The sequence below is a fragment of the Pseudomonas sp. AFG_SD02_1510_Pfu_092 genome (genome assembly GCF_003331055.1).
GTDB lineage: Bacteria > Pseudomonadota > Gammaproteobacteria > Pseudomonadales > Pseudomonadaceae > Aquipseudomonas.
This window is the reverse complement of record NZ_PUQD01000031.1, coordinates 1-57,671: the sequence shown is the minus strand read 5'-3', so window position 1 is coordinate 57,671 and position 57,671 is coordinate 1. Positions and strand designations below refer to the sequence as shown.

Annotated in this window: 42 protein-coding genes (1 of these 42 running past the window's edge); 25 read left to right on the top strand and 17 right to left on the bottom strand. The window is 65.4% G+C overall.

Annotation, left to right across the window (positions count from 1 at the left end):
• Window positions 1–8 carry the end of a hypothetical protein gene (locus tag C6A77_RS14830; RefSeq protein WP_114170146.1) on the top strand. 217 nt of this gene lie to the left of the window's left edge, so the window shows 8 of its 225 coding nt (coding positions 218–225); its start codon lies off the left edge, out of view; it ends in the stop codon at window positions 6–8.
• Between the two features lie 22 nt (window positions 9–30).
• On the opposite strand, the gene C6A77_RS14825 is transcribed toward C6A77_RS14830, so the two are convergent.
• Together C6A77_RS14825 and C6A77_RS14820 are read right to left on the bottom strand one after the other, a co-directional pair.
• Window positions 31–1,044: a 5'-nucleotidase gene (locus tag C6A77_RS14825; RefSeq protein WP_114170145.1), complete on the bottom strand. Its 1,014-nt coding sequence runs from the start codon at window positions 1,042–1,044 to the stop codon at window positions 31–33.
• Between the two features lie 187 nt (window positions 1,045–1,231).
• The gene (locus tag C6A77_RS14820; RefSeq protein WP_114170144.1) at window positions 1,232–1,855 is read right to left on the bottom strand and encodes a glutathione S-transferase; all 624 of its coding nucleotides are present in this window, start codon (window positions 1,853–1,855) and stop codon (window positions 1,232–1,234) included.
• 199 nt (window positions 1,856–2,054) lie between these two features.
• Here C6A77_RS14820 and C6A77_RS14815 point away from each other — a divergent pair, with 199 nt between their 5' ends.
• Complete coding sequence (locus tag C6A77_RS14815) at window positions 2,055–2,357, top strand: DUF3077 domain-containing protein (RefSeq protein ID WP_114170143.1); 303 nt, start codon at window positions 2,055–2,057, stop codon at window positions 2,355–2,357.
• 79 nt (window positions 2,358–2,436) lie between these two features.
• Complete coding sequence (locus tag C6A77_RS14810; protein ID WP_114170142.1) at window positions 2,437–3,159, top strand: hypothetical protein; 723 nt, start codon at window positions 2,437–2,439, stop codon at window positions 3,157–3,159.
• Between the two features lie 16 nt (window positions 3,160–3,175).
• Here C6A77_RS14810 and C6A77_RS14805 read toward each other — a convergent pair whose 3' ends face one another.
• The 3 genes from C6A77_RS14805 to C6A77_RS14795 form a co-directional block, all read right to left on the bottom strand.
• The gene (locus C6A77_RS14805) at window positions 3,176–4,111 is read right to left on the bottom strand and encodes a cyclase family protein (protein ID WP_114170141.1); all 936 of its coding nucleotides are present in this window, start codon (window positions 4,109–4,111) and stop codon (window positions 3,176–3,178) included.
• A gap of 98 nt (window positions 4,112–4,209) precedes the next feature.
• Complete coding sequence (locus tag C6A77_RS14800; RefSeq protein WP_114170140.1) at window positions 4,210–4,752, bottom strand: WYL domain-containing protein; 543 nt, start codon at window positions 4,750–4,752, stop codon at window positions 4,210–4,212.
• A 137-nt stretch (window positions 4,753–4,889) separates the two neighbouring features.
• The gene (locus C6A77_RS14795; protein ID WP_114170139.1) at window positions 4,890–5,798 is read right to left on the bottom strand and encodes a LysR family transcriptional regulator; all 909 of its coding nucleotides are present in this window, start codon (window positions 5,796–5,798) and stop codon (window positions 4,890–4,892) included.
• Window positions 5,799–6,042: 244 nt separating this feature from the next.
• Between C6A77_RS14795 and C6A77_RS14790 the strand changes: the two genes are divergently transcribed.
• Genes C6A77_RS14790 through C6A77_RS14780 form a run of 3 tightly spaced genes read left to right on the top strand, consistent with a single transcriptional unit; the run spans window position 6,043 to window position 9,641 of the window.
• A complete protein-coding gene (locus C6A77_RS14790) occupies window positions 6,043–7,347 on the top strand; it encodes an MFS transporter (protein ID WP_114170138.1) in 1,305 nt (434 codons plus the stop codon).
• Between the two features lie 30 nt (window positions 7,348–7,377).
• Window positions 7,378–8,619 carry a Zn-dependent hydrolase gene (locus tag C6A77_RS14785; RefSeq protein WP_114170137.1) on the top strand — a complete coding sequence of 414 codons (1,242 nt, stop codon included), beginning with the start codon at window positions 7,378–7,380 and terminating at the stop codon, window positions 8,617–8,619.
• The gene (locus C6A77_RS14780; protein WP_114170136.1) at window positions 8,619–9,641 is read left to right on the top strand and encodes a histone deacetylase family protein; all 1,023 of its coding nucleotides are present in this window, start codon (window positions 8,619–8,621) and stop codon (window positions 9,639–9,641) included. The genes C6A77_RS14785 and C6A77_RS14780 overlap by 1 nt, the downstream gene beginning before the upstream one ends.
• Window positions 9,642–9,715: 74 nt before the next feature.
• On the opposite strand, the gene C6A77_RS14775 is transcribed toward C6A77_RS14780, so the two are convergent.
• Window positions 9,716–11,140 (bottom strand): PLP-dependent aminotransferase family protein, encoded by a 1,425-nt coding sequence (locus C6A77_RS14775; RefSeq protein WP_114170135.1) that lies wholly within the window; start codon window positions 11,138–11,140, stop codon window positions 9,716–9,718.
• 325 nt (window positions 11,141–11,465) lie between these two features.
• Between C6A77_RS14775 and C6A77_RS14770 the strand changes: the two genes are divergently transcribed.
• Both C6A77_RS14770 and tam read left to right on the top strand, forming a co-directional pair.
• Entirely contained in the window at window positions 11,466–12,878 is a 1,413-nt protein-coding gene (locus tag C6A77_RS14770) for an amino acid permease (protein WP_114170134.1), read from the top strand.
• 130 nt (window positions 12,879–13,008) lie between these two features.
• Window positions 13,009–13,785, top strand: a complete 777-nt coding sequence (gene tam, locus C6A77_RS14765; protein WP_114170133.1) for a trans-aconitate 2-methyltransferase — start codon at window positions 13,009–13,011, stop codon at window positions 13,783–13,785.
• A 92-nt stretch (window positions 13,786–13,877) separates the two neighbouring features.
• Here tam and C6A77_RS14760 read toward each other — a convergent pair whose 3' ends face one another.
• Window positions 13,878–14,747, bottom strand: a complete 870-nt coding sequence (locus C6A77_RS14760) for a LysR substrate-binding domain-containing protein (protein WP_114170132.1) — start codon at window positions 14,745–14,747, stop codon at window positions 13,878–13,880.
• A gap of 242 nt (window positions 14,748–14,989) precedes the next feature.
• On the opposite strand from C6A77_RS14760, the gene C6A77_RS14755 reads away from it, so the two are divergent.
• The 5 genes from C6A77_RS14755 to C6A77_RS14730 all read left to right on the top strand — a co-directional run bounded on the left by C6A77_RS14755 (window position 14,990) and on the right by C6A77_RS14730 (window position 21,226).
• Window positions 14,990–16,306, top strand: coding sequence for an MFS transporter (locus tag C6A77_RS14755; protein ID WP_114170131.1), 1,317 nt, complete (start codon window positions 14,990–14,992; stop codon window positions 16,304–16,306).
• Between the two features lie 15 nt (window positions 16,307–16,321).
• Window positions 16,322–17,713, top strand: coding sequence for an FAD-dependent oxidoreductase (locus tag C6A77_RS14750; RefSeq protein ID WP_114170130.1), 1,392 nt, complete (start codon window positions 16,322–16,324; stop codon window positions 17,711–17,713).
• 97 nt (window positions 17,714–17,810) lie between these two features.
• Entirely contained in the window at window positions 17,811–18,521 is a 711-nt protein-coding gene (locus C6A77_RS14745; RefSeq protein ID WP_114170129.1) for a YebC/PmpR family DNA-binding transcriptional regulator, read from the top strand.
• A 145-nt stretch (window positions 18,522–18,666) separates the two neighbouring features.
• The gene (locus tag C6A77_RS14735; RefSeq protein WP_114170128.1) at window positions 18,667–19,611 is read left to right on the top strand and encodes a LysR family transcriptional regulator; all 945 of its coding nucleotides are present in this window, start codon (window positions 18,667–18,669) and stop codon (window positions 19,609–19,611) included.
• A 202-nt stretch (window positions 19,612–19,813) separates the two neighbouring features.
• Window positions 19,814–21,226 (top strand): DOPA decarboxylase, encoded by a 1,413-nt coding sequence (locus C6A77_RS14730; RefSeq protein WP_114170127.1) that lies wholly within the window; start codon window positions 19,814–19,816, stop codon window positions 21,224–21,226.
• A 301-nt stretch (window positions 21,227–21,527) separates the two neighbouring features.
• On the opposite strand, the gene C6A77_RS14725 is transcribed toward C6A77_RS14730, so the two are convergent.
• The gene (locus tag C6A77_RS14725) at window positions 21,528–22,901 is read right to left on the bottom strand and encodes an MFS transporter (RefSeq protein ID WP_114170126.1); all 1,374 of its coding nucleotides are present in this window, start codon (window positions 22,899–22,901) and stop codon (window positions 21,528–21,530) included.
• A gap of 305 nt (window positions 22,902–23,206) precedes the next feature.
• On the opposite strand from C6A77_RS14725, the gene quiC reads away from it, so the two are divergent.
• Window positions 23,207–25,114: a 3-dehydroshikimate dehydratase QuiC gene (gene quiC, locus C6A77_RS14720; RefSeq protein WP_114170125.1), complete on the top strand. Its 1,908-nt coding sequence runs from the start codon at window positions 23,207–23,209 to the stop codon at window positions 25,112–25,114.
• A 12-nt stretch (window positions 25,115–25,126) separates the two neighbouring features.
• On the opposite strand, the gene chrA is transcribed toward quiC, so the two are convergent.
• The 5 genes from chrA to C6A77_RS14690 form a co-directional block, all read right to left on the bottom strand.
• Window positions 25,127–26,485: a chromate efflux transporter gene (gene chrA / locus C6A77_RS14715; RefSeq protein WP_114170124.1), complete on the bottom strand. Its 1,359-nt coding sequence runs from the start codon at window positions 26,483–26,485 to the stop codon at window positions 25,127–25,129.
• A gap of 18 nt (window positions 26,486–26,503) precedes the next feature.
• On the bottom strand, window positions 26,504–27,367 hold the full coding sequence (locus tag C6A77_RS14710; RefSeq protein WP_114170123.1) for a sensor domain-containing diguanylate cyclase: 864 nt from the start codon (window positions 27,365–27,367) through the stop codon (window positions 26,504–26,506).
• Window positions 27,368–27,601: 234 nt separating this feature from the next.
• Window positions 27,602–28,930 (bottom strand): TolC family outer membrane protein, encoded by a 1,329-nt coding sequence (locus C6A77_RS14700; protein WP_114170122.1) that lies wholly within the window; start codon window positions 28,928–28,930, stop codon window positions 27,602–27,604.
• A 1-nt stretch (window position 28,931) separates the two neighbouring features.
• Window positions 28,932–30,272: an HlyD family type I secretion periplasmic adaptor subunit gene (locus C6A77_RS14695; protein WP_114170121.1), complete on the bottom strand. Its 1,341-nt coding sequence runs from the start codon at window positions 30,270–30,272 to the stop codon at window positions 28,932–28,934.
• 6 nt (window positions 30,273–30,278) lie between these two features.
• The gene (locus C6A77_RS14690; protein ID WP_114170120.1) at window positions 30,279–32,015 is read right to left on the bottom strand and encodes a type I secretion system permease/ATPase; all 1,737 of its coding nucleotides are present in this window, start codon (window positions 32,013–32,015) and stop codon (window positions 30,279–30,281) included.
• 546 nt (window positions 32,016–32,561) lie between these two features.
• Here C6A77_RS14690 and C6A77_RS14685 point away from each other — a divergent pair.
• Window positions 32,562–43,559, top strand: coding sequence for a peroxidase family protein (locus C6A77_RS14685; protein ID WP_114170119.1), 10,998 nt, complete (start codon window positions 32,562–32,564; stop codon window positions 43,557–43,559).
• A gap of 268 nt (window positions 43,560–43,827) precedes the next feature.
• Window positions 43,828–44,313, top strand: a complete 486-nt coding sequence (locus C6A77_RS14680; protein ID WP_114170118.1) for an isochorismatase family protein — start codon at window positions 43,828–43,830, stop codon at window positions 44,311–44,313.
• Between the two features lie 6 nt (window positions 44,314–44,319).
• Here C6A77_RS14680 and C6A77_RS14675 read toward each other — a convergent pair whose 3' ends face one another.
• On the bottom strand, window positions 44,320–45,018 hold the full coding sequence (locus C6A77_RS14675; protein ID WP_114170117.1) for a pirin family protein: 699 nt from the start codon (window positions 45,016–45,018) through the stop codon (window positions 44,320–44,322).
• 186 nt (window positions 45,019–45,204) lie between these two features.
• Here C6A77_RS14675 and C6A77_RS14670 point away from each other — a divergent pair, with 186 nt between their 5' ends.
• From C6A77_RS14670 to C6A77_RS14655, 4 genes are all read left to right on the top strand, one after another.
• Entirely contained in the window at window positions 45,205–47,661 is a 2,457-nt protein-coding gene (locus C6A77_RS14670) for a UvrD-helicase domain-containing protein (RefSeq protein WP_114170116.1), read from the top strand.
• Between the two features lie 186 nt (window positions 47,662–47,847).
• Complete coding sequence (locus C6A77_RS14665) at window positions 47,848–48,774, top strand: alpha/beta hydrolase (protein WP_114170115.1); 927 nt, start codon at window positions 47,848–47,850, stop codon at window positions 48,772–48,774.
• Window positions 48,775–48,870: 96 nt separating this feature from the next.
• Window positions 48,871–49,302 carry a VOC family protein gene (locus tag C6A77_RS14660; protein ID WP_114170114.1) on the top strand — a complete coding sequence of 144 codons (432 nt, stop codon included), beginning with the start codon at window positions 48,871–48,873 and terminating at the stop codon, window positions 49,300–49,302.
• A gap of 178 nt (window positions 49,303–49,480) precedes the next feature.
• Window positions 49,481–51,160, top strand: coding sequence for an MFS transporter (locus C6A77_RS14655; RefSeq protein ID WP_114170113.1), 1,680 nt, complete (start codon window positions 49,481–49,483; stop codon window positions 51,158–51,160).
• 67 nt (window positions 51,161–51,227) lie between these two features.
• Here the strand turns inward: C6A77_RS14655 and C6A77_RS14650 are convergent, their stop codons facing one another.
• Together C6A77_RS14650 and C6A77_RS14645 are read right to left on the bottom strand one after the other, a co-directional pair.
• Window positions 51,228–51,797, bottom strand: a complete 570-nt coding sequence (locus tag C6A77_RS14650; RefSeq protein WP_114170112.1) for a hypothetical protein — start codon at window positions 51,795–51,797, stop codon at window positions 51,228–51,230.
• A 12-nt stretch (window positions 51,798–51,809) separates the two neighbouring features.
• The gene (locus C6A77_RS14645; RefSeq protein ID WP_114170111.1) at window positions 51,810–52,196 is read right to left on the bottom strand and encodes a VOC family protein; all 387 of its coding nucleotides are present in this window, start codon (window positions 52,194–52,196) and stop codon (window positions 51,810–51,812) included.
• A gap of 249 nt (window positions 52,197–52,445) precedes the next feature.
• Here C6A77_RS14645 and C6A77_RS14640 point away from each other — a divergent pair, with 249 nt between their 5' ends.
• Window positions 52,446–53,351: a LysR family transcriptional regulator gene (locus tag C6A77_RS14640; protein WP_114170110.1), complete on the top strand. Its 906-nt coding sequence runs from the start codon at window positions 52,446–52,448 to the stop codon at window positions 53,349–53,351.
• 43 nt (window positions 53,352–53,394) lie between these two features.
• Here the strand turns inward: C6A77_RS14640 and C6A77_RS14635 are convergent, their stop codons facing one another.
• The gene (locus C6A77_RS14635; RefSeq protein WP_114170109.1) at window positions 53,395–53,868 is read right to left on the bottom strand and encodes a YMGG-like glycine zipper-containing protein; all 474 of its coding nucleotides are present in this window, start codon (window positions 53,866–53,868) and stop codon (window positions 53,395–53,397) included.
• A 150-nt stretch (window positions 53,869–54,018) separates the two neighbouring features.
• On the opposite strand from C6A77_RS14635, the gene C6A77_RS14630 reads away from it, so the two are divergent.
• Genes C6A77_RS14630 through C6A77_RS14615 form a run of 4 tightly spaced genes read left to right on the top strand, consistent with a single transcriptional unit; the run spans window position 54,019 to window position 57,425 of the window.
• Window positions 54,019–54,615: a paraquat-inducible protein A gene (locus C6A77_RS14630; RefSeq protein ID WP_114170108.1), complete on the top strand. Its 597-nt coding sequence runs from the start codon at window positions 54,019–54,021 to the stop codon at window positions 54,613–54,615.
• Window positions 54,612–55,256 (top strand): paraquat-inducible protein A, encoded by a 645-nt coding sequence (locus tag C6A77_RS14625; protein ID WP_114170107.1) that lies wholly within the window; start codon window positions 54,612–54,614, stop codon window positions 55,254–55,256. Before C6A77_RS14630 ends, C6A77_RS14625 begins: the two co-directional genes overlap by 4 nt.
• Entirely contained in the window at window positions 55,240–56,880 is a 1,641-nt protein-coding gene (locus C6A77_RS14620; protein ID WP_114170106.1) for an MlaD family protein, read from the top strand. The genes C6A77_RS14625 and C6A77_RS14620 overlap by 17 nt, the downstream gene beginning before the upstream one ends.
• Before the next feature lie 11 nt (window positions 56,881–56,891).
• Window positions 56,892–57,425, top strand: coding sequence for a PqiC family protein (locus C6A77_RS14615; RefSeq protein ID WP_114170105.1), 534 nt, complete (start codon window positions 56,892–56,894; stop codon window positions 57,423–57,425).
• The last annotated feature ends 246 nt before the right edge of the window (window positions 57,426–57,671 follow it).

Below are 57,671 nucleotides of genomic sequence, written 5' to 3'. Positions count from 1 at the left end.
TGGCCTGACCCCTGCGGCCTGCAACAAGGTTCACGCGGTGTCCCCCAGCGTAGCGGTTTGCTGGGGGCTCAAGCCGGTTTCAGCGTCGCCCTGCGGCGCGGCAGCCGCTGCGGCAAGGGCCTTGTTCGCCACGCCGAACGGCACATGCACCATGGGCAAGTTGCCAGCCGATGACTGCAGGTGGCTGCGCTGGTCATCGAAGAACACATGCGGCTTGAGGATCGACAGCACCCTGGGTTTCTCCATTCCGCCCAGGAAGAAGCACTCGTCCGGCGACACGCCCCAGTTCTTCAGCGTGGTCACCACCCGCTCGTGCGAAGGCGCGTTGCGCGCGGTGACGATCGCGATGCGCAAGATCCGCTGGTACGTCGGGTCCTCGGCCAGCTTGCGATCTTCCAGCATGCGTATCAGCGACAGCTTGCGGTACAGGTCGGCCAGCGGCCCGGGCGAGTGCGGCACGCCCATGTGCAGCCGCTCATGTTCCTGGAATTCGTCCAGGTTGTTGCCCCGCTTGTACACGCTTTCTGCCTCGTCGTCGGCGATCACCCCGTCGAAGTCGAAGGCTACCCGTAATTCGGTGTCGATCTCGTCGTCATAAATGCGCGTCGGCAACACCCGGCCGGCCGGGTAGTTGGCGTCGATGGCCTTCTGCACGTCTTCTTCGTTGGCGCTGAGGAACAGCGAGGCATTGAATGCCGGGATGTACTCGTATGGCGAGCGGCCCGACATGAAGGCGGCGCGGGTGATGTCCAGCTGGTAATGGTCGATCGAGCGAAACACGCGCAGGCCGGTTTCCGGCGAGTTGCGTGAAAGCAGCACGACCTCGACCGGCAATTGCTCGGGGAAGGCCTGGTTGATGCTCAGGAAGCGGCGGATGAACGGAAAGGCGACGCCCTTGGGAAACGGCTCGTCCAGGTTCTGCTGCTGGTGCTTGCGGTAGGCCTCGACGCCCTGGGTCTGGTAGATGTCGTCCGAAACGGTGAGGTCGAACAGCGCACTCGAAGCCACGCCGATGACCAGTTTCTGTTCGATGGGGTAGGGCATGAAGCAACTCCTGAGCCTGTGCATGGGGCAAGTGTATCTGCGTGCGGAGCCATGGTTCGCGCGGCCCTGTGGGAGCGGGCGAGCCCGCGAACACCGGCAAAGCCGGTGCCAGCCACCGCGCTGCCTGCTTCGCGGGCTCGCCCGCTCCCACAGGGTTGGATTTTAACCCAGCGGCGCTAGCTGGCCCTCACGGCGTACCGTTGCGGCCATGCAGGTGATAAGCCGGGCGCTCGCTCAGCCGTTCGTAGTAATCGCGCACCGCCGGCAGGTGCGGGTGGTCGAAGGGGGTTTCGAACCAGCGGTTGACCGACAGGCCGATCGGGATATCGGCCAAGGTGAACTGGCTACCCGCCACATAGGCCCCGGTGCTCGCCAACTGGCGGTCGAGGATGCCCATGTAATGCGACCAGTCCGCGCAACCGGCGGCCAGGGCCTGTGGGTCCTGATGCGCGGGGGAATGCCTGACCAGCGACATGAACGCGTAGCTCCACGAGCGGTTGAGGTCGGAGGCCTGCCAGTCGATCCACTGGTCGATCCTGGCGCGCGCCTGCGCCTCGCTCGGGTAGAACGCGGTGGCGCCGTAGCGCGTGGCCAGGTAACGGATGATGCTGTTGGATTCCCACAGGGTGAAGTCGCCATCCTGGATCACCGGGACCATGGCGTTGGGGTTCAACGCCAGAAATTCCGCGCTGTCGGTGGGCTTGAAGCCGCTACCCCAGTCTTCGCGCTCGTACGCGACCTCGAACTCGGCGCAGGCCCACAGGACTTTTCGTACATTGATGGAAGAGGCTCTACCGAGTATCCGCAGCATGGTGTTCGTCCTTGTGTGGGGAAGGTTGATCGTCTGTCAGCGGCGGGTGCCGGTCAAGAGCCTGACCGCTGGCAGCGCTTCCCCCTCTGTAGGGTTCTTGTAGTCCATTTCCCAAAGTAGCCCTTTCCAGGCCTTGGGTGATTGTCGCCGGGCGGGCAGCGGCCTAGTCTCGGCACGCTCGCAACCCGGAGAAATGCACATGGACAACGACACCCCGAAAGACAACAGCAAACTCAATGTCGTGCGCGCAGCAGGCCGTTTCGGTACCGGCGGTGCCGAACTGGTGGAAATGAAAGCGCAGCTACCGATGCGCACGGCCCTCATGGAGGCCTCGAACATCATGGGCTGCATCACCGAACTCACGCGCAAGGCCATCGACCGGCCCGGCGACCGCAAGGTGATGATGCAGGCCACCTATTACCTGGCGGGCATGGCCAAGGCGCTGATCGACGGCCAGTTGCAGCAGTTGCGCCAGGACCGGGCGGGCGAGCAGGAGCCTTAGTCAGGCTTGCCTGGGGGGCGCGAACTTGGCACCCTTGGCCAGTTTCGATCGTCTGCACCATATCAGAAGGAAGTTCACATTGAGCTGGGACAAGGTAGGGAAGCTTCTCGTAGCCGTGCTGCTTGGCCTGATGGTCCTGCTTGCCGCCTATGCGATGCTCCGCGGCAAACCGCGCCTGGAGGCATCGCTGACCTATGCCTACCTTACCTACCCCAGCCAGTTCAGCGAACGTATCAGCAAGGCCAGCGAGCAGCTCAAGTACGAGCAGCTGCAGGGGCGCATCCATACCATCAGCGAAGGCAGGCTGAACCAGGACCAGGTCGAGCGGCTGATCGAAATGGCCCAGGCGCCGTATGCCCGGCTGTTTGCCAAGCCCTTCGAAGCCGGGCTGGTCGACCACCGCACCGGTTTGCTCATCGAGTTGCGCAACAGCGGCGATGCGCAAGTGCGCGAGGTGAAAATCCGCCTGCCGGCCAAGGGCCTGGTGCAGGTGCGCGACGCCGCTGGCAACGACACCATCCTCGAAACCGCCACCCCGCAGGTGGACATCCCGGCCATCGAGCCGGGTGGCGCCTGCAAGGTCTGGGTGTATTTCGACGCGGACTATTCGCAGATCCGCCAGGGCGGTGTCAGCATCAGCCATGCCGAAGGCCAAGCCGATGTGCAGGTGTACCGCGAGGTCATCGGCTTCCCGGCCTGGGTGGCCCGCTATGGCCACGAGCTGCTGGCATTGCTCGGGGTGTTGGCGGTCAGCGTGCTGGGCCTGGGCTATGCCTGCCTGGCGCGCCGCCGCGCGGCATGACCCTGGCCGGTATCGATCAGTAGATCGCCACCGGGTTGATGTTGACCTGGGTCGAGCCTTTGTACAGCGGCTGCCCCAGCACGAACAGGAACTCGAACGCCTTGTCCTTCACCAGCGCGCGGGTGTCGATCAGTTCCAGGTTGTAGATGCCGCGTTTGGTCAGCATGAACTGGTTGACCGGGAATTCCTCACCGCTCGGGTTCGGGTACACCTCCGACGCCCAGGTATCACCACCAAAGGCGACGATGCCCTGGTCGGCCAGCCACTCGGCCGCCGGCAGGTCGATGCCCGGCTCGGTGGCGAGGAACTGCTGGTTGTCCTTGCCGATCAGCTCCAGCCAACCGGTGTTGAACAGCACCACATCACCTTTGCGCAGGGTGATGCCTTGTTTCTTCAGTACCGCCTTGATGTCGGCGACGGTGAACGATGTGCCGCCTGGCACCACGGCCTTGCCGTAGTGAGCGGTCATGTCCAGCACCACGCCGCGGGTGACCATGGGCGGCACTTTTTCCACGCCCAGCCGGGTCACGCCTTCGACGGTGACGAAGTCGGCAGCCTTGTTGCCGTTGTAGTAGACGTTGTCGATACCGATGTGGCCGATGCCGTTGAGCTGGGTGCCGACGCCGGTCCAGCCGTTGACCAGTTCATCGTTGAAGCTGAACTTGTTGCGGCCCAGGGTCTGGCCCGCCTGCTCGCCAGGCTGGATGTTGTACAGGTGGAAACTACGGTGGCGGAAGGCCGGCAGGTCTTTGCTGACCGGCACCGCCAGCGGGTAGGTCTTGCCGACCTTGACCAGGCCGACCGCCTGCTTGACCACTTCCGCGGTCAGCAGGTTGGCCGCGCCGATTTCGTCCTGTGCGCCGTAGGGCGAGGTCTGCCAGTCGGCGGCCAGGCTGGCCTGGGCAGCGCTGGCCAGGGTGAGGGCGAGCAGCAGGGGCGTGCAGCGTTTCATGGAGGGCTCCTGAAAGTAAGGCGATGTCAGGAGCGAATTCTGCGCAGGGCCGCCTGTGGGAAAAAGCGCCCTGGCGGACAATGACTTTTGCGTGCGGGTCAACAACCTGCGTCGTGCAGCGCCAGGCTCTGGCGCAACTGCTCGAGCATGGCCACGCGCAGCGCCAGCGGCGCCTCCACGCGGATCGAACTCGCTTGCGACAGCAACCAGCCCATCAGCGCGCGGTTGTCGGCGACGCTGGCAACCAGCGTGGCGCCACCGTTCGGGTGCGCGGTCAGCTGCATGTCGGCGGCCAGCGGCTGTGCCTGCAGGCGCCTAACCAGCGCATCATCGACCCAGGCGCGCAGCTCGACCTGTTCCGCCGGGGCGAGGGCATCGGGCTGCAGCTGCTGCGCTTGCTCAAGGCTCAGGCCGGGTTGCCAGTACCAGCCGTAGGGCATGCCTTTGCTGTTGCACTGCAGCGGGAACAGCGCCGCGAGTTCGACCAGGTCGCGCTCGACCGTGCGTTTGCTGGTGGTATGGCCCGCGCCAGCCAGGGCAGTCTGCAACTGGGTCGAGGTCATCCCCGGGTGGCGGCCGGGCAGCAGTTTGAGCAGCTGCCATTGGCGGGCGATGGTATGGCGGGTAGGGTGGCTGGGCAAAGGGCTCGTCCTTGAAGGCAGGCGTGCAGCCTGCCGGGGTGGTGGCGTTTAGCTATTGGCCAGCATACCGCGTCGGAAAATGGGATCCAAGATGAAATCACCAGCGCGTCACAAAGCCGTTCCGCTCGGCTAGTGCCTCAAACGAGGCGGGTCTGCAACGCCTCGATGAACGCTTCCTCCGCCCGCGTGAAGCGCTGTTCGCGGTGCCACAGCAGGTGAATGTCCACATCGGCGATCCCTTCCTGCGGCGGCAGCTTCCATAGCAACCCGGCTTCGACATCCGGCGCTACCACATGCTCGGGCAGGCAACCGATGCCAAACCCGGCAATCACCAGCCGGCGCACTTCTTCAAGGCTCGGTGACGACGCCACGATCCGCCCGGCAAAGCCTTGCTGGTCGCGGAAGATGGTCAGCGGCGACAACATGCCGCCGATCTGGTCGCTGGTGAAACTGACGAAGTTTTCCCGCTGCAGGTCGCCCTCGGCCTGGCCGAACAGGGCATGGTGCTTGCCACAGAAGAACGCATAGCGCTGGCGCAGGAACAGCCGTTGCTCCAGCCGCGGTTGCGCCCGTCGGTTCAGGCTGAGGCCGGCCGTGGCGGTTTTCTCCTGCAGGGCGGCGACGATGTCGGAGCTGCGCATCACATCGATTTCCAGCTCCACCCGTGGGTGCTGGCGGTGGAACTCGGCGAGGAAGTCGTCAAAGCGTTCGCTGACGATGCGGCTGATCATCAGCAGGCGCACCTTGCCCACCAGCTCGTCCGCCGGCTGCTCCAGCAGGCCGCCGATCTGCGACATCTGCCCGTACACCTCGCCGGCCAGCTGGAACAGCTGCTCGCCCATTTCCGTCAGCACGAAGCGCGGCCCACGGCGGGCGATGAGCTGGCGGCCCAGCTGTTCTTCAAGGCGCTTGAGCGCCTGGCTCACGGCCGGCTGGGTCAGGTGCAGGCGCGCGGCAGCGCGGCTGATGGACAGCTCCTGGCCGATGACCCGAAAGGTGCGCAGCAGGTTCCAGTCGAGACGGTCGTTGAGCAGGCGGTCGGGCATGGCAGGGCTCGATGATAAGCGTGGCTAATAGTGCGAATAATAAATAGAAAATTGACTAATCATAGCCCTGGGCCGATAAATCGCAGGCATCGAGGCCTGTTGGTTCGCTGTTGGTTGTTTCGCGGGCTTGCCCGCTCCCACAGGTCCAGCACGGCCTGTAAACCCCGATGCCCCAGACCAAGCGCCAGCAGAGCGCCACCGTGCCCCGACAACTCCTGCCAGAACAACAAGCAAAGGAGCCCCCATGAAGCCCAACACTTCCCCCCAACCGCGCCGCGCCGCTGCCGCCGCGTTCATCGGCACCATGATCGAGTGGTACGACTTCTACATCTACGCCACCGCCGCCGCGCTGGTGTTCGGCGCGCTGTTCTTCCCGTCCGACAACAGCCTGTTCAGCACCATGGCCGCGTTCGGCACCTTCGCCGTCGGCTTCTTCGCCCGGCCGCTGGGTGGCATCGTCTTTGGCCATGTCGGCGACCGTATCGGGCGCAAGAAGTCGCTGGTCATCACCTTGCTGATGATGGGCATCGTCACCGTGGGCATTGGCCTGCTGCCGACCTACGCGCAAATTGGCAGCGCCGCGCCGGTGCTGCTGATCCTGCTGCGCATCGTCCAGGGCATCGCCGTAGGCGGCGAGTGGGGCGGGGCGGTGCTGATGGCCGGCGAGCATGCGCCCAAAGGCCGGCGCAACTTCTTCGCCTCGTTCGCCCAACTGGGCAGCCCGGCGGGCCTGATCCTGTCGTTGCTGGCCTTCGGCGCGGTCACCCGCTTGCCGGAAGCGCAGCTGATGAGCTGGGGTTGGCGCGTACCGTTCCTGGCCAGCGCGCTGTTGCTGCTGGTGGGCCTGGTCATCCGCCTGGGGGTGAACGAGTCGCCGGAATTCATCGCCAGCCGCGAGCAGGCGGAAAAGGCCCGGCGCAAGGAACAGGCGCCGGTCTTCGAAGTACTGCGCACGGCCTGGCGCCCGCTGCTGCTGTGCATCGGTGCCAATACCCTGGGCATTGCCGGGGTCTACTTCACCAACACCTTCATGATCAGCTACACCACCCAGCAGTTACACCTGGAGCGCTCGCTGATACTGGAGTGCCTGTTCTTCGTGGCAATCATCCAGTTCTGCGTGCAGCCGCTGGCCGCCTGGCTCTCGGAAAAGATCGGCGCCACCCGTTTCCTGGCCCTGGTTGCATTGCTGGCCATGGCTTCGCCTTACCCGATGTTCGTCCTGGTCAGCTCTGGCCAAGGCCCGCTGATCGTGCTCGGCATCGCCCTGGCGGCAGCCTGCATGGCCTCGTTCTACGCGGTGATTGCCGGCTACGTCAGCGGCATGTTCGCTACCCGCGTGCGCTACACCGCCATTTCCCTGGCCTATCAGATCTGCGGTGCCATCGCCGGCGGCCTGACCCCGCTGATCGGCACCTGGCTGGCCCACACCTTCAGCGGCCAGTGGTGGCCGATGGCGGTGTTCTACACCCTGATCGCAACCACTTCTCTGCTGTGCGTGCTCGCCCTGGCACGCCAGTACGCCCGTAGCCAGCGCCTGGAACTGGCCTGACCGAACCGCTTTATTCTGGAGTACCCGCACATGTTGAAATGCAATGGCGAGCGCCTGTGGGCGAGCCTGATGGCCATGGCCGAAATCGGCGCCACCGCCCGTGGCGGCAGCTGCCGCCTGGCGCTGAGCGACGAGGACAAGGCCGGCCGTGAACTGTTCAGCCATTGGTGCACGGCAGCCGGCCTGACGCTGACCGTGGATGCCATCGGCAACCTGTTCGCCCGCCGCCCGGGCAGTGACCCGGATGCCGCCCCGGTGATGATGGGCAGCCACCTCGACACCCAACCTGAGGGCGGCCGTTTCGATGGTGTTTATGGTGTGCTGGCGGGCCTTGAAGTGGTGCGCCGGTTCAACGACCTGAACATCCGCACGTGCAAACCGCTGGAAATCGCCGTGTGGACCAACGAGGAGGGCGCGCGCTTCACCCCGGCCATGTTCGGTTCGGCGGTGTTCACCGGTTCTCTGGCACTGGACGAAGCGCTGGCCATTCGCGACGCCGCTGGCATCAGCGTCGCCGACGCACTGCAACGCACAGGTTATGCCGGCCAACGCCCGCTGGGCGGCCCGGTGGATGCCTATTTCGAGGCGCATATCGAGCAGGGTCCGATCCTTGAAGACAACGCCAAGGCCATCGGCGTGGTCAGCGGTGGCCAGGCCATCCGTTGGTTGGACGTGACAGTCGAGGGCATGGCGGCGCACGCCGGTACCACCCCGATGCCATTGCGCAAGGATGCCCTGTACGGCGCGGCGCGGATGATCCAGGCGGTCGAGCAACTGGCGGCGGACTTCGCCCCCGAAGGCCTGACCACGGTCGGCGAACTGGCCATCGCCAAGTCCTCGCGCAACACCATCCCGGGCTTGCTGCAGTTCACCGTCGACCTGCGCCATCACCACGATCACGCCATCGAGGCGATGCAGCGCGAGCTGACCCTGAAACTGCAAGCCATCGCCAGCCAGCGCGGCCTGCAGGTGCACATCGAGCGCCACTGGGTAAGCCCGGCCACGCCGTTCGACGCCGACTGCGTCGCCGCCGTGCAGCACGCGGTGGACGGCCTCGGTTATGCCCAGCAAGCGATCGTCAGTGGCGCCGGCCATGACGCCATCCTGCTGGCCCGCTACTGCCCGACGGCGATGGTGTTCATCCCCTGCGTCGGCGGCCTGAGCCACAACGAGGCCGAAGACGTATTGCCCGAGGATGCCCGTCAGGGCGCCGATGTACTGCTCAATGCCGTGCTGGCCCGCGCCGGCCGTGTCGAACCAGGAGAAGCCTGATGCGTTGCTACTTCCACCCCGAGCAACTGCTGCACCACCCGCGCAGCTACTACTCGCGCGGCGCCATGCGCACCCCGCAGGAAGTCCCCGAGCGCGCCGTGCGCCTGTTGCAGGCGGCCAGGGACCTCGGCTTCGACATCCGCCAGCCCGCCGATGCCGGCCTGGCCCCGCTGAAGGCGGTGCATGGGGAGGCCTACCTGGCGTTCCTCGAAGAAGCCCATGCGCGCTGGAAGGAAGTGCCCGAGGACTGGGGCGACGAGGTCATGTCCAATATCTTCGTGCGCCAGCCCAACGCCCTGCGCGGCATTCTCGCCCAGGCCGGGCGCTACCTGGCCGATGGCAGCTGCCCGGTGGGCGAGAGCACCTGGCACTCGGCCTACTGGTCGGCGCAGAGCGCGGTGGCCGGGGCCAAGGCGATCATCGATGGCGAGCCGGCGGCGTATGCGTTGTGTCGCCCGCCGGGGCACCATGCGCGGTTCGATGCGGCCGGTGGTTTCTGCTACATCAACAACGCCGCCGTCGCCGCCCAGGCCTTGCGCAGCCGCTACAACCGCGTCGCGGTGCTGGATACCGACATGCACCATGGGCAGGGGATTCAGGAAATCTTCTACGATCGCCGTGATGTGCTGTACGTGTCGGTGCATGGCGACCCGACCAATTTCTATCCGGGTGTGGCCGGGTTCGAGGATGAGCGTGGCAGCGGGGAGGGGGCAGGGTACAACCTCAATCTGCCGATGGCCCATGGTGCCAGCGAAGCGGACTTCATGGCGCAGCTGGACGTTGCGCTGGCTGCGCTGAAGGACTTTGGCGCCGAGGTGCTGGTGCTGTCGCTGGGGTTCGATATCTACGAACTGGACCCGCAGAGCAAGGTGGCGGTGACCACCGAAGGGTTTGCCATGTTGGGCGAGCGGATTCGGGCGTTGCGCCTGCCGTGCCTGATCGTGCAGGAAGGGGGGTATCACCTGGAGAGCCTGGAGGCGAATGCGCGGGCGTTCTTTGCCGACGGAGTGGATTGGCGTTAAGGCATGAGGCTGGCAGCTGTGTGATGGCTGCCGGCCTCTTCGCGGGTGAACCCGCTCCCACAGGGATCGGCGTACTACATCCCACCGCGCCGCACATGCTTCACCAGCACCTTCTCCAGCAACTCCCACATCGCCGGCTCGGTACTGAATGCCACGTTGAAGCGCATCCACCCGGTGGCCTTGGCGTCGACCATGAACAACTGCCCGGGCCCGAGCATGATGCCTTTCTCCAGCGCATCGTCCAGCAACGCCGCGCTGTCCGGAATCGCCGGGTGGCGGGTCCAGATGTACATGCCTTCATCCGACTCGATGAACAGTTCGAAGCCCAATCGATGCAGATGCCGGCCAACTTCCTGGTGCGCCTCGGCCAGGCGCTGGCGCAGGCGCTTGAGGTGCTTGCGCCAGCGCCCGTCGATGATCGCCGCATACACCACGCGCTCCATCACCTGTGAGGTGGTCAGGCCCGAGCGCATCTTCAGCTGCAGCAGTTTCTGCATCAGCTCGGGGTTGGCCAGCAGATAGCCGACCCGCACGTTGGGCGAAATGCTCTTCGAGTAGCTGCCTACGTACACTACCTGCTGCAGGTGGTCGAGGCTGGCCAGGCACGGTTGCGGTTCGGCGACCATGTCGGCGTACAGGTTGTTTTCCACCAGGCGGAAGCCATGCTGGCTGGCCAGTTGCAGCAGGCGGTGCAACTGCGGCAGCGGGGTGCGCGAGCAGGTCGGGCTGTGCAGGTGCGGCTGGGTGAAGAACGCGGTCGGGCGGTGATGGGCCAGCAACTGCTCGAGCTGGTTCAGGTCGTAGCCGGCCGGGGTGCGCGGCACGCCGACCAGGGTCGCACCTTGGGTGCGCAGGATGCTCATCAGGTTGGGGTAGCCGGGGTCGTCCACCAGCACCACATCGCCCGCGCGTACCAGCGTGCGGGCCGCCAGGTCCAGGGCCTGGCTGGCGCCGTGGGTGAGCATCAGCTGCGCCGGGTTGGCGACAATCGACAGCTCCTGCTGCAGGTTCTGTGCGGTCAGCGCGCGCAGCTCTGGCAAGCCCATCGGGTCGCCATACCCCGACAGCTCCAGCGGGCTACCGGCCACCTGGCGCAGGCCACGGCGCAGGCCGTCTTCGTACATCCAGTCGTTGGGCAGCCAGCCGCAGCCTGGCTTGAACGGCAACTGGCGGATTTCGAAGATCTGTTGCAGGTACCACTCGGAGTTGAACGTGGGGCGGCTGGTGTCGGCCTCGGCGTTGTGCTGATCCAGCAATTCGCCCGCCGCCCGGTTGACGAAGAACCCCGCATTGCCCCGGCTCACCAGCAGGCCCTGGGCGACCAGGCGGTCGTAGGCCTCGACCACGGTGAAGGTGCTCACCGAATAGCTCGCGGCAAAGGCGCGTATCGAGGGCACCTTGGCGCCTGGCTTGAGGGTCTGGTTGTCGATCAGCTCGCGCAGCCCGTCGATGATCTGGTTCACCAGCGGGGTCGAGGAGTCTGGATGTAATTCGAACATTCGGGGCCTTCAGGTTGCGTATCGCCAGGCGCTTGCAGGGTGTACTGCATGGGCGACCTGTACAGTGCAGTGCGAGATTCATGCCACTGTGCATGGCTCTCTGCGTCGGACATTTTTACATTAGGTGTCAGATATCGCCACATAAAGCATGTTCAGTTCGCTCCAGGCGCCAGCCCTGGGGCGCGTCAGCAGGCCGCCATGGAAGGCCTGCGTGTGTTCGTTCACACCATCCTGCGCGCATTAGCACTGATGTACGGGTGAAACCGCCAGCCATCGGGGTTTCACGCAATTCCTTGGATAAAAAGAAGCACGGGGTACACCACTGATGGACGCAACATCCACAACCACCACCGCGAAAAGCGGGCACGAGAGCAAACTCAGTGCCTCGCTCAAGTCGCGCCACCTGACGATGATGTCGATCGCCGGGGTTATCGGCGGCGCCTTGTTCGTCGGCTCCGGCAGCGTGATCCACAGCGCCGGCCCAGCCGCTGTCCTGGCCTACCTGGCAGGCGGCATCCTGGTGGTACTGATCATGCGCATGCTGGGTGAAATGGCGACTTCCTCGCCGGACACCGGTTCGTTCTCCACCTACGCCGACCGCGCCATCGGCCGTTGGGCCGGTTTCACCATCGGCTGGCTGTACTGGTGGTACTGGGTCATCCTCATGGCCTGGGAAGCCTATGTGGCGGGCAAGATCCTGCATGGTTTTTTCCCCGACGTCAGCGTCAACGTATTCGTGCTGGCCACGACCCTGTTGCTGATCACCGTCAACTTCTTCAACGTCAAGCACTACGGCGAGTTCGAGTTCTGGTTCGCCTTGATCAAGGTGATCGCGATCGTCTGCTTCCTGATCGTGTGTACCGCTGCCGTGCTGAACATCTGGCAGTTCGGTGAAGTGCGTGGCATCAGCCACCTCACCGCCGAAGGCTTCATGCCCAACGGCATCACCACGGTGATCGGCGCCTTGCTGGGGGTGATGTTCGCCTTCCTCGGCGCGGAAATCGTCACCATCGCCGCATCCGAGGCCAAGGACCCGGCCGCGCAGATCGTCAAGGCGACCAACTCGGTGGTCTGGCGCGTGTGCCTGTTCTACGTCGGCTCGATCTTCCTGATCGTCTGCCTGGTACCGTGGAACGACCCGCAGCTGGGCGTTTCTGGCTACGGCGCCTACCGCCGCACCCTGGAGCTGCTGGGCGTGCCGTATGCCGAGTTGCTGATGAACTTCGTGGTGCTGACCTCGGTGAGCAGCTGCCTGATCTCGGGCCACTACACCGCTTCGCGCATGCTGTTCTCGCTGGCCCAGCGTGGCGACGCGCCGTCGTTCTTCGGCATCACCCGCGCCGGCACCGGCGTACCGGTGTACGCGATCATGGGCTCGTGCGCCGTGGCCGTGGTGTGTGCGCTGATCAACTTCAGCGAAACCTTGCGCCCGAAGGACGTGCTGGAAACCCTGATGAACACCACCGGCATGATCGCCCTGCTGGTGTACCTGGTGATTGCCTTCTCGCAGCTGCGCATGCGCCGCAAGCTGATTGCCGAGGGCAAGGAAGTGCGCCTGCAGATGTGGCTGTTCCCGTGGCTGACCTACCTGGTGATCGCCTTCATCGTGGCCGCCCTGGTGACCATGGCCTTCATGCCTGACTACCAGATCCTGGTGATTTCTACCGGTATCGCCGCGGCAGTGGTGGTGGCGATGGGTGTGGTGCACCAGATTCGTTCTGCCAGCAAGCAGCACTAAGCGTCATTCGCTTGGCGAAACGGCCGGCTCCCGCGAGGACCCGGCCGCTTCCACAAAGGACCGCATCAAACCTATCAGACCAGGGTAGATGGCATATGCTGAGCATTTAGCCCGCGCAAAGGAGCCGCACATGGCCTGGTCCGCCACCCAGTATTCCCAGTTCGAAGACGAGCGTACCCGCGCCGTACGCGACCTGCTCGCCGCCGTGCCACCGCGCCCGGTGCGCCACGCCACCGACCTGGGCTGTGGCCCTGGCAACTCCACCGAGGTACTGCTGCAACGCTGCCCGGACGCCCAGGTGACCGCCCTGGACAGCGACCCGGACATGATCGACAAGGCGCGCGAACGCAAACGCCTGTGCATCCCTCGCGTGCGCACGGTCGTCGGTGACATCGCCAGCTGGTCCGCCCCCGAACCGCAAGACCTGATCCTGGCCAATGCCTCGCTGCAATGGCTGCCCGACCACGCCTCGCTGTACCCGCACCTGGTGCGCCAGTTGAGCGAAGGCGCCAGCCTGGCCGTGCAGACCCCGGACAACCTCGACGAGCCGGCCCACCGGCAGCTGCGTGAAATCGCCAGCCAGGGCCCGTGGGCGGCGAAATTTGCCGATTTCCAATTGCCGCCACGCCACGCCGCAGCGTTCTACTACGACCTGCTCAGCCCGCTGTGCGCGCGGGTGGATGTGTGGCGCACCACCTATCATCACCCGTTGCCCGGCGGTGCCGAAGCGGTGGTGGAATGGTTCAAGGGGTCGGCGCTGCGGCCGTATCTGGCCAGGCTCGATGAGCAAGAACAGGTGGCCTTTCTGCAGATGTACCTGCAGGCCATGCAGCGTGATTATCCGCCCGCCACCGATGGCAAAGTGCTGCTGCCGTTCCCGCGGTTGTTCGTGATCGCTACCCGCTAGCGCCAGGCCTCGCAGGATGGTCGGGTTGCCTGTACCGGCCTCTTCGCGGGTAAACCCGCTCCCACAGAGCCCGCGAAGGGGCCGGCACAGGTTTACAACCCATCCTCCACCATCTGCAGAAAGGTCGCCACAACCCGCCGTGTACGCTGCTCGCTCAGGCACACCAGGGTCTCGGTGAGGTGCCGCTGGCAATCGACGATCGGCAACGCACACACCCGCGCATCCGCACCAAATTCCGCCGCCGACACCACCCCCACGCCAATCCCCACCACCACTGCTTCGCGCGCCGCCTCGCGGCCCTCCACCTGGATCGCCGGGCGAATCCGCAGCCCGGCCCGGCGCATCTCCTCTTCCAGGGTCTGCCGCGTCACCGAGCCGGGCTCGCGCAGCACCAGCGGCATATCGTCCAGGTCCGCCAGGCTGATCGCGCCGCGGCTGGCCCACGGGTGCTGGTGGGCAACGAACGCCACCATCGGGTCGCGCCGCAGCGGCAGGCAGTGCAGGCGCTCGTCATCGACATCCCGCCCGAGCAGGGCCAGGTCGGCCTGGTAGCTGAACAGCCGGGCCAGCGACTCGTCGCTGTTGCCGGTCTCGACCTTGACCTGAATCCCCGGATAGCGCTGGCAGAAGCGGGCGATCTGCGGCAGCACGTGCACCGGCGCATCCACCGCCAGCACCAGGCTGCCGGTGTGCAGGGCGCGCGAATCCTGCAGCAGCTCGTGGGCCTCGGCCTCGCAGGCGAACAGGCGCTGGCTGATGCCCAGCAGGCGCTCGCCCAGGTCGGTGAGTTGCACCGAGCGCTTGTTGCGGTGGAACAGCAACACGCCGAAGCGTTCCTCGAGTTTGCGTACCTGGTCCGACACCGCCGGCTGGGTCAGAAACAGCTTTTCTGCCGCACGGGTAAAGCTGCCGTGTACGGCCACGGCATGAAAGGCCTTGAGTTGAGCATGGGAAACCGACATGGCGACCTCAGTAACAAGCTGGGCTTATGTGAGTAATACGATAAATCGATTTTATTTATTTTTCCGCAGCTGTTTCCATGCTGTTCAGCCCGACGCTGGCACCACGAGCGCCGCCAGGGCCATGGCACCCACACGGCGCCATCTGACCCGATGACAGCCCGTCATCGCTGTGCGTAACACAAGAACAAGACAGGCGTTTCTTCACATTCTGCCGGCACACTTGAGCAAGAGGTCAGACTGACATGAACCAATCCCTAGCCGCGTTCAAACGCTGGCGCATGCAGATTTTCGCTATTACCTGGCTGGCCTACGCCGCCTTCTATTTCACCCGCAAGGCGTTCTCGGTGGCCAAGCTGGGCATCGCCGAAGACCCAAACTTCATGCTCGACAAGGCCGCCATGGCCAACCTCGACGCCATCTACCTGGCCGCCTACGCCGTCGGCCAATTCACCTGGGGCATGCTTGCCGACCGCTTCGGCCCGCGCGTGGTGGTGCTTGGCGGCCTGCTGATTTCGGCGGCCGCAGCGGTGGTGATGGGCAGTTACGCGACCTTCCCGATCTTCGCCACCTGCATGCTGGTGCAAGGCTTGGCGCAATCGACCGGCTGGGCCGGGTTGTGCAAGAACATCGGCAGTTTCTTCCCGGCCTCGCAGCGTGGGCGGGTGCTGGGCCTGTGGAGTTCCTGCTATGCCTTTGGCGGCCTGGTGGCGTCGCCGTTTGCCGGGTGGTGGGCGTATACCCTGGTCGGCAGCTGGCACGCGGCGTTCTTTTCCAGTGCCGCGGTGGTGGCCCTGGTGGCTGTGCTGTTCTTCTTCCTGCAGCGCAACAAGCCTGAAGACGTCGGCCTGCCGGCCGTCGAGCCCGAGCCGCAGAGCATGGCCCCGGCCGGCAACCTGTGCAGCGTATGGGCACCCCTGAAGGAAATCATGCGCAATCGCACGGTGTTGACCCTGGGGCTTGCGTACTTCCTGTTGAAACCGGCGCGCTACGCCATCCTGCTGTGGGGGCCGGTGATCGTCTTCGAGCAGATGCCCTCGGTGGGCAAGGTCGGTGCAGCGATCATCCCGACCGCCTTCGAGCTGGCCGGGCTGCTCGGCCCGATCATCATCGGCCTGGCCTCCGACAAGCTGTTCGGCGCCCGGCGCATGCCAGCCTGCGTCATCAGCCTGGTGTTGCTGACCATGGCCCTGGCGGCGTTCATGGCGGCGATGCACACCGGCAGCGTGATCCTGGTGGTGGCCCTGCTGTTCGTCATGGGCCTGACCCTGTATGGCCCGGATTCGATGATCAGCGGCGCTGCCGCCATCGACTTCGGCACCGCCAAGGCCGGCGCCACCGCCGCGGGCTTCGTCAACGGCTGCGGCTCGGTGGGCGCGGTGCTGGGCGGGCTGCTGCCAGGGTATTTCGACGGTGTCACGGTGTTCATCGTGTTCGCCGGCTGCGCGCTGTTTTCGGCGCTGGTGCTGCTGCCGCACTGGAACAGCCGCCCGGCCAGCGCCGCGCAAAGCAGCGATGTGGCACCCAACACCAGCATGGCAATCAAGCCACTGCGTACCTGACAGGAAAGCGAGCGAATGAGACCCTTCTGGTTGCAACAGGCCCTGGATGCGGCGCACGAGGCGGTATGCCCACCGTTGCAAGGCGATACCCGTTGCGATGTGTGCATCGTCGGCGGCGGCTATACCGGCCTGTGGACCGCGTTGATGCTCAAGGAGGCGCTGCCGGCGCTGGATGTGGTGCTGATCGAGGCCGACATCTGCGGTGCCGGGGCCAGTGGCCGCAATGGCGGTTGTGCGCTGTCCTGGTCGGCCAAGTACTTCACCCTCGAACGCCTGTTCGGGGTGGCCGAGGCGGTGCGCCTGGTGCGCGAGTCGGAGCGCAGCATCAGTGCCATCGGCGCGTTCTGTGCGGCCAATGGCATCGACTGCGACTACCGCCTGGACGGCACGCTGTACACCGCCAGCAACGCCGCCCAGGTGGGTGCCACCGACGCGGTGATCGCAGCGCTGCAGCGCAAGGGCATCAATTCGTTCAGCCGCCTGCCGCTGCAGCAGGTGCAGCGCCTGGCCGGTTCGGCGCGGCATCTGGAGGGCTGGTTTTCGCCGGCGGCCGCCACCGTGCAGCCGGGCAAGCTGGTGCGTGGCCTGCGCCGGGTGGCGTTGCAGCGCGGTGTGCGAATCTTCGAGGGCACTGCCATGACCGCTTTGCAGCACGGCGCGCCGGTGCACCTGCGCACGGCCGGCGGTAGCGTGCGCGCCGACCGCGTGGTGCTGGGCCTCAACGCCTGGATGGCGCGCGCCTTCCCGCAGTTCGAACGCAGCGTGGCGATTGTTTCCAGCGACATGGTCATCACTGAACCGTGCCCCGACCTGCTGCGCCAGGTTGGCCTGGACAGCGGCGTCAGCGTGCTCGATTCGCGCATCTTCGTGCATTACTACCACAACACCGGTGACGGTCGGCTGATGCTCGGCAAGGGCGGTAATACCTTCGCCTACGGTGGGCGCATGCTGCCGGTGTTCGACCAGCCCTCACCGTACCAGTCGCTATTGCGCGAAAGCCTGGGCGAGTTCTTCCCGGCGTTGGCCGGGGTGCCGCTGGCGGCCAGCTGGAACGGGCCGTCCGACCGCTCGGTGACCGGCTTGCCGTTCTTCGGCCGGCTGGACGGGCAGGGCAACGTGTTCTACGGCTTAGGTTACTCCGGCAGCGGTGTCGGGCCGTGCCACATGGGCGGGCAGATCCTCTCGTCGCTGGCGCTGGGGCTGGACAACCCGTGGACCCGCTCGCCACTGGTCAAAGGCCCGCTCGGGCTGTTCCCGCCCGAGCCGATTCGCTACCTGGGCTCGCTGCTGGTGCGCAATGCCATCCGCCGCAAGGAGCGCGCCGAGGACCGTGGCCTGCGTCCGCGGCGGCTGGATGTGCGCCTGGCGCGCTTCGCTGCGGCGGCAGGCAAAGCCGATAAAGGCTGACGAGATTGCTTGTCGAACGCGGGGCTGAGGGCGTATAAACTGCACCCACTTTTGGCCGGTCGCTTCCTGAACCGGCCGCTGAAACAAGAGAGTCGACATGGGCGCACAGTGGAAAGCCAAGCATAGAGAAACAGCTGCCAACGCCAAGGGCAAGATCATGGGCAAGCTGGCCAAGGAAATTCAGATTGCTGCCAAATCTGGCGCCGACCCGGACATGAACCCGCGCCTGCGCCTGGCCATCGCCCAGGCCAAGAAAGCCTCGATGACCCGTGAAACGCTGGAACGCGCCATCAAGAAAGGCGCCGGCCTGGACGGCGAAGCCGTGCAATACCATGCCGTCAGCTATGAGGGCTTCGCCCCGCACCAGGTGCCGCTGATCGTCGAGTGCCTGACCGACAACGTCAACCGCACCGTCGCGCAAATCCGTGTGCTGTTCCGCAAGGGCCAGCTGGGTGCCAGCGGTTCGGTAACCTGGGACTTCAACCATGTCGGCCTGATCGAAGCCACCCCGGAAGGCGACGCCGACCCGGAAATGGCCGCGATCGAAGCCGGTGCCCAGGACTTCGAAGAGGGTGAAGAGGAGGGCTCGACCCTGTTCATCACCGACACCACCGACCTCGACGCGGTGCAAAAAGCCCTGCCGGAGCATGGCTTCACCGTGACCTCGGCGAAGATCGGCTACACCCCGAAAAACCCGGTCAGCGCCGCCAGCCTGAGTGCTGAGGCGCTGGCCGAGGTAGAAGCGTTCCTCGAGGCGATCGACGAGAACGATGATGTGCAGAACGTGTACGTCGGTCTGACCGACTGATCTGATTCTTTGGGGCCGCTTTGCGGCCCAATCGCCGGCAAGCCAGCTCCCACAGGTACAGCACAAGCCCCAACGGTTGTGGATGACCCTGTGGGAGCTGGCTTGCCGGCGATTGGGCCGGTCGATTCTCTGGAAGGGAGCCTGTATGAACCCCACCTTCGCCTCCCTCAGCCTCGCCCACCTGCGTACCCTTGACCACCTGTTGCAGCTGAAGAACCTCAGCCACGCCGCCGAGCGCCTGGGCGTCAGCCAGTCGGCCCTCAGCCGCCAGCTGGCCCACCTGCGCGAAGCCTTCGACGACCCGCTGCTGGTGCGCCAAGGCCGTGGCTATGTGCTCAGCGAGCATGCCGAAGCCCTGGTCGAACCGTTGCGCCAGGTACTCGAAGCGCTGCACGCCCTGCGTCAGCCCGCCGTGTTCGACCCGGCGCGCTGCGAGCGGCGCTTTTGCCTGGCGGCTTCCGATTACGTGGCCGAGCACATGTTGCCGCTGCTGGTGGCGGCGCTGGAGCGCGAGGCGCCGGGCGTATCGCTGGAGTACCGCACCTGGCAGGCGGGCCAATATGCGTTGCTGGCCAGCGGCGAGATCGACCTGGCCACCACGCTGTTCGATGAATCGCCAGCCAACCTGCACGGCCGCCTGCTGGGCGAGGACCGCGCCGTGTGCCTGATGCACCGCGACCACCCGCTGGCCGTCTGCAGCGCGCTGAGCCAGGCCGATTACCTGGCGCACAAGCATGTGCGTATTTCCGGCGGCGGCGACAAGGACAGTTTCATCGACCGCCACCTGCGCGCCCAGGGCCTGCAGCGGCGGGTCAGCCTGGAAGTGCCGTTCTTTTCGGCCACGGTGCAGGTGATCGCCAACAGCCAGGCGCTGGCCACGGTGCCCGAGCACATCGCCCGGCAGCTGTGCCGCCTGCATGACCTGGCCTGGCGCCCGCTGGGCTTCATCGAGCACAGCCAGCGTTACTGGGTGGTCTGGCACCAGCGGCTGCAGGCTTCGGCCGAGCACCGCTGGTTGCGCAACCGGGTGTTCGAGCTATGGCGCCAATCGCAGTTCGGCGTGCAGGGTGGGCATGCGGGTTTGCCATAGTAGGTATGCGCAAGGCGGGGTTATTCGGTTCGGCATAGCTGCCTAGACTGTTGGGCATTGTGTTGTCTGTACTGGCCTCTTCGCGGGTAAACCCGCTCCCACAAGAACTGCATCGCTCTCAAGCACGTTGCAATACCTGTGGGAGCGGGTTTACCCGCGAAGAGGCCGGCACAGGCGGCTAACAACCCACAGGAGCCCGAGCGTGACCCCCGAACAATTCCGCCAGTACGGCCACCAACTGATCGACCTGATCGCCGACTACCGCCAGACCGTCGGCGAACGCCCGGTCATGGCCCAGGTCGCCCCCGGCTACCTCAAGGCCGCCTTGCCGGCCCAGGCCCCCCGCCAGGGCGAGCCTTTCGCGGCGATTCTCGACGACGTCAACCAGCTGGTCATGCCCGGCCTGTCCCACTGGCAGCACCCGCATTTCTACGGCTACTTCCCTTCCAATGGCACGCTGTCGTCGGTCCTCGGTGATTTCCTCAGCACCGGCCTGGGCGTACTCGGCCTGTCGTGGCAGTCCAGCCCGGCCCTGAGCGAACTGGAAGAAACCACCCTCGACTGGCTGCGCCAGCTGCTTGGCTTGTCTGGGCAGTGGAGCGGGGTGATCCAGGACACCGCATCCACCAGCACCCTGGTGGCGCTGATCAGCGCCCGGGAACGTGCCACCGACTACGCCTTGGTCCGTGGCGGCCTGCAGGCCGAAGCCAGGCCGTTGATCGTGTATGTCAGCGCGCATGCCCACAGCTCGGTGGACAAGGCCGCGCTGCTGGCCGGTTTTGGCCGCGAAAACATCCGCCTGATCGCCACCGACGAGCAATACGCCCTGCGCCCGGAGGCCTTGCAAGCAGCGATCGAGCAGGACCTGGCCGCTGGCAATCGGCCGTGCGCGGTGGTCGCCACCACCGGCACCACCACCACCACCGCCCTCGACCCGCTGCGGCCAATCGGCGAGATCGCCCAGGCCCATGGCCTGTGGCTGCACGTGGACTCGGCCATGGCCGGTTCGGCGATGATCCTGCCGGAATGCCGCTGGATGTGGGACGGCATCGAGCTGGCCGATTCGGTGGTGGTCAATGCGCACAAGTGGCTGGGTGTGGCCTTCGATTGTTCGATCTACTACGTGCGCGACCCGCAGCACCTGATTCGGGTGATGAGCACCAACCCCAGCTACCTGCAATCGGCGGTGGACGGCGAGGTGAAGAACCTGCGTGACTGGGGCATCCCGCTGGGGCGGCGGTTCCGGGCCTTGAAGCTGTGGTTCATGCTGCGTAGCGAGGGTGTGGAGGCCTTGCAGGCACGGCTGCGGCGCGACCTGGACAATGCCCGCTGGCTGGCCGCGCAGGTTGGCGCGGCGGCGCAGTGGGAGCTGCTGGCACCGGTGCCGTTGCAGACCTTGTGCATTCGCCATCGGCCGGCGGGGCTGCAAGGGCAGGCGCTGGATGCGCATACCAAGGCGTGGGCCGAGCGGCTGAATGCGTCCGGTGAGGCCTATGTGACGCCAGCGACGCTGGACGGGCAGTGGATGGTGCGGGTGTCGATTGGCGCACTGCCGACCGAGCGGGCGGATGTCGAGCGGCTTTGGCAGTGTTTGCAGGAAGTGGTGACAGGCTGAGGTCGCCGGGGCCGCTTTGCGGCCCTTTCGCCGGCAAGCCAGCTCCCACAGGTACGGTGCAAGGCTCAATTCATGTGAAAAAACTTGGTGGGAGCAACTGTCTTGCTCAATTTTGAAACATTGGCGCCAACTCTGTGGGAGCGGGCGCGCCCGCGAACACCGGCGCAGCCGGTGCCATCCACCGCGCCGCCTGCTTCGCGGGCTTGCCCGCTCCCACAGGATTGGTGTGGCCTGTGGGCCTTGTGCAATACCTGGGGGGGCTTGCCGGCGAAAGGGCTGCAGGGCAGCCCCGTGCGGCCTGTCAGTGGCTCACCGCCTGAAAGCTGCCTTTACGGCTGGCCTCGTACGCCGCTTTCTCCATCGGCCTGGCCTGAGGGTTGCCCAGGTCCTCCATCGCCAGGCGGTGGGTTTCCGGGGCAATGTATGCTGCCAGGGCGCATACGCAGGTGATGAAGAACGCCAGCCCACCGACCACCAGCGGGATGTTCTCCGAGCCGGGCGGGGCAACCAGGGCGAACAGTGCCGGCAGCATGGCGGTCAGCATGGTGCCGATGTTCTGTGCGATGGCCATGGCCGAAACGCGATAACGGGTGTGGAACAGCTCTGGGTAGAAGCTTGGGAACACCGCGTTGTAGCCCTGGTAGACCATGCCCCACATGACGATCGACGCGGCGAACGCCAGCGGCACGTTCTGTATGCTGATGGCGTACAGGTAGACGAAGGCCAGCAGGCCCGAGCCGAGGCAACCGGCGATCATGGTCGGGCGACGGCCGATCTTGTCCGACAGGTTGCCGACGAAGGGGATCACCAGCACCGCGACGATGTTGCCGACCACCGGAATCCACAGGTACACACTCTTGTCGAAGCCAATGCCGTACGCCGGCTGTACCGCGTAGGCGGCACCGAAGATGGTGGCCACCACCGGGATCACGTTCATCAGCGCCATGAACATCACCAGCACCATGTGCTTCCAGCTGTGCTGGAAGGCTTCGCTGATGGGCGATTTGGCCACCTTGTCCTGCTGCTCTTCCTTCACGAACGCCGGGGTTTCGTGCACTTCCTTGCGAATGATGAAGCCGGCAATCAGCACGATGGCGCTCATCAGGAACGGTATGCGCCAGCCCCAGTCGTTGAACGCCTCGCTCGGCATGAAGTAGGCCAGTGGCAGGAACACCGCCGCCGCCAGGACCTGGCCAGCCTGCACGCCCTGCAGGGTGAAGCTGGCGTAGTAGCCCCTTCTGCCGAACGGCGCATGTTCCATGATCATCGAACTGGCGCCGGAGATTTCCCCGGCCACGGCAAAGCCCTGGACCAGGCGCAGCACCACCAGCAAGGCCGGTGCGAGCAGGCCGATGTCGTGGTAGGTGGGCAGCAGGCCGACGGCCATGGTCGACAGGCCCATCAGGAACATGCACAGCAGCAGGACGTTCTTGCGGCCGCGGGTGTCGCCCCAGTGGCCCAGCACGAAGGCGCCGACAGGGCGCGCCAGGTAACCCACGCCGTAGGTGGCCAACGAGGCGATGATGGCCATTTTCGGGTCGGTATTAGGGAAGAATATCTGCGGGAAAATCAGCGCAGCGGCCTGGGCGTAGATGAAAAAGTCGTAGTACTCGAGTGCCGAGCCTATCCACCCACTGGCGGTCGCTTTCTTCGCTTGAGAGCTGGAGTGAGCCATCGTTGTCTCCGTTGTTATTGTTGTTTGCGCAGGTTCCGCCGGGGGTTGGGCAAGGCAGGAGGCAATGGTCGGTGTGCCTGCGTCTGTGGTTCATGTTGACCACGGGCCAGCGGGCTGGCAATTCGCAGAAACGGGTTGTGTGCGATAATCGAACGAAAAACTAACCATTTCGTACAAACCTGTTGAAGCGCCGACTTTACCTGCGAATAATCGATCCTGCCAGGCACTGTGGCTGCGCATTTTCAGGCGTGGTCCTGTCGCCTTGCAGCCGCTTCGTAACCTTCTAACAACAAGGAACTCCCGCCATGCAGCGTTCGATCGCCACCGTGTCCTTGAGCGGCACCCTGCCGGAAAAGCTCGAAGCCATCGCCGCCGCCGGTTTCGACGGTGTCGAGATCTTCGAGAACGACCTGCTGTATTACGCCGGCAGCCCGCGCCAGGTCCGCCAGATGTGCGCCGACATGGGCATTGCCATTACCTTGTTCCAGCCATTTCGCGACTTTGAAGGCTGCCGCCGCGACCGCCTGCAGAAAAACCTCGACCGCGCCGAGCGCAAGTTCGACCTGATGCAGGAACTGGGTACCGACCTGGTGCTGGTGTGCAGTAACGTCCAGGCCGACGCCCTGGGCGATGAACAGGTACTGGTCGACGACCTGCGCCTGCTGGGCGAGCAGGCTGGCAAGCGCGGCCTGCGCATTGGTTACGAAGCGCTGGCCTGGGGCCGCCACGTCAACACCTACCAGCAAGTGTGGAACCTGGTGCGCCAGGCCGATCACCCGGCCCTCGGGGTGATCCTCGACAGCTTTCACACCTTGTCGCTCAAAGGTGACCCCAGCGCGATCCGCGACATCCCCGGCGACAAGATCTTCTTCGTGCAAATGGCCGATGCGCCGATCCTGGCCATGGATGTGCTGGAGTGGAGCCGCCACTTCCGCTGCTTCCCGGGGCAGGGCGAGATGGACCTGGCCGGCTTCCTCGCGCCGATCCTCGTCACCGGCTACCGTGGCCCGCTGTCGCTGGAAATCTTCAACGACGGCTTCCGCGCCGCACCACCCCGGCAGAACGCCGCCGATGGCCTGCGTTCGCTGCTGTACCTCGAAGAGCAGACCCGCCTGCGCCTGGAGCAGGAAAACACCCCGATCGAGCCTGGCGTACTGTTCACCCCGCCAGCCGCCAGCCGCTACGACGGCGTGGAATTTCTCGAATTCGCGGTCGACGAAGCCGTCGGCGCGCGCCTGGGCAGCTGGCTGAAGCGCCTGGGCTTCGCCGCAGCCGGCACGCACCGCAGCAAAGCGGTGCAGCTGCTGCGTCAGGGCGATATCAACATCGTGCTGAACGCCGAACCCTATTCCTTCGGCCACAACTTCTTCGAAGCCCATGGGCCGTCGTTGTGCGCTACCGCGCTGCGGGTCAAGGACCAGCAGGCCGCGCTGAAGCGTGCCACGGCCTTGGGTGGCCAGCCGTTCCGTGGCCTGGTCGGGCCTAACGAGTGCGAGGTGCCGGCGGTGCGCGCGCCAGACGGCAGCCTGCTGTACCTGGTGGAGCAGGGCACGGCCGGCCAGACCCTGTACCACACCGACTTCAGCCTGGACCAGAGCGCCACTGCCAGCGGCGGCCTGCGCCGCATCGACCATATGGCCCTGGCCCTGCCGGCCGAGTCACTGGACAGCTGGGTGCTGTTCTACAAGAGCCTGTTCGGCTTCGCCGCCGACGACGAAGTGGTGCTGCCGGACCCTTACGGCCTGGTCAAGAGCCGCGCCCTGCGCAGCCAGTGCGGCACCTTGCGCCTGCCGCTGAACATCTCGGAAAACCGCAATACGGCGATTGCCCACGCGCTGTCCAGCTACCGCGGCTCGGGGGTGCATCACATTGCCTTCGACTGTGACGACATTTTCCGTGAGGTGGCGCGGGCCAAGCTGGCCGGGGTGCCGCTGCTGGAGATTCCGCTGAACTACTACGACGATCTGGCCGCGCGTTTCGACTTCGACGACGAGTTCCTCAGCGAGCTGGCCTACTACAACGTGCTGTACGACCGCGACGCCCAGGGCGGCGAGCTGTTCCATGTCTACACCGAGCCGTTCGAGGAGCGCTTCTTCTTCGAGATCATCCAGCGCAAGGCGGGCTACAGCGGTTATGGCGCGGCCAACGTCGCGGTGCGCCTGGCGGCGATGGCCAAGGCCCGCAGCGGTGCGGCGCGCAAGCCGGTGCTTTAGCCTGGCGCGCGGCTACCGCGCGCCTGCCAGGTGGATGGCCAGCCCCGCCACGGCACAGGCCAGCAGCACCTGGATCACCCCGCGCTTGTAGCGGAACAAGGCCACCGTCGCCGCCAGGGCAATCAGCGCCGAAGGCCAGTCGAACGGCCCGTCGAGCCCGGCCGGCCACAGCACGTGGTAGCCGAAGAACAGCGCCAGGTTGAGGATCACGCCTACCACTGCGGCGGTGATCCCGGTCAGCGGGGCGGTGAACTTCAGTTCGTTGTGGGTCGATTCCACCAGCGGGCCACCAGCGAGGATGAACAGGAACGAGGGCAGGAAGGTGAACCAGGTCACCAGGCTCGCCGCCACCGCGCCGGCGATGAACGCCTGGTCGCTGCCGAACATGGGGTGCAGGTAGCCGCCGACGAAGCCGACGAAGGCCACCACCATGATCAGCGGCCCGGGGGTGGTTTCACCCAGTGCCAGGCCATCGATCATCTGCGTTGGCGACAGCCAGCCGTAATGGCCGACCGCGCCCTGGTAGACGTAAGGCAACACCGCGTAGGCGCCGCCGAAGGTCAGCAAGGCCGCCTTGGTGAAGAACCAGCCCATTTGCGTCAGCGTGCCGTGCCAGCCGAAGCTGGCCATTAGCACCGCCATGGGCAGCAGCCACAGCACGGCGCCCACCAGCAGCAGGCCCACTAACCGCCCCCAGCTGAAACGCGCGTGCGCCGGTGTTGGCGTGTGGTCGTCGATCAGCGCCGGGCCATGGCTGGCCTTGGCCGCGCTGTGGCCACCGCCGGGCGCGAACTGCCCCGGCAGCAGTCGCCCACCGAGATAACCCAGCACGGCGGCCGCCAGCACGATCAGCGGGAAGGGCACGTTGAGGGCAAAAATGGCCACGAACGACGCCGCTGCAATGGCCCACAACCAGCCGTTTTTCAGGGCGCGCGTGCCAATGCGGTGGGCGGCATGCACGACAATGGCGGTCACGGCCGGCTTGATCCCGTAGAAAATCCCGGCTACCACCGGCACCTCGCCCCAGGCCAGATAGACCCACGACAGGCCGATCAGGAGGAACAGCGACGGCAGCACGAACAGGGCGCCGGCAATCACCCCGCCCCAGGTGCGGTGCATCAGCCAGCCGATGTAGGTGGCCAGTTGCTGGGCCTCGGGGCCAGGCAGCAACATGCAATAGTTGAGGGCATGCAGGAAGCGCCGTTCGCTGATCCAGCGGCGGCGTTCCACCAGTTCCTGATGCATGATCGCAATCTGCCCCGCCGGGCCGCCGAAGCTGATGAAGCCCAGCTTCAGCCAGAACAGCAGGGCTTCGCCCAGGCCGATGTGGGCGCGTGGTTGCTCGGCCGCCTGTTGCCGATGTTCTGCCATGGTCGTTCCCTTTTTCACTTAGCCCGCCGCAGTGCGCTGTCGTTTGATTCGGTACATATCACCATCAGCATGGCGTAGCAGCATGTCGGCATCGCTGCCGTCCCTGGGGAAACAGGCCACGCCGATGCTGCAGGATGGCGCGTCGATGCCGGAAAGCCCGGCGCCGAGTGGCTCGGCCATGGCCGCCAGGATGCGCGCCACGTGCTCGGCAATGGCCTCGGGCGAGGCGTTGTCGGTCAGCAGCACGGTGAATTCGTCACCGCCCATCCGCGCCACCGTATCGGCGGCACCTACGCAGCCTTCCAGGCGCCGGGCCACGGTGCACAGCACCCGATCGCCGACGCTGTGGCCGTGGTTGTCGTTGATGTCCTTGAAGTGATTGATGTCGAGGAACAGCAAGGCCAGCGGCTGGTTGCGCTGGCGGGCGGCGGCGAGTGCGGTATCCAGCCGGTCGTTGAACATGGCCCGGTTGGCCAGGCGGGTGAGCGGGTCGTGGTGGGCGAGGAAGCGCAGTTCTTCCTCGGCCTGGCACTGGGCCGTCACATCCCGCGCCACACCGATGCGCGCGTCGGCCTCAGCCGACCAGCAGGCCGCCCAGAGGATATGCACGATCGTGCCGTCCTTGCGGATGTAGCGGTTGCGGAAGTCGTAGTGGGACTGGCCGTTCATCACCCGGACGATCGAGGCGCGGGTGATGGCCAGGTCGTCAGGGTGCATGTAGTCGGTGATCGGCGTACCGACCAGTTCGTGGGCCTGGTAGCCCAGCAGCGCCTCACAGGCATCGCTGACGAAAACGATCTGGTTGTCCCGGTCGACCACGAACACGGTGTCCAGCATCAGATGGATCAACCTGGGGTACAACGTTTGCAGGTCTACGGGCATGGTTCGGAGCGTCCGCGGCGAGGTGAGCGATCATAGCGTGAAGGACGCGGGCGCAGCTATGGGCGCTTTGACGGGGCTGGCGCCGTATTGCTTGGTGAGGGATTCGCCGTACCTGTGGGAGCGGCTTCAGCCGCGAACACCGGCGTAGCCGGTGCCATGCACCGCGTCGGGTTCTTCGCGGCTGAAGCCGCTCCCACAGGGTTCGCCGACCGCCTGCGAATCAGTGGTTTGCGGTCAGTTGCTCACCATCAGTTCCGGCCCCAGGTAACCGTTGACCTGGTCGATATCATCATCCCCCAGGCTGCCGACCGACGAGGCCAGGCGCAGCCTTGCCATCAGGTAGTTGAGCTTGGCTTCGAACAGGTCGTGGCGGGCGTCGTACAGCAACTCCTCGGCATTGAGCACATCGGAGTTGGTGCTGGTACCGCCTTCCTTGAAGCCCTTGCGGGTAGACACCAGCGAGCGTTCGTTGGAGGCCACGGCCTTTTCCAGGGCCTGGATGCGCAAGGCACCGCTTTGCACCCCGCGGAACTCCCGGGTGGTGCCGGAAATCACTTCCTGGCGGGTGGCGTCCAGTTCATCCAGCGCCTTGGAACTGTTGGCGCTGGCTTGGCGGGTGAGGGCGCTGGTGCTGCCACCGCTGTACAGCGGGATGTTCAGCTCCAGCCCGACCGAGCTGTAGTGGTTGCGCTGGTTCAGTTCGGAAATCGACTGGCTGCTGCCGGCGTTGTACCCCGCGACGAAGTCCAGGGTCGGCCAGTGCCCGGCACGGGCGCGTTTCACTTCTTCTTCGGCCAGCTCGTAGCTGTGCCGACGCGCATGAATCAACGGGCTGTCGGTCTGGGCCTTGACCAGCCAGTCCTGCAGGTTGCCCGGCATCAGCGGTGGGGTGCTGAAGCCGGGCTGCAGGGTGGTCAGCGACTCTGGGGTTTCACCGATGTATTCCTCGAGCTTGCGCCGGGCGTTGACCAGGTTGTCCTGCGCCTCGATCAGGTCGGCTTCGGCCAGGTCGCGGCGGGCGACCGACTCGTCGATGTCGGTGACGGTGCCGGCACCCAGCTCCATGCGCCGCTTCGCTGACGCCAGCTGTTCTTCGAAGGCGTTCAGCTTGGCCTTGGCCAGGGTGATGGTTTCACTGGCCAGCAGCACATCGAAGTAGGCGTCGGCCAGGCGCACCGCGGCGTCCTGGCTCTTGGCATCGAACACCGCCACGCTGTAGTCGGCACGCTGCTGGCCCTGGCGGTACTCGGCCATCTTCTGCTTGTTGAACAGCGGTTGGCGCAGGCGCACGCTGGCGCCCTTGGAGTCATAGTCGAGGTCGCTGTCACGGCCATTCTGGCGCTGGCTGCCGTTGACCTTGTTGAAGTAGCCCGAGGCATTGATCTGCGGCAGCAGCCCGGCTTCGCCGATGGCCCGGTTCTCGCTGCCGGCCTCTTTCTCGTGCACTGCCGCGCGGTAGATCGGGCCCTGGTACTGCAACAGGTCCCAGGCTTGCTTCAGGTCCATGGCGCTGGCCTGCACGGCCATTCCCAGCAGGCACAACATCAGGCATGGGCGTTTCATGTCATTGCTCCTTGAACGCGGCATCCACGCGTTCGAGCATCGGCTTGAGCAGGTAGCTGAGCAGGTTGCGTTCGCCGGTCTTGATGGTGACGGTGGCCGGCATGCCGGGGCGGATGTGGTTGCTGCCGAGCAGGCCCATGCCGGCCGGGGTCACTTCCACCTGGGCCAGGTAGTAGGGTTGCTTGCTTTCTTCGTCCATCAGGCGGTCGGCGGAAATGGTCTTGACCCGCCCGGGAATGTTCGGCGTCTGCGCATGGTTGAATGCCGGGAAGGCGAGGTCCACATCCAGCCCCGGGACCATCTTGTCGATGGCCTGTACCGGGATCATCGCGTCGACCTGCAACGGCTGGTCGAGCGGTACCACCTCCATGATCTTCGCGCCAGGCTGGATGATGCCGCCGACCGTGGCGATGCTCAGGGCCTGGACCATGCCGTCGATTGGCGAGCGGATCACCGTGTGGGTCACCTCGTAGTCCAGCGCGCGCAGGCGGTCGGCGAGGGTGGTGTTTTCCTTGGCGGTGTCGGTCAGCTGCGACTCCACTTCTTTCAGGTAGTCGTGCTGGCGCTGCAGCATGCGCAACTTGATTTCGGTGGCCTGGCTGCGCGCCCGGGCGATGTTGTTGAGGTTTTCTGCCTGGCCGGCAGACAGGTCGGCATTGTTGCGCTCCAGTTCCAGCAGGCGGTTGCGCGGCACATAGCCCTCGGCGGCCAGCACGCGGGTGCCTTGCAGTTCCTGGTTGAGGAAACCGATCTGCGAGGCGCGGGCGCCGTACACCTGCTGCAGGCCTTTGAGCTGCACCCCGGTGGCGGCGAGGTTTTCTTCGAGGATGCTCAGCTCACCGGCAAGGCCGGCACGGCGGGTGTCGAGCAGGCGCTGTTGCAGGTCCATCGCCGCCAGCAGGCGCGGGTCGCTGCCATAGTGCTTGAGCAGGGCCGGGTCGAAGCGGATGGTGTCGCGGCCATCGCGCTCGGCTTCCAGGCGGTTTTCCACGGTCTTGCTGACGATGTACTGGGCGCTGATGGCGCCCTGTTCGGCCACCGCGCGCAAGGCGTCGAGGCGCACCACCTCCTGGCCTTTCTTCACCACATCGCCTTCGCGCACCAGGATCGCCTCGACCGTGCCGCCGGTCAGGTGCTGCACCGCCTTGCGGTTGCTGGTGACCTTGACCGTGCCGGTGGCGACCACCCCGGCATCCAGTGGCGCCAGGCACGACCACAGCAGGAAACCGCCGAAGCCGGCGATCATCAGCCATACCCCCCAGCGTGCCGGTCGAGCGGCGTCCAGGTCGATCAGGTTGCGCGCCTCGGCGGGAAACAACTCGGTGTGTTGGGTCATCTGCATGATCGGTCACTCCCGTACTTTTACCGAAGCCAGCGGCGCTGCGGTCGCCGCCGGGATCACGCTGGCCTTGCGCAGCGCCGCGAACACTTCGTCGCGGCTGCCGAGCATGTGCACCGTGCCGTCACGCAGCATCAGCACCTTGTCGACCGCGCACAGCACGTTGGGCCGGTGGGAAATCAGGATCACCGTGGCCCCGCGCGCCTTGAGTTCGGCCAGTGCATCGACCAGGGCCTTTTCGCCGACGTCGTCGAGGTTGGCGTTGGGCTCGTCGAGCACCACCAGGTTCGGCTCGCCATACAGCGCGCGGGCCAGGGCGATGCGTTGCTTCTGGCCACCGGACAGCGGGCTGCCATCGGCCGCCAGGCGGGTGTCGTAGCCCTGGGCGAAGCGCAAAATCATGTCGTGCACGCCGCTGCTGCGGGCGGCGCGGATCACCGCCTCGCTGTCCACTTCGGCAAAACGCGCGATGTTTTCGGCGATGGTGCCCTCGAACAACTCCACATCCTGCGGCAGATAACCGAGCCAGGGGCCGAGTTCGGCCTTGTTCCAGGTGAAGATGTCGGCGCCGTCGAGGCGCACCTTGCCGGCCTGGGCCGGCCACACGCCGACCAGCAGGCGGGCGAGGGTGGACTTGCCCGAGGCCGAAGGGCCGATGATGCCCAGGCTTTCACCCGGGACCAGGCTGAAGCTCACCCCGCGCACGATGCTGTTGTTGGTGCCGGGCGCGCCGGCGATCACGTTCTCCACGGCGAGCATGCCCATCGGCCGCTGCAAAGACATGCTCGGCGGCCGCTGCGGGAAGTCGTGCAGCAGCTCGTTGAGCCGGCCCCAGGCCGAACGGCAGCCGAGCAGTTGCTTCCACGAGGCGATCACCTGTTCCACCGGGCCCAGGGCGCGGCCGGTGAGGATCGAGCAGGCGATCATCATGCCGGGGGTGATCTTGCCTTCGATCGCCAGCAGCGCGCCAGCACCGAGGATCACCGACTGCAAGGTGATGCGCACGAAGCGCCCGGTGCTGCTGATCAGCGCCGCGCGGTCGGAGGCCAGGGTCTGCATCTGCAGGATACGCAAGTGGCCCTGGTACCAGCGCTTGCCGATGGCCGGCAGCATGCCCATGGCTTCGATCACCTCAGCGTTGCGCAGGTTGTTGTTGGCGTAGCTGGCCGACGACAGCGCGGCCTGGTTGGCCTCGGCCAGGGGTTTCTGCGTGGCTTTTTCGGTGAGGTAGGCCAGTGCTACCAGGATCAGTGAGCCAATCAGCGTGACCAGCCCCAGCAGCGGGTGGATCAGGTAGGCGACCAGCAGGTAGATCGGCGTCCAGGGGGCATCGAAGAAGGCGAACAGGCCGTTGCCGGTAAGAAACTGCCGCACCTGCGCCAGGTCTTGCAGGGCCTGGGCCGGGTTGCCGCCGGCGCGGCTCAGGTTGCGCTCGAAGGCGGCACTGAAGATGCGTCGGTTGAGCTCCATGTCCAGGCAGTTGCCGACCCGGATCAACACGCGGGTGCGGATCATCTCCAGCGCCGACATCAGCAGGAACAGGCCGATCACCAGCAGGGTGAGCATGCCCAGGGTGGTGACGTTGCGGCTGACCAGGGCGCGGTCGTACACCTGCAACATATAAATAGATGGCGTCAACATCATGACGTTTATCACGCCGCTGAACGCAGCCAGGGCAAAAAAGCTTCGGCGCAGGCGAAACAACACTTCGGCCAGCTCGGAGCGGGTACGCGGCGGCTTGTGCATCGGTGGCCTCCCTTTATCACAAAACGGGAAGCCCTTGCGGCGCCCCGTACAGCGGTAGTTGTGGCTTCTGGTCGGCTCGCAGGCGGGTCGCTCTAAGGGGCGAATGGTCCAAGACGCTGCGTTGCTCCCACATGCTGGAGCGTAGGTTGCAGCGAAACAATCAGTAATATCTTTTCGCTCTAAAAGTACGTTGAACTTTTTATAAGTGCCATAAAAACAGCGAGTTGCAACGCATTATCATCGCTGCGCGGATTTTTCGACGAGAATTTGACAAGTTTTTCTTCTGCGACTTTAGTCTGATGTATTCGGACCCCGTGCGAGCAGGGATCGATGCGTGTGCGTTACACCTGTATCGCACCGTTAACAAGGTTCCCGCGTTGCAGAGGGAACCGGCTTGCCGGCGATGAGGCCAGTGGCAAAGCACAGGACCGTAGTGCCCAACTGCCCCCAGAACCCAGAACCAGAAACTGCGCACGTCAACTGACTGGGCGCGGGAAGGACCCTGTTGCCCTGAGTCAACTCCCGACAGATCGAGGGCAACTTGAAATGGCCAATTTCAGCAAGTCGGACCTGGAATTCATTCTTCAACAGATCTTCATCGCCGAGGCCCACGCCGATGGCGCCAGCCTGATCGACCTGCTGCCCAACAGCCAGGTGTCGTTCGGCCTGCGTACCGTGGATGGCAGCTTCAACAACCTGGTGACCGGGCAGAGCGAATTCGGTGCTGCCGACAACTCGTTCCTGCGCCTGCTCAGCCCTTCGTTCAGCGGCGATTACCTTGGCACTGGCACCGTCACCGATTCGCAACCGCGCACCATCAGCAACCTGATCGTCGACCAGACGGCCAACAACCCGGCGGCGGTCGAAGCCAACGGCGGCGCCGCGCCGGTGATCAGCCCCGGCATCGACGGGGTGTTCGGCACCGCTGACGACACCGAAGTGTTCTTCATCCCCAACGTGTCGCCCGACGTCGGCCTGACCGCCGGCTTCAACGCCTGGATGACCTTCTTCGGCCAGTTCTTCGACCATGGCCTGGACCTGGTGACCAAGAGCAGTACCGACTTCGTGTTCATCCCGCTGCAGCCGGACGACCCGCTGTTCGACCCCAACAGCCCGACCAACTTCATGGTGCTGCCGCGCGCCGTGCGCACTGCCGGTGCCGATGGCGTGGTCGGCACCGCCGACGACGGCCAGACCAACACCACTTCGCCGTTCGTCGACCAGAGCCAGACCTACAGCTCGCACCCCTCGCACCAGGTGTTCCTGCGCGAGTACACGCTCGACGCCGCTGGCGACCCGGTGGCGACCGGGCGGCTGATCACCAACCGTGACCTGGGTGCCGATGGCCGCTTCGGCACCGCCGACGATGGCAACGGCGAAAGCGGTGGCATGGCCACCTGGGCGGTGGTCAAGGCCCAGGCGCGCGACCTGCTCGGCATCAACCTGACCGACGCCGACGTGCACAATGTGCCGCTGCTGGCCACCGACCCCTACGGCAACTTCCTGCGTGGGCCCAACGGCATGCCGCAGGTGGTCATGCGCGTGAGCAATGGCGCCGACGGCATCGCCGGCACCGCCGACGACGTCACCACCCTGGTCGAAGGCAACCGCGCCGCGCCGATCAGCCTGGCCAATGCCGTGAGCACCGGGCATGGCTTCCTCGACGACATCGCCCACAACGCCGCGCCGGTGGTGGTGGGCGGTGTGCTGCAGGCCGACGCCGACACTGCGGTCGGCAACGCGCAGCCGATGGGGCCGGGGGGCAACAACCTGACCTACGACAACGAACTGCTCGACGCCCACTACATCGCCGGTGACGGCCGGGTCAACGAGAACATCGGCCTGACCGCCGTGCACCACGTGTTCCACTCCGAGCACAACCGCCTGGTGCAGCAGACCAAGGACACCCTGCTGGCCTCCGGTGACCTGGCGTTCCTCAACCAGTGGCTGATCGACGATGTCACCGCCATCCCCACCACGCCCGCGGAAATCGCCGCGCTGGTCTGGGATGGCGAGCGGCTGTTCCAGGCCGCCAAGTTCGGCACCGAAATGCAGTACCAGCACCTGGTGTTCGAAGAGTTCGCCCGCACCATCCAGCCGCAGGTCGACGCGTTCCTGGCGCCGAACGGCTACGACACCTCGATCGACCCGGCCATCCTCGCCGAGTTCGCCCACGTGGTGTACCGCTTCGGCCACTCGATGCTGACCGAAACCGTCGACCGCTTCGACCCGGCGTTCAACACGGTGGACGGCGACCCGCAGCTCGGCCTGATCGCCGCCTTCCTCAACCCGCTGGCCTTCGCTGGCAGTGGCGCCACCGCCGACGAAGCGGCCGGCGCGATCATCCGTGGCGTCACCCGGCAGTTGGGCAACGAAATCGACGAATTCGTCACCGAGGCGCTGCGCAACAACCTGCTCGGCCTGCCGCTCGACCTGCCGGCGCTGAACATCGCCCGTGGCCGTGATACCGGCATCCCGAGCCTGAACGAGGCGCGCCGCGAGTTCTATGCCGCAACCGGCGACAGCCAGCTCAAGCCGTACATCAGCTGGGCCGACTTTGCCGACCACCTCAAGCACCCGGCCTCGCTGATCAACTTCATCGCTGCCTACGGCACCCACAGCACCATCACCGGGGCCACCACCGAGGCCGCCAAGCGCGCCGCTGCCGTGGCCCTGGTGCTCGGTGGCGACGGTGCCCCGGCCGATCGCCTGGACTTCCTCAACGGCACTGGCGCCTATGCCAACGTGACGCTGCTCGGGGCGGACGGCATTGCCGGCACAGCCGACGACATCAGCGGGGTAACCGTGACCGGCGTCGATGATATCGACTTCTGGGTCGGCGGCCTGGCCGAGGAGAAAATGCCGTTCGGCGGCATGCTCGGTTCCAGCTTCAACTTCGTTTTCGAAACCCAGCTGGAAGCCCTGCAGAACGGCGACCGCTTCTACTACCTGGCGCGCACCGCGGGCCTGCACTTCGGCACGGAACTGGAGAACAACTCGTTCGCCAAGCTGATCATGGCCAACTCGGATGTGGCGCACCTGTCCAACACGGTGTTCCTCACCCCGACCTTCACCCTGGAAGTGAACCAGGCCAACCAGTTCACCGGGCTGGGTGCCGATGGCCGGGCAGACCCGACCGGCGGCATCATGATCAACGGTGTGGAAATCGTACCGCTGGTGATCCGCGACAACCCGGACACCGTGGGCCCCGACAGCAACTTCCTGCACTACACCGGTGAAGACCATGTGGTGTTGGGCGGCACCGCCGGCAACGACATCATCATTTCCGGCGACGGCGACGACACCGTCTACGGCGATGCCGGCAACGACACCCTCGAAGGCGGCGCAGGCAATGACGCGGTGCTGGGTGGCGCCGGTGACGACATCATCACCGACGCGTTCGGCGACAACCGCCTGGAGGGCAACGACGGCAACGACGTGATCGTCGCCGGCAGCATGCTGGTGGGCGGCAACCTGATCCTGGGCGGCAACGGCCAGGACTTCATCATCACCACCGAAGACATCAGCACCACCTTCGGCGGCCAGGGCGACGACTTCATCCTCGGCGCCAAGACCAACCTGCCACCCACCGGCAACGAGGGTGACGACTGGATCGAGCGGGGCACCCAGGACGGTGCGCCGGGCGACAACTTCGCGCCGCTGCTGGGTGACGAGGTGATCGGCAACGACATCTTCGTCGGCGGTGGTGGCTTCGACGAAATGATCGGCGAGGGCGGCGACGACATCTTCGTCGGCAGTGACGCCCAGGACAAGATGGACGGCATGTCCGGCTTCGACTGGATTACCAACAAGAATGACCAGGTCGGCGTCACCGTCGACCTGACCCTGGCCGCCCTGGCTCAGCCACATGGCAACGCACCGAACCAGAACGCTGGCGTGTTCAACCCGGTCGGCGCCTCGCCGGCTTCCATCCTCGACCGCTTCGCCGAGGTCGAGGGCGTGTCCGGCTCGAACTTCGCCGACGTGCTCAAGGGCGACAACGTCGATGCGGTGACCATCCTCAATCATGGCGGTGCCACCGGCAGCGCCCTGACCAACGTCGCGCTGATCCGCGGCCTGCAGCAGTTCCTGGCCGATGCCGGGTTGCCGACCACCGGTTTTGCCACCGGCAACATCATGCTCGGCGGCAACGGCAGCGACCTGATCGAGGGGCGTGGGGGTGACGACCTGATCGACGGTGACAAATGGCTGAACGTGCGCATCGCCGTGTATGCACCGGATGATGTCAACCACACCGGGCCGGAAATCGCCAGCTTCGACAGCATGGTCGACATGATCCCGTTCATGCTCGACCGCACCTACAACCCTGGCCAGTTGAAGGCCGTGCGCGAGATCCTGCCCGGCAATTCCACCGGCGGTGCGGCGTTCGACACGGCGGTGTTCTCCGGCTTGCAGAGTGAATACACGGTAACGCAGAACACCAAAGGCACGCTCGACACCGCCGATGACGTGTGGACCGTGAGCGACAACGTGGCGGGGCGCGATGGCGTCGATACCTTGCTGCACATCGAACGCCTGCAGTTCGCCGACAGCCAGCGCGTGCTGGTCGAAGGGCTGAACGCTCAGCCGACCGGCAGCCCGGCCATCACCGACGGCAACGGCGGTGCGATTACCGTGGGCGATGTGCTGACGGTGAACGTGGCCGGCGTGCTGGATGCCGACAACATCAGCGCCGGCAACCCGCAGGGTACGCTCGCCGACCGCTCGGTGTCGTACTACTGGCAGGTCGAGGCCACCCCGGGCAGCGGTGTGTTCGAGGACATCATCCTGCTGCCGGCTGGCGACCTGGCGTTCCAGAGCGCCGACGGCACCAACTTCAAGGTGTCGCCGGACCTGGCCGGGCTGAGCCTGCGGGTCAAGGCGATGTACCAGGACGCCCACGGCACCACCGAAGTGCTGTTCTCGCAGCCCACCACCGTGGTTCAGCCGGGTGCGCCTGTGGTACCGACCCCGGCCACGCCGGTGGTGGACGCCACGGCCGGCGGTGCCGGCCTGCACATGGTGCGCTCCGACCTCAACTTCATCCTCGACCAGATCAAGATCGCCGAGGCTGATGCCAACGGCGCGGACATCCTCTCGCTGCTGCCCAACATCCGTTCAGCGCTGGGCCTGCGGGCGGTGGATGGCTCGAACAACAACCTGATGAACCTCAACGGCATCAACAATACCCAGTACGGTGCCGCCGACAACGTCTTCCCACGCGTGACCGACCCGGTATTCAACCCGGCCGAAGGTGCCCCGGCCGGCTTCTTCGGCCCTGGCTCGCCAGCCATTCCGGGCTCGTCGTACCAGCAGACCAGCGGCCCGGTGTTCGACTCGCAGCCACGCACCATCAGCAACCTGATCGTCGATCAGACCTCCAACAACCCGGCCGCCTACGCCACGGCGTATGACCCCGGCGCCGACGGCGTGCTCAATTTCGGCACACCAGGCAACGACGACGTGCTCAAGGACGGCGTGCGCATCGTCGCAAGCCCGGGTATGGACGGCCAGTTCGGCACGGCGGACGACCACGATGTGTACCTGTTCGAGAACACCGCCGCCGATGCAGGCCTGTCCGCGCCGTTCAACGCCTGGATGACCTTCTTCGGGCAGTTCTTCGACCATGGCCTGGACCTGGTCACCAAGGGTGGCTCGGGCACCATCTACATCCCGCTGCAACCGGATGACCCGCTGTACGTGGAGGGCGGTTTCACCAACTTCATGGTGGTGACCCGGGCCACCAACCTGCCTGGCCCGGATGGCATCCTCGGCAACGCCGATGACATCCACGAGCACACCAATACCACCACGCCATTCGTGGACCAGAACCAGACCTACAGCTCGCATCCTTCGCACCAGGTGTTCCTGCGCGGCTACGTGCTGACCGATGACGGGCCGGTTGCCACCGGCCGGCTTATCACCAACCGCGACCTGGGCGCCGATGGCCGCTACGGTACCGCTGACGACACCGAAATCGGCGGCATGGCGACCTGGAAGGTGGTCAAGGCCCAGGCCCGTGATGTGCTCGGTATCAACCTGACCGACGCCGATGTCGACAACGTACCGCTGCTGGCCACCGACGCCTACGGCAACTTCATCAAAGGGCCCAATGGCTTCCCGATGGTGATCATGAAAGGCCTCGACGGCATTGCCGGCACGGCCGACGACCAGCAGGTCGAAGGCAACCCGCTGGCGCCGATAGACCTGACCAACGCCGTGCGCACGGGGCACCAGTTCCTCGCCGACATTGCCCACAATGCCGTGCCGGTGTTCAGCGGTGGGGTGCTGGTACCAGATGCCGACAGCGATGTCGGCAACGCCGTGCCGGTGAACCCGCAGACCGGTGCCAACCTGGCCTACGACAACGAGCTGCTGGACGCGCACTACATTGCCGGTGACGGCCGGGTCAACGAAAACATCGGCCTGACCGCCGTGCATGCGATCTTCCATGCCGAGCACAACCGGCTGGTGGCGCAGACCATGGACACCGTGCTCGATTCGGGCGACCTGGCGTTCCTCAACGAGTGGCTGCTCAACCCGCTGACCGCGCTGCCGGCCAGCCAGGCCGAGATCGATGCGCTGGTGTGGAATGGCGAGCGGTTGTTCCAGGCGGCCAAGTTCGGTACCGAAATGCAGTACCAGCACCTGGTGTTCGAGGAGTTCGCCCGCACCGTGCAACCCCGGGTCGACCTGTTCTTTGCGCCGACCCAGGTGTACGACGTCGACCTCGATGCCTCGATCGTGGCCGAGTTCGCTCACACCGTGTACCGCTTCGGCCACTCGATGCTGACCGAAACCGTCGACCGCTTCGATGTCGACTTCAACGTCATCCAGGACCCGGCCAGTGCCAACCCCGATCAGCAACTGGGCCTGATCGCGGCGTTCCTCAACCCGCTGGCGTATGCCGCCAGTGGCGTCACCCCCGAGGACGCCACCAGCGCCATAGTGCGCGGGGTCACCCGCCAGGCTGGTAACGAAATCGACGAGTTCGTCACCGAGGCGCTGCGCAACAACCTGCTCGGCCTGCCGCTGGACCTGCCGGCGATCAACATCGCCCGTGGCCGCGATGTCGGCATCCCGTCGCTGAACGCCGTGCGCCGCGACATCTACGCGCAAACCGGCGACACCCAGCTCAAGCCGTACACCAGCTGGGTCGACCTGGTGCAGCACCTGAAGCATCCGGAGTCGCTGATCAACTTCATCGCCGCCTACGGCACCCACAGCACCATCACTGCGGCCACCACGTTGCTGGAAAAACGCGCGGCGGCCATGGCCCTGGTATTCGGCGGCGACGGCGCGCCAGCCGACCGGCTGGACTTCCTCAACAGCACCGGCGCCTACGCCAACGTCACCTTGCCTGGCAAGGATGGCGTGCTGGGTACCGTCGATGACCTGCGGGCGGTGACGGTGACCGGGGTCGATGCCATCGACTTGTGGATCGGCGGCCTGGCCGAAGCGAAAACGCCATTCGGCGGCATGCTCGGCAGCACCTTCAACTTCGTGTTCGAGAACCAGATGGAGAAATTGCAGGACGGCGACCGCTTCTACTACCTGGAACGCACCGCTGGCTTGTCGATGAACGCCGAACTGGAAAGCAACTCGTTCGCCAAGCTGATCATGGCCAATACCTCGGCCACCCACTTGCCGGCGCTGGTGTTCTCCGACCCGGGTTTCTACCTGGAAGTGGACCAGAGCAAGCAGTACAACGACGGCCTGGGCAATGCCGACCCGCTGGGCGAAAACGGCGAGCAGGTGGTGTTCCGCGACAGCCCGCTGACGGCCGGCCCGGACACCAACTACCTGCGCTATGCCGGTACCGAGCATGTCGTGCTCGGCGGCACCAACGGTGACGACATCCTGGTCTCCAGCGAGGGTGACGACACGGTCTGGGGTGATGGCGGCAACGACCGCATCGAAGGTGGCTACGGCAACGACCAGTTGCGCGGAGGCACCGGCGACGACATCATCAGCGACATCGGCGGTGACGACAACATCCAGGGCGGCGACGGCAACGATGTGCTGCACGGCGGTAATGGCGTCAACCTGATCATCGGCGGTTTCGGCAACGACTTCATCGTCACCGGTGAGGATGCTTCCGAAGCCATCGGCGGCCAAGGCAACGACTTCATCCTCGGCAGCAAGGCCAACGAGCAGGACATGGGCAACGAAGGGGACGACTGGATCGAGAAGGGTACCTCGGACGGTGCACCTGGCGACAACTTCGACCCGCTCGGCAACGACCCGATCATCGGCAACGACGTGTTCATCGGTGGTAACGAGAACGACAAGTTCAACGGTGAAGGCGGCGACGACATCATGGTCGGCAGCCTGGGCTTCGGTGACCGCTACATCGGCGGCTCCGGCTATGACTGGGCAACCTTCAAGGGCCTGGCCCAGGGCGTGACCATCGACTACAGCGACCGCTTCTTCGATGTACCGCCGGTACCGGGCTCGGGCGCCTCTGCGCTGGTGCGCTTCGACATCATGGAAGGCCTGTCCGGGTCGGCCCATGGCGACTTCCTGCGCGGCGACAACGAAGACGCCGCCAGCCTGCCGACCAATGGCGCCCACGGCAGCGTGCTGACCAACATCAACCTGATCAACGGCCTGTCCAGCCTGCTGGCCGCCGGTGCGACGTTCTACGACGGTGGCAACATCATCCTCGGTGGCAGCGGCAGCGACCTGATCGAAGGCCGTGGCGGCGACGATATCCTCGACGGTGACAAGTGGCTGAACGTGCGCATCAGCGTGCGCGCCAACAGCGACGGCAGCGGCCCGGAGATCGCCAGCTACGACAGCATGGAGCCGATGGTGCCGCTGATGCTCAATGGCACCTACAACCCGGGCCAGCTGGTGATCGTGCGGGAAATCCTCAACGGCACCGACAGCTACGACACGGCGGTGTTTTCCGGGGTGGCCAGCGATTACAGCGTGGTGGTCGATGGCAACGCAGTGATCGTCACTGACTCGGTGGCCGGGCGTGACGGTGTCGACCGCCTGACCGGCATCGAACGCCTGCAGTTCTCTGACAGTTCGCAGGCATCGGGGGTGGGTACAGCCGTCAACGCCGGCCCGACCGGGCACCTGGCGATACTCGACGCGGCCACCGGTCTGCGGGACGACACGCCGGTCAGCGGGCAACTGCTGCGGGTAACACCGCTGGCGGTACATGATGCGGACAACATCGGTGGGGCCAACCTGACGGGTACGATCACCGGCCCTGTGGCGTACTACTGGCAAGTCGAGAACCTGCCGGGTTCGGGGGTCTATGAAGACATCACCTTCGTCGCTGCTGGCGAGGTATCCCGGGCCATCGGCACTACCTACCGGGTCACGGACGATGTGGCGGGCTTGAATATCCGCGTACGCGCGGTGTACCAGGACGCCAAGGGCACGCTGGAAATCGTCGATTCGGCGCCGAACAGCGCGCCGAGCGCCGGGCCTACCGTGACCGGTCTGCTGGTACAGAACCAGACGCTCACCGCCAACCCGGCGACCATCGTCGATGCCGATGGCCTGAGCAACCCGCAGTTCACCTTCCAGTGGCAGGCCAACCGGGGGCTCGGCTGGGTCAACATCGCCGGCGCCATCAACAGCACCCTGGTTCTTGGCCAGGATCAGGTGGGGCAGAACATAAGGGTGGTGGTCAGCTATGTGGATGACATCGGCGTGCAGGAAAGCATCGCCTCCGACATCCTCGACCCGGTCGCCAACGTCAACGATGCGCCTACGGGGGCCGTGCTGATCAGCGACACGACGCCCATCCAGGGGCAGACCCTGACGGCGCTTACCGGCAGCATTGCCGACCTGGACGGGCTGGGAGCATTCAGCTTCCAGTGGCAGCAGGGGGCTGGCGGTATCTTCACCAACATCGTCGGTGCCACTGCCGCTACCTTCACCCCGGGTCTCGATCAGGGCGGCCAGCAACTGCAGGTGATCGTGCGCTACACCGACGCTTTCGGCGCGCAGGAGACACTCACCTCGGCGGCGACTGCTGCAGTGCCCGGGTTGACCCTGGTTGGCACCAACGGTGCCGATATCCTGATTGGTAGCGCGGGTAACGATGTGATCTCTGGCCTGGACGGTGCCGACCAGCTGTTTGGCGGGCTTGGTAACGACCTGCTCAATGGCGGTGCGGGTGCCGACCGCCTGGTGGGTGGTCTCGGCAATGACACTTATGTCGTTGACGATGCTGGGGACATAGTGGTCGAAGCCACCGGGGCGGGCACGGATACCGTGCGTACCACGCTGGCCAGCTACACCATGACCATTAATGTCGAGAACCTGGTGTACACCGGGGCTGGCAACTTCATCGGTGGTGGTAACGCGCTGGACAACCTCATGTTTGCCGGCGCCGGCAACGACTTGCTCAACGGCGGTGCAGGTGCCGATCGCATGACGGGTGGTCTCGGCAACGATGTCTACCTGGTGGACAACGCCGGGGATGTAGCGATCGAAGCTGCGGGAGCCGGTACGGATACCGTACGTACCACGCTGGCCAGCTATACCCTGGCCAGCAACATCGAGAACCTGGTGTATACCGGAGTGGGCAACTTCATCGGTGGTGGTAACACACTGGACAACCTCATGTTTGGTGGTGCCGGTAACGACCTGCTCAATGGCGGTACAGGTGCCGACCGTCTGGTGGGTGGTCTGGGCAACGATACCTATATAGTGGACAACGCCGGGGATGGGGTGATCGAGGCCGTGGGAGGCGGTACGGATACCGTGCGGACCACACTGGCCAGCTACACCATGACCGGTAACGTCGAGAACCTGGTGTATACCGGAGTAGGCAATTTCATCGGTGGTGGTAACACGCTGGACAACCTCATGTTTGGCGGCGCCGGCAACGACCTGCTCAATGGCGGTGCAGGCGCCGACCGCCTGGTGGGTGGTCTGGGCAACGACACCTATGTGGTGGACAACACCGGGGATGTACTGATCGAGGCCGTGGGGGCCGGAACGGACACCGTGCGTACCACGCTGACCAGTTACACCATGACCAGCAACATCGAGAACCTGACCTATACCGGGGTCGGTAACTTCAGTGGTACCGGTAACACGCAGGCCAACATCATCACCGGCGGTAATGGCAACGACAGCCTGGATGGCGGTCTTGGCAATGACATTCTCAACGGTGGTGCAGGCAACGACACGCTGTTCGGTGGTGCAGGCAACGACACGCTGCTCGGCGGCAGCGGCAGTGACTTCCTCAACGGCGCAGCAGGCGATGATAGGGTCAACGGCGGTGCCGGCGATGACACCATGATGGCTACGGATGGCAATGATGTCTTCCAGTTCGCCGCTGGCTTCGGCAACGACCTGATCATCAACTTCGACAGCAACGCGGCGGGCGGCCAGGACCGGCTGGACATCACCGCCTTCAACATCACCGCAGCCACCTTCGCTGCCAGCGTCACCATCGCCGATGTGGGCGACGATACGCTGGTCAGCATCGGCGCTACCGACTCCATCCGCCTGGTAGGGGTGGCGGATGCAACCACGGTGACCGCAGCAGACTTCAACCTCGCAGTTTGAGGCGCTACAGGGGCCGCTTTGCGGCCCCGTTCGCGGGCACGCCCGCTCCCACAGGGCCAGGCCAGACACCGGACCTTGTGGGAGCGGGCGTGCCCGCGAATGGGCTGCAAAGCAGCGCCCAGTCCCTCACGCAAGCCAAGGGTTAGTGAAAAACACACGGTCGGTGTGGGAGCCGGCTTGCCGGCGATCACCGGCGCAGCCGGTGCCATCCACTGCATCAGCGATCGCGTTATACTCCGCGCCTTTTGCCCATGTCCGGAATCCGCCCATGCGCCAGGTCTTGCTCATCGTCGATGTCCAGTCCACCTTCAGCCCACCCGAGTGGCTAGTCGATGGCCTGCGCCGGTTGTCGGCGAACATCCCCACCATTGCCTCGGTCGAGCTGCACGACGAACAGGTCACGCCGTTCGAGCGCCAGCTCGGCTGGCACCCAGCGGCCGAGGACGAGAGCCTGGTCGAGGCCGACCAGGTGTTCGTCAAGCATGGCTACGGGCAAAGCGCCGAAGCGATCGAGTACATTCGCCAGCTGGGCGTAGAGCGGGTGCTGGTGTGCGGGCTGCAGACCGAGACCTGTGTGCTGGCCGCAGGGTTTGCCCTGTTCGATGCCGGGCTGATGCCGACCCTGGTCACCGACATGACGGTCGGCTCATCGCTGGACCGCTCGGGCAAGCTGGGCATCGACCTGTGGACGCATCACTTCCGCCAGGTCACTACCTGCGCCGAGGTGCTTGGCGAACTCGCCGCACACCGCTAGCGCGCCTCAGGCCACATCCACCAGCACGATCTCGCTGTCCTCGATGGCGGTTACCCGCAGCACCTGCTCCTGCTCGATCGCCACGCCATCGCGCGCTTTGGCCCGCAGCCCGTTGACCTCCACCAGCCCTTTGGCCGGCACCAGGTAGCCGCGGCGCGCGGCATCGAAGCGGTACTCGGCGGTTTCACCCGCACGCAGGGTGGCCGCCACCAGCCGCGCATCGGTGCGGATCTGCAGGCTGTCTTCATCACCTGCGCGACCGCTGGCCAGCGTCACGAAGCCTTCGCCACGCTCGCCTTTGGGGAACGGCCGGGTGCCCCACTGCGGTGCTTCACCGGTGCGCTCCGGCACGATCCAGATCTGGAAGATACGCGTATCGACGTCTTCCAGGTTGTACTCGCTGTGCACGATGCCGGTACCGGCGCTCATCACCTGGACATCACCGGCTTCGGTGCGGCCTTTGTTGCCCAGGCTGTCCTGGTGGGTGATCGCGCCTTCACGCACATAGGTGATGATTTCCATATCGCGGTGCGGGTGCGGCGGGAAGCCGCTGCCGGCAGCGATCAGGTCGTCGTTCCAGACCCGCAGGTTGCCCCAGTGCATGCGCGCCGGGTCGTAATACTCGGCAAACGAGAAGTGGTGGTGGGCATCGAGCCAGCCGTGGTTGGCGTGGCCGAGGCTTTCGAACGGTCGCAGTTGCAGCATGGTCGTGCTCCTTGAATCAGTGGAATGAGGCCATGATGCGTGAAATAAACATCGAAAATAAGCGTAAATATCGGCTTAAAAGAATCAGTAAAATCGATATTCCTTGCCGGGGTATTTTATCCGCTTCATCGCCTAATCCACTGATTTGCAAGCATTCGCTGGCGATTTTCTGTCGATCCGGCGAACATGCCCGCTGTTTTTTTCTTCAACGGAGTGACCGTGGCCCACGAGCAACCCCAGGCCCCTGCCGACCTTGTCCCTGCTGCCCAATTGCCCTGGCTACGCCGCCTGGTCGCCCGTCTGTTGGGGCGGGGCCTGACCCAGCCGCAGGCGCAGCACCACGCCGATGCCCTGCGTGAAGCGTTCGAGCGCGGGCGGGAGGAGGGCTACGAGGCCGGGCGCCAGGTGCTGGTGATTCGCGATGCCCGCCCCGACAGCGCCGCCGTGCCGGGCCAGGACGACAACCTGTTCGAGGACTGGCGCCTGCCGCTGACGGCCGAGCTGAAAAAGCGCTTCAAGGCCGATGTCGCCCAGCACCTGCCCGCCGAGGCGCAACCCAGTGCCGCGCAATGGAAGCTGATTTTCAGCGACACACCGTCGACCTGCGTGGTGGCCGGTGCCGGCGCCGGCAAGTCCACCTCGCTGGTGCTGCGTATCCTGCTGTTGCGCCATTACCTGGGCTTCGAGCTGGATGCGATGACCGTGGTCACGTTCACCCGCGAGTCGCGCAAGGACTTCATCAAGCGCCTGTTGCAGGTGTTCGCCCTGTGGCAGATCAACCTGCAGCCGCTGCAGGCGCGCGAGCTGGTGCGCACCTTCCATTCGCGCATCCTGCCGCTGGTGCGCAGCCTGCCGGGCTTTGGCCAATTGCGCGCGTTCGAAACGCTGGGCAACGAGATGCCCGCCGGGCAAGAGGCCGAGGCCGACAGCAACCCGTTCGACCTGCGCCTGAACGATGCCCAGCGCCAGCAACTGAACCAGTGCTACAGCAGCCTGCTGGGGGTCAGCCCGCGTTTTGCCGAACTGGTCGGCCTGCTGCGCAGCGAAGCCCTGCAACTGAAGCCGCTGGACCCGAACAACCCCGATGTGCAAAAGCGTGCCCAGGTAACCCAGCTGGCGGCCCAGCGCGACGAAGAACTGTGCGATGTGATCGAGGACCTCTGGTTCGCCGCAGGCGCCTGGCCGATCAACGGTATCGAACCCTGCCGCGAGACGGTCGAGATTCGTGGCAGCCGCTTCCATGTGCATGGCCGCCTGGGCAATCAGGGGCCGTTGCTGGTGCTGGGCTTCGACCCGGCGGAAAGCGCGCAGTACCAGCGCCCCGGGGCCAAACTGGCGGTGCGCGCCGAGTGGGCGGTGAAGCGCACCCTGTTGCAGGCGTTCTGCGACCAGCCGCTGATCTGGCTCGACAACTACGCCATGGCCCGGCGCCTGGCGGCCTCGCTGGCCGGTGATGCCGTGGCCGGCCCCGGCTTCGAATACAAGGTCAAGGGCGAGCTGGCCCCGGCGCCGCTGCTCGACGCCTTTGTCGGCGCGGCCAATTTCATCGAGAATCTCGGCCTGGAGGTGAACGCTGCCGTGGCCGCGATGAGCTTCCCCAACGGCGACAGTGATGCGCTGTTCTTCGAGGCCCTGGCCTTGTACTGGAAGGCCCTGGAGGCGCACCTGCTGGACCAGTCACCGCCGGTGATGAGCTACAACCGCATGTTCGCCCTGTTCGGCGAGAACAACCCGGAAAACCTGCGGCTGCTGCCCGACCCGTTGCTGCGGCCGCTGGCGCACCTGATGATCGACGAATTCCAGGACGTGTCACCACAGATCGTCAGCTGGCTGCGCGCCAGCCTCGCCGAAATCCGCCGGCGCGGCCCGGCGATGCACAGCGGGCGCCAGGCTCGGCATTCGTCGTTGCTATGCGTGGGCGACGACTGGCAGTCGATCTACGGCTGGCGGGGCAGTTCGCCCAAGTACTTCATGGAATTCACCAAGGCCTTCCCGTCGCCGGCCCACACCCGGGTGATGCTGGTCGACAACTACCGTTGCCAGCAGCAGGTGATCGACGCGGCCGAGCATCTGGTCAAGGGCACCCCGGCGATTGCCGGCAAGAAGGCCCGGGCCAGCGGCCCGGCGGCCGGCTTGCCGGGCTCGCCGGTGAAGGTGTTCGACCGCGACGAGGCCGCCCTGGGTGAAACGCTGATCGAGCACTACCAGCGTGGCGAGACGGTGATGATGCTGTACCGCAAGGGCAGCGACCGGGCGCTGATGAACGACCACCTGCAAAGCGTGCTGCACGCCGAGGCGGCGTTGCCGGCCGAGCAACGCCGGCTGCGCCAGCTGACCTACCACAGTGCCAAGGGCTTGCAGGCCGATGCGGTGTTCATGCTCGGCGATTGCCAGTACCTGACCAGCTCACCGTACAAGAACCAGGTGTATCGCCAGGCCGGGCTCGGCAAGCCCGGGGATGCCCAGCCGTTCGATACCGCGCAGCGGGAGGAAGTGCAGCGCCTGGCCTATGTGGCGGTGACCCGCGCGGTGCAGCACTGCTACTGGCATGTGGAGGCGGCCAATGGCGAAGCGGCGGCGCCACGGGCGTCCAGCCAGGTGGATGGTAGGCAGGCATTCTTCGAGGACCTGCGTGGGCAGTGAGGGTCGGTGACGGTTAAGTCACGGTCGGTGACGGGCCAGTGGTGGGCCTGAGCTTGCGCCAAGGTAACGTGTCGGAGCGCTGCATGGCCCGGCGCAAGGGTTGCCGCTGGCGACAGGACTCGAAGGGGCCGGCGGCGTATTCGGCCTGGTGTGGTCGTACCAGGCTCCAAGTCAGGAAGCGTACCCATGCGTTCTTCATCGACACCCAAGGATCACCTGCTAGACCTCAACGGCATTGAAATAGCCGTGCGTTGCTGGGGGCCGGAAGACGGCATCCCGGTGCTGGCCCTGCATGGCTGGCTGGACAACGCCGCCTCGTTCGAGCGCCTGGCCCCGATGCTCGACGGCTGCTTCGTGGTCGCCCCCGACCTGGTCGGCCACGGCCGCTCGGACCATCGCCGCCACGACAGTGGCTATTACCTGTGGGAACACGCCGAGGACATGCTGGCGGTGACCGACAGCCTGGGCCTGGCGCAGTTTCACGTACTGGCCCATGGCATGGGCACCGGCGTGGCGTCGCTGCTGGCGGCCATGACCAGCGGTATCGCCAGCATGACCTTCCTCGACGGCATGGGCGCACCGTTCACGGTGGCCGAGAATGACCGCGTGCAACACCTGGCCCGCGCCTACCGGCTCAAACGCATGGTCCAGCGCAGCCAGTTGCAGGGCTTTGCCGAGCCGGACATGGTCCGCTTCGACGACCTCGATACCGCACTGGCGCAACGCCGCGAACGCCTCGACACCGAGCTGTCGGAGGGTGCCGCGCGGCTGCTGGCGCTGCGCGACCTGCTGCAGCTGGGCGAGGGCTACTGCTGGCGCCACGACCCACGCCTGGTGCTGCCCGAACCGATGCCGCTGACCGAGCGCGAAGCCTGCGACCTGCTGCGCCAGATCCATTGCCCGCTGTACCTGCTGTTTGGCCGTCAGGGCGCATTCAGCGGCGAAGCCTTCACCCGGCGCCAGGCTGCCTTGCCCGCCCAGGCGAAGGTTTCCTGGCACCCGGGCGGGCACCACTTTCACCTGGATGCACCGGACCGGGCGCTGGTCGACCAGCTGCTGCGTATCCTGGCCCGCCATGAAGGCAGCATGCTGCAACGCCTGGTGAACGAGTAGCTGATTCTGGTCACCCTGGTGGGCCTGGGCTATGGTGGTGATTCCCGGCGGGCTTGCCCGCTGGCACAGGTAACCAACGGCCACAAGGAACCCGGCATGCGCCCCTTCACTATCCAGCACATCGACCACCTCGTCCTGCGGGTCAGCGACCTGCCGCGCAGCATTGCGTTCTACACCGAATTGCTTGGCTGCACGGTCAGCCGCGTGCGCGAGGACCTGGGCATGGTCCACCTGGCCACGGGCACGGCGATGATCGACCTGGTGACCCTGGATGGCCCGCTCGGGCAGCCTGGTGGGGCGGCGCCGGGCGCCGAGGGGCGCAACCTGCACCATTTCTGCCTGCGTATCGAGCCGTTCGACGAGCCGGCACTCACGGCCTACCTGCAAGCCGCTGGCGTTACCGTGGAACCTGCCGAAAAGCGCTACGGCGCCGAGGGCGAGGGGCTGTCGCTGTACTGCTACGACCCCGATGGCAACCAGGTCGAGCTGAAAGGGCCGGTACCGGCAACGCTGACGCCGGGGGCGTGAAGCGTGCCAGTGGATATCCCGACAAAGCCTATTATGCTTCAGATATCTTGCTGCGATCCGAGGCGGTCTGCCTCGTCGTGCTTCGCATAACCAAAGCAAGCCCCCCCCGGGCCTGGGTGCGATGGTGCAACAGCTGTGAGGTGCTCCCGGCCTGCATGACGACATGACGGAGGCACCCATGGCGGTTCTCGACAGCGCATCCACGGGCAGTAGCGCGCCCCAACGCGGTATCACCAAAGAGGAGCGCAAGGTCATCTTCGCGTCCTCCCTGGGCACGGTGTTCGAATGGTACGACTTCTACCTGTATGGCTCACTGGCGGCGATCATCGCCAAGCACTTCTTCGCCGGGGTCAATGAAACCACATCGTTCATCTTCGCCCTGCTGGCCTTCGCCGCCGGCTTTGCCGTGCGGCCGTTCGGCGCCATCGTGTTCGGCCGCCTGGGCGACATGATCGGGCGCAAGTACACCTTCCTCATCACCATCGTCATCATGGGCCTGTCCACGGCCGTGGTCGGCCTGCTGCCCAGCTACACCACCATCGGAGTGGCCGCGCCGGTCATTCTCATCACCCTGCGCCTGCTGCAGGGCCTGGCCCTGGGTGGCGAGTACGGCGGCGCGGCCACCTACGTGGCCGAACATGCACCCAAAGGCCGGCGCGGCTTCTTCACCGCCTGGATCCAGACCACCGCGACGCTGGGGCTGTTCCTCTCGCTGCTGGTGATCATGGCCTGTCGTACCGCCATGGGTAACGAGGTGTTCGAGGCCTGGGGCTGGCGCGTGCCGTTCCTGCTGTCGATCCTGCTGCTGGCGGTTTCGGTGTACATCCGCATGCAGCTCAACGAGTCGCCGGTGTTCATGAAGATGAAGGCCGAGGGCAAGGCGTCGAAGGCGCCGCTGACCGAATCGTTCGCCCGCTGGGACAACCTCAAGGTGGTGATCATGTCGCTGCTCGGTGGTACCGCCGGCCAGGCCGTGGTGTGGTACACCGGGCAGTTCTACGCGCTATTCTTCCTGTTGCAGATGCTCAAGATCGAGCCGCAGACGGCCAACCTGCTGATCGCCGGCTCGTTGCTGATCGGCACGCCGTTCTTCATCTTCTTCGGCAGCCTGTCCGACCGTATTGGCCGCAAGCGGATCATCATGGCGGGCTGTATCATTGCGGCGCTGACCTACTTCCCGATCTTCAAGGCCCTGACCCAGTACGGTAACCCGGACGTGTTCGTTGCCCAGGAGCAGAACCCGGTGGTGGTGGTGGCCGACCCCGAGCAGTGCGCGTTCCAGTTCGACCCGGTGGGCAAGGCCAAATTCACCAGTTCGTGCGATATCGCCAAGAGCCTGCTGGCCAAGCGGGCCATCCCCTACACCAACCAGGCGGCCGAGGCTGGCAGCGTGGCGCAGATCCGCATTGGCGAACGGGTCCTGCCAAGCTTTGATGGCAGCAGCCTGGCAGCTGCGGACTTCAAGGTGCAGAGCGAGGCCTTTACCGCGACCCTGAGCGGCGCATTGAAAGAAGCGGGCTACCCGGAAAAAGCCGACCCGGCGAAGATCCACTACCCGATGGTGCTGTTGCTGCTGACCATTCTGGTGATCTACGTGACCATGGTCTACGGCCCGATCGCCGCCTGGCTGGTGGAGCTGTTCCCGGCGCGTATCCGCTACACCTCGATGTCGCTGCCTTACCACATCGGCAACGGCTGGTTCGGCGGCTTCCTGCCGACGGTGGCATTTGCCATGGTGGCGGCGACCGGAGACATCTATTACGGCCTGTGGTACCCGATCGTGATCGCGCTGATGACGGCGGTGCTGGGGATCTTCTTCCTCCCGGAAACCAAGGACCGGGATATCACCCACACTTGAAGGTTGAGGCTGCCCCTACCGGGCTATTCGCGGGCTTGCCCACGAAGCGGCCGGTAAGGGCAGCCCATCAATCAAAATACCCGCGCAGCCCGAAGGCATACCCGGTATCCACGCCAGCAGCCTCGCCCCGGCTCCAGCGCTTCTTCAACACGAACTCGAACGCCGGCTCGTACAGCCCGTCCCGCACCAGCGCACCCGCCAGTACCTCGACGTCATACCAGCCATTGTCCAGCTCGATGATCGGCCGCCCCGGCACCTGATAGCGCGCCATCAGGTCGCCCAGCGTCTTTGGCGTGAAGTGCTGCAGGATGCGCCAGGTGTACAGCATCAGCGCACCGTGCTCGACGCGCAGCACATAGCCATTGCGGCGGTGTTTCAGGCGGCTGCCGGGTTCGCGCAGGGCCGGGGTGTGGCTGTCCAGCGTGAACAGGATGCGGTAGGGCAGGTTGTCGACCCCGGCCAAGGGCAGCACGACACCCTCGCGCACGGCCTGGTCGCCGCTGTCGCCATGGGTGAATGCATGGGCCAGGTCGTCGGGCAGGTCATGGTCCCGCTTGAAGCGCTCGAGCAACTGGATATCGCCCAGCAGAAAATAATCGACCAGGTCATTGAGGACTTCGCTGAATTCATGGCGCATCTGAGAACGCCGCTAGTGCTTCTGAGCGATCTGGATCAGATTGCCGCAGGTGTCGTCGAACACCGCCACGGTGACCGGCCCCAGGTCGGTAGGCGGTTGGGTGAACTGCACACCTGCCGCGCACAACCGGGTGTATTCGGCCTGGATATCGCGTACCCCGAACGAAGTGGCGGGAATGCCGTCCTGCTTGAGCGCGGCCTTGTAGGTTTTGGCAGCCGGGTGCGCATCGGGCTCCAGCAGCAGCTCGACGCCGTTGGGGTCGTTGGGCGAGGTGAGGGTCAGCCAGCGATGGCGGCCCATGGGGATGTCGTGTTTGGGCTCGAAACCCAGTACGTAGTGGTAGAAAGCCAGTGCCTTGGCCTGGTCGTCGACGAGAATGCTGGTGACCACGATCTTCATAGGCGCACACCTCTTGCCTGGAACCGATGACTATCAGTAAAGACGTTCAGCGGTAATTGACCAGCGAATCAGCCTTTGCAGCGATGGCCATGCGCTGGAGGCAGCAGGCGAGGGGGCAAGCTTCCCCTACGAAAAAGCTGTTCAAGGCATAGGTAAAACATTTGTTCGCCGTCGCCCGGGCGCGGGCTGCCAAGGGTAAAGTGTCAGGCATGATCCCAGCGCGCCCAGACCGGCGTCAGAGAGGTGCCCGTGGCTGCCTACACCCTGCGACAACTGAAGTACTTCGTCACCACAGTAGAGGCCGGTAGCGTCGCCGAGGCTTCGCGCCAGCTGTACATCGCCCAGCCGTCCATCTCCACGGCCATCAAGAGCCTGGAGGAAAGCTTTGGTGTGCAGCTGTTCATCCGCCACCACGCCCAAGGCGTGTCACTGACCCCCAGCGGCAAGCGCTTCTATGCCAAGACCCGCTCGCTGCTGCAGATGGCCCACGAATTCGAGCAGAACGCCCTGGCCGACAACGACACCGTGGCCGGGCAAATCGACATCGGCTGTTTCGAAACCGTGGCCCCGCTGTACCTGCCGCGGCTGATCGCCGGCTTTCGCCAGCGTTACCCGGGCGTGGATATCCGCCTGCGTGATGGCGAGCAGCAGGAGCTGATCCAGGGCCTGACCGCCGGCACCTTCGACCTGGCGTTTCTCTACGACCATGACCTGGACGGCACCATCGAGGCCGAGCCGCTGATGCCGCCGCAGAAGCCTTATGTGCTGCTGCCCGAGCACCACCGTTTCGCCGGCCAGGCCCAGGTGTCGCTCCGTGACTTGTGCCCGGAGCCGATGATCCTGCTGGATGTCGCGCCCAGCCGCACCTACTTCGTCAGCCTGTTCAACGAAATGGGCCTGACCCCCAACATCGTCTTCAGCTCGCCGTCGATCGAGATGGTGCGGGGCATGGTCGGGCAGGGCTTCGGCTTTTCGCTGCTGGTGACGCGGCCGCATTCGCCATACACCTACGACGGGCAACGCCTGGCCATGCTGGACATCGCCGAGCCGGTGGCGTTGTCGGGGCTGGCGGCAGCGTGGTTGAAGCGGGTGCAACTGACCAAGCCGGCACAGCTGTTCGTCGAGTTCTGCCGGGAAGAACTGGCGAAGTTCTGAAAGCGGCACGCCATGCTTGCCCTTGGCATGGCGTGCCGGCTGATCAGGGGTTGACCTGATAGCCGCGCCCTTGCAGGCAGCCGCTGTAGGCACTGGCATGGGCCTGGGTTTTCGCCTCGTCCTGGCCGCGCCGGTCCTGGCGGCGGTCCTGCCGCTGGCGCATGCCGCCGACTGCGGCCCCGGCGGCAGCCACTTCACCGGCACGGTTCTGCCGGTATTGCTGCTTGGCGTCGTCACCGACCCGGTCATACAGCTCGTCATGCTGGTTGCCGCGCACCCGCGCGCCTGCCGCGCCGGCAACCGCCCCGGCGGCGGCACCGCGGACCCGGCCACCGACATGCGGGTCGTTGGACGTCGCAGCGCTGTTCGCCGCGTTGCTCGCGACGGTATTGCAATCGTTGATATCCAGTTGCATCTGCTGGCTGCTCTGGCCCTTGAGCGGCACCACCGACTGCGCCTGGGCTGCCGATGCCGCGCACAGCAGCACCAGCAGGTAACGCGATGTGAACCTACGCATGGCACACCTCCAGCGGGCGGGATCCCGCTTCACAGGATAGTTCGCCTTTGCCGCAGTGATGGCAGTTTCGCCCAGATGGTCTAAACCGGATAGCAAGCGCCGCTTGCCCGCGCACCTTCGGCCCGAATCAGGGCGACTTGTGGAAGCACCATGAGCCAGACCCAGCACCTGATCATCTGCGAGTACTGCGACACGGTGTACCACCGTGCGCCGCTGCTCAGGCACCAGCGCGCCGTCTGCCAGCGCTGTGGCGGCGTGCTGTACCGGCACAGCGCGCTGACCGTGCAGCAGCGGCTGGCCCTGAGTGTCACGGGCGGTGTGCTGCTGGTGCTGGCCAACGCCTACCCGGTGATGACCATCGGCATGCAGGGCCTGACCCACTCGGCGACCTTGTGGGACTCGGTACAGATCCTCAGCCACGGCAGCATCACCTTCATCGCCCTGGTCATGGCCTTGTCGATCATTTTTGCGCCAGTGCTGCAGATTGCCTTGTTGTGCTGGGTATTGAGTTTCGCCCTGGCCGGTCAGCGCGCGCCCGGTTTCGCCTTGTGCATGCGCAGCCTGGAAGGCCTGCGGCCATGGAGCATGCTGGAGGTGTGCCTGCTGGGGGCGATGGTGGCGGTGATCAAACTGGCGGGGTTGCTCGATGTGATTCCCGGCATCGGCCTGCTGGCCCTGGCCGCGTTGAGCATGTTGATCATCCATATCGCCGGCAAAGACATCCGTGACTTGTGGGAGCAGGTATGAACAGCCCGGCCAACGCCGACGACCTCGGCCTGTGCCTGTGCCATGGCTGTGGCCAGGCCTGCGAACTGGGCAGCGGCGCGCACACCTGCAACCGCTGCGGCGCCGCCATTCACCGGCGCAAGGCCAACGCCATCAGCCGCGGCTGGGCGTTTCTGCTGGCGGCGCTGATTTTCTACATCCCCGCCAACCTGCTGCCGGTGATGCACACCGAAATGCTCGGCAGCGGCAGCGAAAGCACCATTGGCGGCGGTGTGCTGGAGTTCTGGGAGGCCGGCGCCTGGGACATCGCGCTGATCATCTTCATCGCCAGTGTGGGCGTGCCCGCCATCAAGTTCTTCTCCCTCGGCCTGCTGCTGTTCACCGCCCAGCGCGGCTCTACCTGGGCCTGCCGCCAGCGCGCGCAGCTGTACCGCTTCGTCGAGCTGATCGGTTACTGGTCGATGCTCGATGTGATGGTGGTGGCGCTGGTGGCGGCGCTGGTGCAACTGCGCGGGCTGGGCACCATCGAGCCCCGGGTGGGCATTCTGTTTTTCGGCATGGTGGTGGTCCTGACCATGTTTTCTGCGATGAGCTTCGACCCACGCCTGATCTGGGATCGCCGTGCCAACGAGGGGGGCCGCATCGATGGGGCAACAGACTGACAAACACGACGGCGCCGGGCAGGTCGAGGTGCGCACCCGCCGCTGGAGCGTCTCGCTGGTATGGATCGTGCCGATTGTGGCGATCCTGATCGGTGCTTCGCTGGTGGTGCGCAACTGGATGCAGCAGGGGCCGGTGATTGCCATTTCCTTCCATACCGGGGAAGGGCTGGTGGCGCACAAGACCCAGGTCAAGTACCGCAGCGTGGTGATCGGCGAGGTCACGACGGTGGACCTGGCCGACGACGGCAAGAGCGTGGTCGCCAAAGTGCAGCTGTCCAGCGATGCGCGCGCGTTCGCCACCCAAGGGGCGCGCTTCTGGGTAGTGCGCCCGCGTATCGGTGTGGGCGGCGTTTCCGGCGTGGACACGCTGCTGTCGGGCAGTTTCATCGGCGCCGATGCCGGCGAATCGAAAGCGCCGGCGAAGTCCTTCATCGGCCTCGAGCTGCCACCGCCGATCACCTATGACGAAAAGGGCAAGCGCTTTGTCCTCAGCGCCAGTGACCTGGGTTCGCTGGATGTCGGCTCGTCGATCTACTACCGCAAGATCCCGGTGGGCGAGGTGGTGTCGTTTGCCCTGCAGGAAGACGGCAAGGGGGTGGAGATCGGCGTCTTCGTGCAGGCTCCCTACGACAGTTTCGTCACTGCCGACACGCGCTTCTGGAACGCCAGTGGCGTGGACATGCAGATCGGTGCCAACGGCCTGAAGGTTGACACCGAATCGCTGTCGTCGATTCTGGTGGGCGGGCTGGCGTTTGGCTCACCCGATTTTGCCGCGCAAGCCGAGCCCGCCGCCGACCAGGCGCGCTTTCAGCTGTTTGCCGATCGCGACAGTGCGCTGGCACCGCCCAGTGGCCAGGCGCAGTACCTGCAGTTGCGCTTTGACCAGGCCATGCGCGGCCTGTCGGTGGGCGCTCCGGTGGAGTTCAAGGGCGTGGAGTTTGGCCGGGTCACCTCGGTCAAGCTCGACTACGATGCCGCCCGGCAAACGTTCCCGGTGGTGGTCGATGCGGTGATCTACCCGCAGCGCCTGGGGCCGGTGCACCGCAAGATGCTGGCTGTGTTCAAGCATGCCGAAGGCGACCTGGATGGCGCGCGCCGGCTGATCGGCACCTTCGTCGAGCATGGCCTGCGGGCGCAGGCGCGCAGCGGCAATCTGATCACCGGGCAGATGTTCATTTCCCTGGATTTCTACCCCGATGCACCGAAGGTTGCATTCGACAAGACCGCCGAGCCGATCACCATTCCCACCCTGCCTGGCAGCCTGGAGCAATTGCAGGAACAGTTGCAGCGGGTGGTGGAGCGCATCAGCAAATTGCCGCTGGAGAGCATTGCCAGCAATCTTGACGGCAGCCTGCGTGAGTTGCGCGCCAGCCTGAAGCAGTTCAATGGCCAGACGCTGCCGGACGTGAAGGTGGCGCTGGACGAAGTGCACCAGACCCTGCGCACCGCCAATGCAGCCATTTCCGAGGACTCGCCGCAGCGCGAGCGGATGGGCGAAACCCTGGACGAACTGGAGCGCATGTCGCGTTCGCTGCGTGACCTTGCCGATTACCTGGGCCGGCACCCCGAGTCGCTGATACGTGGCCGGCCGAAAGCGGCAGGGGCCGCCGGTCTTGAACCCTGAGGAGATAGCCGATGCAACGACTGCGCAATGTCTGTGGGGCCGGCTTGCTGGCGGTGCTGGCCGGCTGCAGTACCCCGAACAATTATCACACGCTGGTCCCCAGCGAGCCGGTGCGCGACAGTGGCCAGCGCATCCAGGTGGCGAGGGTGGCCGTGCCGCCGCAGGTGGACCGCCCGCAGCTGGTGGTGCGCCAGGGGCAGAGCGGCTTGGCGATCCTCGAGACGGAATGGTGGGGGGCCAACTTGGTAGATGAATTCCGCAGCGCCCTGCAGGACCAGCTGGGCGGGCCGGTGGCTGGCGGCAAGGCGTCGCTGCGGGTGGATGTGCAGCGCTTCGACAGCGTGCCGGGGCGCTACGCCGCGCTGGAGGCAGTGTGGCGCCTGACACGCGCGGGTGACGCCGAGCTGACCTGCCGGACGTCGCTGCAGACCCCGGCGGACAATAGCATCACCGGCCTGGTCAACGCCCATCAGGCCAACCTGCGCAAGCTGGCCGAGGCAGTGCGCGGCAGTGCGCGCCAGGGCAGCTGTACCCGCCCTGGGTGAGGGACGCGGTTTCCGGTGTTCGCGGCCACGGCCGCTCCCACAGGTGCCGCGTAAGCCCGAAGCTTGCGCCGACGACGCGGTGGATGGCACCGGCTGCGCCGGTGTTCGCGGCCACGGCCGCTCCCACAGGTTTAGCGTAAACCCGAAGCTTGCGCTATCCCTTGTGGGGGCGGGCGCGCCCGCGAAGCGGAGGACGCGGTGGATGGCACCGGCTGCGCCGGTGTTCGCGGCCACGGCCGCTCCCAC

Bases quoted from the DNA above. Each gene is read 5' to 3' on its own strand.
- C6A77_RS14825 (WP_114170145.1), bottom strand. From the start codon at position 1,044: ATGCCCTACCCCATCGAACAGAAACTGGTCATCGGCGTGGCTTCGAGT.
- C6A77_RS14820 (WP_114170144.1), bottom strand. From the start codon at position 1,855: ATGCTGCGGATACTCGGTAGAGCCTCTTCCATCAATGTACGAAAAGTC.
- C6A77_RS14815 (WP_114170143.1), top strand. From the start codon at position 2,055: ATGGACAACGACACCCCGAAAGACAACAGCAAACTCAATGTCGTGCGC.
- C6A77_RS14805 (WP_114170141.1), bottom strand. From the start codon at position 4,111: ATGAAACGCTGCACGCCCCTGCTGCTCGCCCTCACCCTGGCCAGCGCT.
- C6A77_RS14795 (WP_114170139.1), bottom strand. From the start codon at position 5,798: ATGCCCGACCGCCTGCTCAACGACCGTCTCGACTGGAACCTGCTGCGC.
- C6A77_RS14790 (WP_114170138.1), top strand. From the start codon at position 6,043: ATGAAGCCCAACACTTCCCCCCAACCGCGCCGCGCCGCTGCCGCCGCG.
- C6A77_RS14785 (WP_114170137.1), top strand. From the start codon at position 7,378: ATGTTGAAATGCAATGGCGAGCGCCTGTGGGCGAGCCTGATGGCCATG.
- C6A77_RS14780 (WP_114170136.1), top strand. From the start codon at position 8,619: ATGCGTTGCTACTTCCACCCCGAGCAACTGCTGCACCACCCGCGCAGC.
- C6A77_RS14775 (WP_114170135.1), bottom strand. From the start codon at position 11,140: ATGTTCGAATTACATCCAGACTCCTCGACCCCGCTGGTGAACCAGATC.
- C6A77_RS14770 (WP_114170134.1), top strand. From the start codon at position 11,466: ATGGACGCAACATCCACAACCACCACCGCGAAAAGCGGGCACGAGAGC.
- tam (WP_114170133.1), top strand. From the start codon at position 13,009: ATGGCCTGGTCCGCCACCCAGTATTCCCAGTTCGAAGACGAGCGTACC.
- C6A77_RS14760 (WP_114170132.1), bottom strand. From the start codon at position 14,747: ATGTCGGTTTCCCATGCTCAACTCAAGGCCTTTCATGCCGTGGCCGTA.
- C6A77_RS14755 (WP_114170131.1), top strand. From the start codon at position 14,990: ATGAACCAATCCCTAGCCGCGTTCAAACGCTGGCGCATGCAGATTTTC.
- C6A77_RS14750 (WP_114170130.1), top strand. From the start codon at position 16,322: ATGAGACCCTTCTGGTTGCAACAGGCCCTGGATGCGGCGCACGAGGCG.
- C6A77_RS14745 (WP_114170129.1), top strand. From the start codon at position 17,811: ATGGGCGCACAGTGGAAAGCCAAGCATAGAGAAACAGCTGCCAACGCC.
- C6A77_RS14735 (WP_114170128.1), top strand. From the start codon at position 18,667: ATGAACCCCACCTTCGCCTCCCTCAGCCTCGCCCACCTGCGTACCCTT.
- C6A77_RS14725 (WP_114170126.1), bottom strand. From the start codon at position 22,901: ATGGCTCACTCCAGCTCTCAAGCGAAGAAAGCGACCGCCAGTGGGTGG.
- quiC (WP_114170125.1), top strand. From the start codon at position 23,207: ATGCAGCGTTCGATCGCCACCGTGTCCTTGAGCGGCACCCTGCCGGAA.
- chrA (WP_114170124.1), bottom strand. From the start codon at position 26,485: ATGGCAGAACATCGGCAACAGGCGGCCGAGCAACCACGCGCCCACATC.
- C6A77_RS14710 (WP_114170123.1), bottom strand. From the start codon at position 27,367: ATGCCCGTAGACCTGCAAACGTTGTACCCCAGGTTGATCCATCTGATG.
- C6A77_RS14700 (WP_114170122.1), bottom strand. From the start codon at position 28,930: ATGAAACGCCCATGCCTGATGTTGTGCCTGCTGGGAATGGCCGTGCAG.
- C6A77_RS14695 (WP_114170121.1), bottom strand. From the start codon at position 30,272: ATGCAGATGACCCAACACACCGAGTTGTTTCCCGCCGAGGCGCGCAAC.
- C6A77_RS14690 (WP_114170120.1), bottom strand. From the start codon at position 32,015: ATGCACAAGCCGCCGCGTACCCGCTCCGAGCTGGCCGAAGTGTTGTTT.
- C6A77_RS14685 (WP_114170119.1), top strand. From the start codon at position 32,562: ATGGCCAATTTCAGCAAGTCGGACCTGGAATTCATTCTTCAACAGATC.
- C6A77_RS14680 (WP_114170118.1), top strand. From the start codon at position 43,828: ATGCGCCAGGTCTTGCTCATCGTCGATGTCCAGTCCACCTTCAGCCCA.
- C6A77_RS14675 (WP_114170117.1), bottom strand. From the start codon at position 45,018: ATGCTGCAACTGCGACCGTTCGAAAGCCTCGGCCACGCCAACCACGGC.
- C6A77_RS14670 (WP_114170116.1), top strand. From the start codon at position 45,205: ATGCCCGCTGTTTTTTTCTTCAACGGAGTGACCGTGGCCCACGAGCAA.
- C6A77_RS14665 (WP_114170115.1), top strand. From the start codon at position 47,848: ATGCGTTCTTCATCGACACCCAAGGATCACCTGCTAGACCTCAACGGC.
- C6A77_RS14660 (WP_114170114.1), top strand. From the start codon at position 48,871: ATGCGCCCCTTCACTATCCAGCACATCGACCACCTCGTCCTGCGGGTC.
- C6A77_RS14655 (WP_114170113.1), top strand. From the start codon at position 49,481: ATGGCGGTTCTCGACAGCGCATCCACGGGCAGTAGCGCGCCCCAACGC.
- C6A77_RS14650 (WP_114170112.1), bottom strand. From the start codon at position 51,797: ATGCGCCATGAATTCAGCGAAGTCCTCAATGACCTGGTCGATTATTTT.
- C6A77_RS14645 (WP_114170111.1), bottom strand. From the start codon at position 52,196: ATGAAGATCGTGGTCACCAGCATTCTCGTCGACGACCAGGCCAAGGCA.
- C6A77_RS14635 (WP_114170109.1), bottom strand. From the start codon at position 53,868: ATGCGTAGGTTCACATCGCGTTACCTGCTGGTGCTGCTGTGCGCGGCA.
- C6A77_RS14630 (WP_114170108.1), top strand. From the start codon at position 54,019: ATGAGCCAGACCCAGCACCTGATCATCTGCGAGTACTGCGACACGGTG.
- C6A77_RS14625 (WP_114170107.1), top strand. From the start codon at position 54,612: ATGAACAGCCCGGCCAACGCCGACGACCTCGGCCTGTGCCTGTGCCAT.
- C6A77_RS14620 (WP_114170106.1), top strand. From the start codon at position 55,240: ATGGGGCAACAGACTGACAAACACGACGGCGCCGGGCAGGTCGAGGTG.
- C6A77_RS14615 (WP_114170105.1), top strand. From the start codon at position 56,892: ATGCAACGACTGCGCAATGTCTGTGGGGCCGGCTTGCTGGCGGTGCTG.